Below are 57,671 nucleotides of genomic sequence, written 5' to 3' on the forward strand. Positions count from 1 at the left end.
TGTGAGCTGGCTCTCAAATTGGGTCTTGCCAGAAACGGTAACACGTTCTACTTTGTTGACGTGGCCCTTAATATCGCAGACCTCGTAGAGCACGCAATCGACCTCGTTCCGGACCGCGTCGCGTTGGTGTCCGACGACCGGGAAGTGACGTACGCGCAGATGGAGGAGAGGGCCAATCGCCTCGGCCACTACCTGCGCGAACAGGGTGTCCAGCCCGGCGACAAAGTGGGCATCTACTGCCGGAACACGATCGAGGCGATCGAGGCCATGGTGGCGGTCTTCAAGATCCGTGCCGTGATGGTGAACGTCAACTACCGGTACATCGAGAACGAGTTGCAATACATCTTCGACAATTCGGACATGGTCGCGCTCGTTCACGAGCGCCGCTACTCCGACAAGGTGGCGAACGTGCTCCCCGAGACGCCGCTCCTGAAGACCACCGTCGTGGTCGAGGACGGCACCGATCTCGACTACGAGGGCATCGAATACGAGGCCGCACTCGCGAAGGGTTCCCCCGACCGCGACTTCGGCGAGCGCACTGGCGACGACCTGTACATGCTCTACACCGGTGGCACCACCGGCAAACCCAAGGGCGTCATGTGGCGTCACGAGGACGTCTGGCGGGTGCTCGGCGGCGGCATCAACTTCATGACCGGTGAATACGTCGAGGACGAGTGGGACCTCGCGAAGCTGGGCGCCGAGAGCCCCGGCATGACCCGCTTCCCGATCCCGCCGATGATCCACGGCGGCAGCCAGTGGGCGGTGTTCCAGAGTCTGTTCGGCGGCGGAAAGTGCGTGATGCACCCCGAATTCGACGGCCACGACGTGTGGCGGATCGTCGATCAGCACAAGGTCAACCTCATCTTCATCACCGGCGACGCGATGGCACGACCGATGCTCGACGCGCTGGTGGAGGGCGACAAGGCGAGCGGCGAGCCCTACGACCTGTCCTCGCTGTTCTTGATGGCGAGTTCGGCGGCGCTGTTCTCGCCCAGCATCAAGGAGAAGTACCTCGAACTGCTGCCCAACCGGATGATCACCGACTCCATCGGTTCGTCCGAGACCGGTTTCGGCGGCCTCAGCGTGGTCGCGAAGGGTGACTCGCACGGCGGCGGCCCGACGGTGAAGATCGACGCGTCCACCTCCGTGCTCGGTGAGGACGGCAACCCGGTCGAACCCGGCTCCGGCGTGATCGGCATCCTGGCGCGCAAGGGGCACATCCCCATCGGCTACTACAAGGACGAAGAGAAGACCAAAGCCACGTTCAAGGAGATCAACGGCATCCGCTACTCCATCCCCGGCGACTTCGCGCAGGTGGAGGCGGACGGCACGGTGACGATGCTCGGTCGCGGGTCGGTGTCCATCAACAGCGGCGGCGAGAAGATCTTCCCCGAGGAGGTCGAGGGCGCGCTCAAGTCGCATCCCGATGTTTTCGACGCCATCGTGGTCGGCATCCCCGACGAACGGTTCGGCCAGCGGGTCGCCGCCGTTATCCAGGCTCGAGGCGGGGCGCGCCCGAGCCTGCACGAGATCGCCGACGCGGCACGCAAGGAGATTGCCGGATACAAGGTTCCGCGCAGCCTCTGGTTCGTCGACGAGATCAAGCGCTCGCCGGCGGGTAAGCCCGACTACCGCTGGGCCAAGGAACAAACCGAGACCCGACCGGCCGACGACCACAACGGCAACGGCTCGCCCGAAAGCAAAGGCGCGTAAATGCACACCAGTTTGAGCGAGAAGTTCGGCATCGAGTACCCGGTCTTCGGGTTCACTCCCTCCGAGCACGTGGCCGCGGCGATCTCCCGGGCCGGCGGTCTGGGTGTGCTCGGCTGCGTCCGGTTCAACGACCCCGAGGAACTCGAGGCCGTCCTGTCGTGGATGGACGAGAACACCGACGGCAAGCCGTACGGCGTCGACATCGTGATGCCCGCCAAGGTTCCCACCGAGGGCACGTCGGTGGACCTCGAGTCGCTGATCCCCGCCGAACACCGCGCGTTCGTCGACCGGACCCTGGCCGAGCTGGGGGTGCCGCCACTGGATTCGGGCGCCGAACACGCGACCGGTGTGCTCGGCTGGCTGCACTCGGTGGCGCGCTCGCATGTGGACGTCGCCCTGAATCATCGAATTGCGTTGATCGCCAACGCCCTCGGTTCACCGCCGAAGGATGTCATCGACCAGGCCCACGAGAAGGGCGTTCCGGTGGCCGCGCTGGCCGGCGCCGTGGAGCACGCGCGCAGGCACGTCGCGAACGGTGTCGACATCGTCATCGCGCAGGGGTACGAGGCCGGTGGGCACACCGGTGAGATCGCGTCGATGGTGCTGGTTCCCGAGATCGTCGATGCCATCGGTGATTCCGCCGCGGTCCTCGCGGCCGGTGGTATCGGCAGTGGACGCCAGGTCGCTGCTGCGCTGTCGTTGGGGGCGGCGGGGGTGTGGATGGGGTCGTACTGGCTCACCACCTCCGAGTACAAACTCGGCAGCGCGTCGTCCGAGGGGCCGTCGGCGATCCAGCGCGCCCTGCTCGGTGCGACGTCCGCCGACACGGTGCGGTCCCGGATCTACTCGGGCAAGCCCGCGCGCCTGCTCAAGACCAAGTGGACCGACGCCTGGTCGAAGCCGGACGCGCCGGCACCGCTGCCGATGCCGCTGCAGAATCTGCTGGTCAGCGAGGCACATCAGCGGATCGCCGCGTCGGAGAACCCGGATGTCGTCGCGATGCCGGTGGGACAGATCGTCGGCCGGATGAACGAGATCCGTCCGGTGGCCGAGGTGATGGACGAACTCGTCAAGGGCTTCGACTCGGCGGTGTCCCGCCTCGACAGCTTCCGATAGCCGATGTGAGTGGCAAAGTATGCGTCAGCACACTTTGCCACTCACCTGGGGGAGTAGCCGGTTCCCTCGCGGACCCACACTGGATCGGTGCACTCGGCGGCCTCGGCGCTCAACACGCGGGTGAGGACCTTGAACGTGGCGGTCCGCGGGAACTCGGCACACACCCGGATCAGACTCGGGCGCTGCTTCAGACCAAGGTCGGACTGCGTGTCGAGGAAGCGTGTGAAGGCCACGGGATCGAAGTCACGCGTCGGGACGACGGCCGCCATCACCCGGTCCCCGACGTCGGGATCGGGCACCGCGTACACCGACACCTGGGCGAAGCCGTCGTACCGCATCAGGATGCGTTCGATGGGCGCCGAACCGATGTTCTCGCCGTCGACGCGCAACCATCCGGAACTACGTCCCGCGAAGTACACGAACCCGTCGGCGTCCCGGTACGCGAGGTCGCCGCTCCAGTACTTGCCGTCGCGGATCCGCTCGGCGTCGGCCTCGGGATTGTTGTAGTAGCCCGCGAACGCCCCCGATCCGGCGACGTTGACGAGTTCGCCGGTCGCGGCCTCGGCATTGAGCACCCGGCCGGCGGAATCGAATTCGGCCGGGGGACAGGGGCTGCCGGTCTCGGGGTCGAGGATCGCGATGCCCTCGGGGAGCTTGCCCAGAGAACCTGCCGGCGCCTCGGGGCTGCCGGAGATGGCGACACCGCCCTCGGTGGAGCCGAATCCGTCGACCACCGCGGTGCCGAAGCGGCGCGCGAACGCCGCGACCGCGGGCGCGGACCCCTCGTTGCCGTACATCACCCGAAGGGTGTTGTCGGCGTCGTCGGACATTTCCGGGGTAGCCAGCACATACGACAGCGGCTTTCCGACGTAGTTGGCGTACGTGACGCCGAATTTCCGCACGTCGGACAGGAAGTTCGACGCGGAGAACTTGCGGCGCAGCGCAATCGAGCTGTGTCCCGCGAGCGCCACGGACCACGCCGCCATCATGGCGTTGGAATGGAACATGGGCATCGACATGTAGACGACGTCGTCCGGGGTCAGGCCGAAGCGTTCGGCGAGCATGATGCCGGGGCCGGTGATCTTCGCGTGGGTGCAGCGCACCGCCTTCGGATCGCCGCTCGTGCCCGACGTGAAGATGAGCATGAACAGGTCTTCGGCCGCGGCGGCCCTCGGCGTGAATTCGGGGCGCTCGCCGGCGAGCAGGGCGGACCACGCGGGGGAATCCACGTCGACGACGGGAACCCGAGGGTCGAGACCGTCCAGCAGCGCAGACCGCCCGGATTCGGTGAAGACCACCTGGCAGTCGGCCAGCGCGATGTCGCGGACCAGCGCCTCTCCGCGTCGAGTGGTGTTGAGCCCCACGAGGACGGCGCCGGACAGCGCCGCCGCTCCGGCGAGGAGCGAGAACTCGGGGACGTTGTCCATCAGCACACCGAAGTGCCGGGGCCGCTGTGCATCGAGCAGGTCGTCGAGGACAGCCGCGCGCCGCAGGCTCGCGCGTACGTGTTCGGACCACGACAGGAACCGGTCCTCGAAGTACAGGCCCTGGGCGTCGGACTTCGAGACGCCCAGGAGCAGGTCCGATACCGTGCGCGCAAGCGTGGCGGTCATGCCGGGACGGTGGCCAGTTCGGCGCCGAGGATCCGCAACTGCTGCGTGGCCGAACCGAGCCGGAATTCGAGTGCCTTGGCCGCGAGGAAGTACCGATGCACGGGGTGGTCCTCGTCGAGTCCGACGCCACCGTGGACGTGGACGAGGGTATGGGCCACCCGGTGTCCGGCGTCAGACGCCCAGAAGTTGGCGGTCTGGATGTCGCCTTCGCTGGGCAGGCCCTCGCTGAGCCGCCACGCCGCCTGCCACAGCGTGAGCCGGACGCCCTTCACGTCGATGTAGCCGTCGGCGAGTCGCTGGGCCACGGCCTGGAAACTGCCGATGGGCCGACCGAACTGCACCCGCTCGCGGGCGTAGGCCGCAGTGAGTTTGAGGGCTTCGTCGAGGACGCCGTACTGGTACGCGCAGGCGCCGAGCGAGCCGCGCTCGACGAGCCAGTCCACGATCTCGCCGCCCTGGTCGACGGCGCCGAGCACGCGGTCCTCGGCCAGCGACACTCCGTGGAGGGTCACCTCACCGGTGCTGGCCAGGTCGACAGTCTGCTGGCGGGTGACGGTCACTCCGGCGTCGTCGGGGCGGACGAGGAAGACGGCCACACCGTCCGGGGTAGTTGCCGGGACCAGGAAGAGGTCGGCGGACGGTGCCGCGTCGACGACGATCTTGGTGCCGTCGAGGGTCCAGCCGTCCGCGCCGCGTTCGGCACGCGTGACGGGCGCACCCGGAGTGTCGTTGAGTTCCTCGTCGAGGGCGACGGTGAGGATCTTCTCTCCACACGCGGCCGGAGTACCCCAGTCGGACCGCTGCTGCTCGGTCCCGTATTTCGCGATCGCGCCTGCCGCCATCACGATCGACGACAGATAGGGCACCGGCGCGACGGCGCGGCCCAGTTCGACGAGGATACTGCACTGCTCGAGGACGCCGAAACCGTCGCCGCCCACCGACTCCGGCAGCGCGGCGCTCAGGACACCGGACGACGCGAGCGCGGACCACAGGCGGCGATCGAGGCGGTCCTCCGCGTTGTCGAGTTCACGGAGACGGTCGTTGGTGACGAGGTCCGAGACGATTCCTCGGGTGAGGCCGGCCAGGTCCTGCTGGGCCTCGGTGGGGGTGAAGTCCATTGTCGTAGTCCTAACGTTTCGCGGGGGGCAGGCCGAGGGCGGTCATGGCGATGATGTCGCGCTGCACCTCGTTGGTTCCGCCGCCGAACGTGAGGATCAGTGACGACCGGTGCATCCGTTCGAGTCGCCCGCGCAGCAGGACACCGGGGGAGTTCTGCCGCAGCGTGGCCGAAGGCCCGAGGATCTCCATCAGCAGCCGGTACGCCTCCGTGGCGAACTCCGTGCCGTAGACCTTGTTGGCCGACGCCGCCTCCGGGCCCGGCGCGTGGTCGGTGGACGAGGCGATCTCCCAGTTCATCAACTTGAGGTACTCGGCCTTGGCGTGGACCCGGGCCAGATTGATCTGCACCCATTCCTGGTCGATGACGCGGCGCCCGTCCGGCAACTTGGTGTTCTGCGCCCATTCGCGCACTTCACGCTGGGCGGTGAGGACCGGCCCGGCGGAGGTCAGGGCGACGCGCTCGTGGTTGAGCTGATTGGTGATCAGTGCCCAGCCGCCGTGTTCGGGGCCGACCAGCGCGGACGACGGAACCCGAACGTCCTGGTAGTAGGTGGCGCTCGTGTCCGGACCCGCCATCGTGTGGACCGGGGTGTACGAGAAGCCGTCGGCGGTGGTCGGGACGATCAGCATGCTGATGCCCTTGTGCTTCTTGGCTTCGGGATCGGTGCGGCACGCCAGCCACACGTAATCGGCGTAGGCGATCAGGCTCGTCCACATCTTCTGGCCGTTGATGACGTAGTCGTCGCCGTCCTTGACGGCGGTGGTCCGGAGGCTGGCGAGGTCGGTGCCCGCTTCGGGCTCGGAGTAGCCGATGGAGAAGTGCAGTTCGCCGGCCGAGATCTTGGGCAGGAAGAACGCCTTCTGCTCGGGGGTGCCGAAGTGCATGATCGTCGGCGCCACCGAGTTGATGGTGAGGAAGGGGACCGGGGCGCCGGCGATGGCGGCCTCGTCCGTGAAGATCAGCTGCTCCATGGCCGACCGTTCCTGGCCGCCGTACTCCTTGGGCCACCCGAGCGTCAGCCAGCCGTCCTTGCCCATCTGAGCGACGACGTCGCGGTAGACGTTGCCCTCGCCGTATTCGCCGGTGGTGGCGGCCAGTGCCTCTCGACGCTCCGGCGTCATCAGCTTCGCGAAGTACGCGCGCAGCTCTTCCCGCAGCTGCTGCTGCTGCGGTGTGTAGGTGATGTGCATCGAAATACCTCTCCAGTCCGAGAGCGGAATCAGCTGAAATCTGGCACAGGTTCCAGTCTCTGCGGTGCATTCGCGGAGTCGGCCCCGGCCGGCCCCGGAGCGTGCCCGGTAGGCGTGCTCGCAGTCGTGGAACGAATCATTGCACACGACTGAAACAGGTTCTAGTGTTATCGCAGGAACGGAGTGCGCCGCAGCCCGGCGGCACCCGGATCCGCGAGTGACGAGACGAGGAGAAGTGAGGGTTGCCATGGAGGTCAGAGTCGATTTCGACCGTTGCGAGGCCAATGGTGTGTGCGTGGGGATCGCACCCGACATCTTCGAGCTCGACGACGACGATCAGCTGCACATCTCGAGTGCCGTTCCTCCCGCTGACCGGGAGGAAGACGTGCGTACGGCGATCGCCCAGTGTCCGAGGGCCGCGCTCACCGAGCACCCCTGAGGATTGTTGCCCGGAATGAGAACACGTTCTACAGTGACGTCGACCTACCGCCGTGTCGTGGTTCGCGACCTGCGGCGAGTGCACAGAACCAGGAGAGCGTGTTCATGAATGCTGTGGCTGACCGCGATGTGAACGTGGACGGCAAGGTCGCCGTCGTGACCGGCGCCGGATCCGGCCTCGGGAAGTGCGAGGCGATCGCACTGGCCCGCGCGGGTGCGTCCGTCGTCGTCAACGACTTGGTTGCGAACGACGCCGTGGAGGCCACGCTCGAGGAGATCCGGGGCCTGGGCGCGAAGGTCGAGTTCGTGGCCGGCGACATCGGGGAACGGTCCACCGCCGACGCGATCATGGAGGCGGCGCAGAGCCGGCTCGGCAGCCTCGACATCCTGGTGAACAATGCGGGCATCACGCGGGATCGCATGCTGTTCAACATGTCCGACGAGGACTGGGACCTGGTGCTGAAGGTTCATCTGCGCGGCCACTTCCTGCTGTGCCGCGCAGCCGCGTCGTACTGGCGGGGCAAGTCCAAGGAGGCCGGTGCGCCGGTATACGGGCGCATCGTCAACACCTCGTCCGAGGCGGGACTGCTCGGCCCCGAGGGGCAGGCGAACTACGGCGCCGCCAAAGCAGGCATCACGGCGCTCACGCTGTCGGCGGCCCGTGGGCTGTCCCGGTACGGCGTCCGAGCCAACGCGATCTGCCCCCGCGCCCGCACGTCGATGACGGAGAACGTCTTCGGAGAGGCGCCGGCCGAGGGGGTCGACCCGTTGTCGCCCGAGCACGTGGCCGCGCTCGTCGCGTACCTCGCATCGCCCGCCGCCGACTCCGTGAACGGCCAGGTCTTCGTCGTCTACGGCCCGATGGTGGCGTTGATGGCGGCACCGGTCGTGGAGCGGCGTTTCGACGCCGCGGACGGTCGGTGGACACCCGGCGCGCTCGCGGCGGAGCTCGGGAACTACTTCGGGGATCGGGATCCTGCCGCGATGTTCTCGGCCTCCGCGGCGCTACGCGAACTGGGCTGATCTGCGTCCTGGGGCCGAAGAACCGACACGAAGGTGGTTTCCGTATCGTTTCCGCAGGTAATGCCTCCGGGATGGGCGATACTGAAGGCAACTGAAGAGCGGCGGAACGGGGGGCCGGGTGACCGTGGAGGGTGTTCGAGTGGTGTGCCGGATATGACTAGATCGTGTTCTAGTTCTGCTGTCGTCGAGCAGTTCGATGGAGCGTGCCCAGCTGGTCCGGCGACTCCCTGGGCCTGCCTCCTCACGCGGTCGCCCGGAACCGAGGCCGGCGACGATTTCGACGGTCGTCGGTACGTGACGAAATTCGCTCAAAGTTCTTGTGCTATAACCTCTTAAGTCCACGCCTCGGCCTTCTCGCTCGGCGCGAATCGGCGGATCCGATCGGGCGGAGACACGCCCGGCGTTTCGGTCGAATTCGGCCCTCGGGACGTGCTGAATGTGGGACGATTCATGCTGATGAGCGACCACCTTTGACAGGTGAACACGTTCTAGTTAATATGACCTGAGTCACAGACCGCTGGGGGGCTGGGCTCGAACTGACAGTCGGTGCTGGGCGAGATCATGGACGAGGAGGACGGATGGTAGACCTCCTCGAGGTGCCGTTGCGTGCGGTCGGCGGGTTCTTCACGATGTCGGGCGAAACGTTGAGGGCAGTCTTTTCGAGGCCCTTCCAGCGTCGCGAGTTCGTGGACCAGGCGTGGTTCGTCGCCCGGGTCTCGATGGTGCCCACCGTGCTGGTGGCCATCCCGTTCACCGTCCTGGTGAGCTTCACGATCAACATCCTCCTCCGCGAGATCGGCGCCGCCGACCTCAGTGGCGCCGGCGCCGCTCTCGGCACCGTCACCCAGGTCGGCCCCATCGTCACCGTGCTCATCGTGGCGGGTGCAGGCGCCACCGCCATCTGCGCAGACCTCTCCGCCCGCACCATCCGCGAAGAGATCGACGCGATGCGGGTGCTGGGCATCAATCCGATCCACCGCCTGGTCGTGCCACGAGTGCTGGCGTCGACCGCCGTGGCGCTCCTGCTCAACGGGCTGGTCTGCACCATCGGCATCCTCGGCGGCTTCGTCTTCTCGGTCTACATCCAGGACGTCAACCCGGGTGCGTTCGTCAACGGCATCACCCTGCTCACCGGATTCGGGGAGCTCGTGATCTCGGAAGTCAAAGCCGGTCTGTTCGGCATGATCGCCGGTCTCGTCGCCGCCTACCTCGGCCTGAACGTCAGGGGTGGCGCGAAGAGCGTCGGTGACGCCGTCAACCAGACCGTCGTGTTCTCGTTCATGGCCCTGTTCGTGGTCAACGTTCTCGTCACCGCCGTCGGCATCAAGCTGACGGCAGGGTGATCGACATGGTGGTGGAGTAGATGGCACTAGCGGCGGCCGGGCGCTTTCCCCGAACTCGCAAACGGTTCGCGTCGGCGTCCCGCTCGATCGACCGGCTCGGTGAGCAGGCGCTGTTCTTCGCGCGTGCCATCGGATGGGCTCCCCGCGCCCTGATGCACTACCCGAAGGAGACGCTGCGGCTCATCGCCGAGATCAGCATGGGCACGGGTGCGCTCGCGGTAATCGGCGGAACGGTCGTCATCGTCGGCTTCCTGACCCTGTTCACCGGCGGCACCATCGCGGTACAGGGCTACAGCTCGCTCGGCAACATCGGCGTCGAGGCCCTCACCGGCTTCTTCGCGGCCTTCATCAACGTGCGTATCGCGGCGCCGGTCATCGCGGGCATCGGGCTGGCGGCCACCATCGGCGCCGGCTCCACCGCCCAGCTCGGCGCCATGCGCGTCTCGGAGGAGATCGACGCGCTGGAGACGATGGCGATCCCGTCGATCCCGTACCTGGTCAGCACACGTGTGATGGCGGGGATGATCGCCATCATCCCGCTGTACGCCCTGGCGGTGATCGCGTCGTTCATGGCCAGCCGGTTCGCGACGGTGGTGCTGTACGACCAGTCGTCCGGCGTGTACGACCACTACTTCTCGACGTTCTTGATACCCACGGACATCCTGTGGTCGTTCGCGCAGGCCATCGTCATGGCGATCGCGATCATGCTCATCCACACCTACTACGGTTTCAACGCCTCGGGCGGTCCGGTCGGCGTCGGTGTGGCCGTCGGCAACGCGGTGCGCTCCTCGCTGATCGCCGTCGTCACCGTCACCCTGCTCATCTCGCTCGCCATCTACGGCGGGTCCGGCAACTTCAACCTTTCGGGATAGGAGTGCCGGTAGATGACTGATTCGGGTGGGAAGAAGAAGCTCGCGGCACTCGTCCTCGTGGTGAGTCTTCTCGCGATCATCGGTGTGTCACTGGCCATGTTCAACGGAACCTTCAGCAAGACCACGCCCGTCACCGTCACGTCGGATCGCTCCGGGCTGGTGATGGAACCCGACGCCAAGGTCAAGCTCCTCGGTGTCGAGGTCGGCCGCGTCGGCTCCATCGAACACGTGACGGACGGCGCCGAGCTGAAACTGGCGATGTATCCCGACATGATGTCGCTGATTCCCTCCAACGCCACCGTGGAGATCAAGTCCACCACCGTGTTCGGCGCCAAGTACGTCAACTTCGTGATGCCGGACAACCCGTCGTCCACCCCTCTGCAGGCAGGGGACGTGATCGCGTCCGACAACGTCACCGTCGAGTTCAACACGGTCTTCCAGCACCTGTCCGACGTGCTGGCCCAGGTACAGCCGGAGAAGCTCAACGCCACCCTCGGGGCCATCTCGTCGGCGCTGCGCGGACGCGGCGAGGAACTCGGCGCCCTGCTCGAGCAGAGCGACAGCTACCTGGCGAAGATGAATCCGAGTCTGCCTCAGCTGCAGGAAGATTTCGCAAAGGCCGCGCAGGTCACCGACGTGTACGCCGACACCGCACCGGATCTGCTGCGAGTGCTCGACAACGCGACGGCCACCAGCGGCACGGTCGTCGACGAACAGGACAACCTGGATGCCGTGCTGCTCAACGTCACCGGGCTGGCCGACACGGCCAACACCGTACTGACCGAGAACGAGCAGAACCTGAACTCCTCCCTCGACCTGTTGCTCCCGACGACGGATCTGCTGGCCGAGTACTCGCCCGAGATCTCCTGCTTCATCGTCGGCCTGAACAATGTGATCCCCCTCGCCGAACAGCTCATCGGTGGCAATCAGCCGGGCATCGCGCTGAGCGCCAGCTTCATGTACGGGCAGGAGCCGTACACCTATCCGAAGGACCTGCCGAAAGTGAATGCGACAGGTGGGCCGAACTGCCACGGTCTTCCCAATCCTGATCTCAGCAAGCATGCGAACTTCGTCGTGGCCGACACCGGAACGGTGCCGTTCGTGCCGTCGACGGAAGTCCAGGTGCACCTGCCCAAGGTGTTCCAGCTGTTGTTCGCGGGTGTGTACCCCGGGCAGGGTGGGCAGTGACAGTGCGAGCGACCACGGTCAAGCTGTTGATCTTCGCGACGGTGATGTCGGTGATCTTCGCCGGACTCGCCCTGGTGTTCAGCCAGTACCGGTTCAGCAGCTCCGACGGCTACCACGCCACGTTCACGGACGTGTCCGGCCTCAAGCCCGGCGACAAGGTGCGCATCGCCGGCGTTCCCGTCGGCGCCGTCGAGAAGGTGAGCATCGACGACGACAACCTCGCCGACGTCGACTTCACCGTCGACACCAAGTACTCGCTGTTCGACGGGACCAAGGCCACGGTGCGGTACGAGAACCTCGTCGGCGACCGGTACATGGAACTTCTCGAAGGCACCGGATCGGTGGAACCCCTGCCGGAGGGCGGATCCATCCCCGTCGAGAACACTTCTCCCGCACTCGATCTCGACCTTCTGCTGGGTGGGTTCAAACCGTTGCTGCGGGCACTGGACCCGCAGCAGGTCAACGATCTGTCCCAGGCGCTGGTCCAGGTGTTCCAGGGGCAGGGCGGAACCCTCGTCTCGCTCCTCGGCAGCACGAGTTCGTTCACGAACACCCTCGCCGACCGGGACCAGTTGATCGGTGAGGTGATCACGAACCTCAACCAGGTGCTCGGCACCATCAACGACCGCGGCGATCAGTTCCGGTCGACGCTCGACCAGTTGCAGCAGCTGGTCAGCGGGCTGTCCCAGGACCGCGACCAGATCGGTGACGCCATTCCCCGCATCGCCGGGGCGACGGGCGATCTCGCGAATCTGCTCGAAGGTGCGCGGCCACCGTTGCAGAGCACGATCGCCGAGGCCAATCGCACCGCAACTCAGCTCCAGGCGGGGGAGGACGACCTCGACTGGGTGCTCCAGAATCTGCCCGACGCCTACCGGAGGCTCATCCGTATCGGCACGTACGGCAGCTTCTTCCAGATGTACGTCTGCACGGTCAAGTTCAAGTTCTCCGGCCCGGACGGATCGGATCTGCTCCTCAACATGCCGGGCGGTCAGACGGCAGGGAGGTGCGCACCGTAGCCATGAAGAGCGAACGTAATCCCGTACAGGTGGGAATCATCGGTGTCGCCATCGCGAGCATGATCGTGATCGCGACCCTGCAATACGATCAGCTGCAATTCCTTTCGGGCGGAACGCAGTACTCCGCCTACTTCGAGGACGCGGGTGGGCTGATGACCGGCGACGCGGTGACGCTCGCCGGCGTCGACGTCGGGAAGGTCGCCGAGGTCGAACTCGATGAGCAGCACGTGCTCGTCAGGTTCACGATCGAGGACGGCATCGTCCTGGGCGACGCCACCGAGGCGAACATCAAGACCAACACCGTTCTCGGGCGCAAGTCGCTGGCCGTCACCCCGCTCGGGTACGAGACGATGCCGGTGGGGTCGACGATTCCGTTGGAACGCACCAACTCTCCGTACTCCCTCAACGACGCGCTCGGCGACCTGTCGAACACCGTGTCCGAGCTCGACACCGACGAGGTCAACAACGCGTTGAACGCGATGTCCGGCGCTCTCGAGAACACACCGCCCGAGCTGCGCACCGCACTGGACGGCCTGACCCGGTTGTCGGAGAGCATCAATTCGCGGGACGAGACGCTGCGACAGCTGCTCTCGCGTGCCGAGAACGTGACCGGAATCCTCGCCGAGCGCAGCGGGCAGATCAACTCGCTGATCGTCGACGGGAACCAGCTGTTCGGTGAGCTCGACCGTCGCCGCACGGCGATCAGCCAGCTGATCGTCAACATCTCCGCGGTGTCCCGGCAGCTCACGGGATTGGTCCAGGACAACGAGGAGCAGATGAAACCGACGCTCGACAAGCTGAACTCGGTGGTCGACGTCCTGCAGCGGAACAAGGACAACATCTCGCAGGCTCTCGACGGCCTCGCGCCGTACGCCACTCAGCTCGGGGAATCGGTCGGTAGCGGTCCGTTCTTCATGGCGTACGTCTACAACATCGGCATCGGCAACCTGTTCCAGGGGCTCAGCGACGCGGTGACGTGGCCGGAGCACCTCCCCAACGACCTCCAGGCCTACCTGCAGACAGGTCCGTCCATCGAGCTGAGGGAACCGCCGCGATGACGACGAACCCGGAAATCACCAACACGCGGAAGAAGTGGCTGATCCGCGGCGGCGTCGCCGCGGTCGTCGTGGTGCTGATCGTGGGCGCCGCAGTGATGTTCGTGCCCAAGCTCTTCCAGAACACCATCACCGCGTACTTCCCGACGACCACCGGGCTGTATTCGGGCGACGACGTCCGCGTCCTCGGTGTGAAGGTGGGGACGATCGACTCGATCGAGCCCGGTGCCGATTTCGCACGGGTCACGATGAACGTGCAGAAGAGCGTCGACATCCCGGCGGACGCGAAGGCCGTCATCGTCGCACCCAGCCTGGTGTCGGGACGGTTCGTGCAGCTCACACCCGTCTACGCGGGTGGGCCGACGATGGGCGACGGCGCGAGCATCCCCGTGGAGCGCACCGCCGTCCCGGTGGAGTGGGACGAGATCAAGACCGAGCTGAACAAGCTGTCGGAGGCGCTCGGACCGCAGGGCGCCGATCCGCAGGGCTCGCTCGGCACGTTCATCGACACCGCCGCCGACAATCTCGACGGCAACGGAGAGTCGTTGCGGAACACGCTGCGGGAACTGTCGGAGACCATGCGGACCCTGTCCGACGGCCGGACCGACCTGTTCTCCACCATCCGCAACCTGCAGACGTTCGTGGCCGCACTGTCGTCGAGCAACGAGCAGATCGTCCAGTTCGAGGGCAGGCTTGCGTCGGTGTCGAACATGCTCGCCACCAACTCCGACGAACTCGGAACCGCGCTGAACGATCTCGACCTCGCACTCGGCGACGTCAACCGGTTCGTCGTGGAGAACCGGGCAAGCCTCAGCGAGCAGGTCGGCCGCCTGGCCGACGCCACCCAGGTGCTCGCCGACAAGAGGCCGCAGATCGAGCAGGTGCTCCACGTCGCGCCCACGGCGCTGGCCAACTTCAGCAACATCTACAAGCCGGCGCAGGGATCACTGGTCGGTGCGGTCGCGATGGCGAACTTCGGGAACCCGGTGAACTTCATGTGCGGTGCCATCCAGAGCCTGCAGGCCAATGAGGCGAACCGAAGCGCGGACCTGTGCACGCAGTACCTGTCGCCGGTCCTGAACTCGCTGACGGCGAACTACCTGCCCATCCTCACCAACCCGACGACGGGGGTGAACGCATTCCCCGACCAGATCGAATTCACGCCGCCGAGCCTCGGGGCCTCCGTACCCCCGCGGTCCGCGCCGCCGATGACCGGGGCCCTCGCCGGGATGCCGACCGTCGCCGTGCCCAAGGACCTCAACGATCTGCTGCAGCCGGGAGGTGGGCGATGACGAAGCGCACACGGTTGCGTCGCGGCGCCATCGCGGCTGTGGCGATCACGTTGTCCCTCACCCTGACCGGGTGCGAGTGGGAAGGGCTGAACTCGCTTCCCCTGCCGGGCACCGAGGGACAGGGCGACGACGCGTACACGGTCGAGATCCAGATGCCCAATGTCACGACGCTGTCGCAGAACTCGCCGGTCCGCGTGAACGACGTGACGGTGGGTTCGGTGACGGGCATCGACGTGCAGGACTGGCATGCACTGGTCACCGTCTCGATCAACGGCGACGTCCAACTGCCTGCCAATGCGACGGCCAAGATCGGCCAGACCAGCCTCCTCGGCTCGCAGCACCTCGAACTGGCTCCGCCGACCGACGCCGAGCCCGAAGGCCGGCTCGAGAACGGCGACGTGATCCCCATCGAGCGGGCGGGCGCCTACCCGACCACCGAGCAGACGTTGTCGTCACTGTCGGTGGTGCTCAACGGTGGCGGCATCGCCCAGATCCACGACATCACCCAGGAACTCAACGCCGCACTGGGTGGCCGGGAGGACTCGATCCGGGATCTTCTCCCGCAGCTCGACCAGCTCGTCACGAGCCTGGATCAGCAGCGCGGCGACATCATCGGCGCGATGGAGGGACTCGACCGGTTGGCGGGCACCGTCAACGAGCAGAAGGCCACCCTGGACGCGGCGCTGGACGGCATCCCGCCCGCGCTGGAAGTGCTCGTCACCCAACGGCAGAACCTCACCACCGCGCTGGTCGAGGTGGGCAAGCTCAGCGACACCGCTTCCCGTCTCGTGGAGAACAGCGGCGAGGAACTGAAAGCGAACCTGGCAAACCTGACACCGGTGCTGCGTGAACTCGCCAACTCGGGTAGCGCGCTGACCGAGGTGCTGACCCTGATGCTCACGTACCCGTTCCCGATGAAGACGATGGACAAGGCGATTCAGGGTGATTACGCGAACCTCATGATGACGATCGACATGACCAACGAACGCGTCGACAGCAACTTCCTGACCGGAACCGGCCTCGGCGGATCGCTCGGCGGCGTCGAGGGCGCCGTGGGATCGCTCGCCGGGGTGGCGGGACAGTCGGGCAATCCCCTGCAGGCACCCCTGCAGCCGGCTCCGAAGCCGGCACCCGCACCGCCGATGATTCCGGGTCTTCCACAGATACCCGGACTGCCGCAGATCCCGGGCCTTCCGCCGCAATTGGGAGGGGCGCCGACACCATGAGAATGACGAGATTCGTTCGCATTCAGCTGATCATCTTCTCGATTCTCACCGTCATCGGGCTCGTGGTGATGTCGATCCAGTACGTGAAGGTGCCGGTGCTGTTCGGCGTCGGGCGCTACGAGGTCAGCGTCCGACTGCCGTCCACCGGTGGGCTCTACTCGCACGCCAATGTCGCTTACCGCGGCACCAACATCGGTGTCGTCGAGAACGTGACGCTCACCGGCGACGGTGTGGAAGCGAAGATGTCACTCGACAGCGACTACAAGATTCCGGCCGACGTCGACGCGGCAGTCAAGAGCGTGTCGGCGGTCGGCGAGCAGTACGTCGATCTGATTCCCCGGGACGGCGCCGCCGAGGCCGACGGCCCGTACCTCGCGAACGGCGACGTGATCCCGTTGGACCGGGCCACCATTCCGCAGGACGTCGGCGAAATGCTCGACCATGCCGACGAACTGCTCGCCAGCATTTCGGACACCAGGCTGCAGACGGTGATCGACGAGGCGTTCACGGCGTTCAACGGATCGGGCCCCGACCTGCAGCGGCTCATCGACTCGGCTCGGTTGTTCGTCGAGGAGGCCGATGCGAACAGCGACGCGACGAAGGCCCTGATCGACCAGGTCGGCCCATTGCTCGACACCCAGGTGGTCAGCAGCGACGCCATCCGGTCGTGGACCCAGGACCTGGTGACGTTCACCGACCAGTTGCGGGCGAGCGACCCGAGCCTGCGGTCGGTGCTGGAGAAGGGCCCGGGAACGGCGCAGGAAGCCACCCGGCTGTTCCAGGACCTGCAGCCGACACTGCCGATTCTTCTGCGGAATCTGGTGAGCGTCGGCCAGGTCGGGGTGATCTACAACAAGAGCATCGAACAGGTGCTGGTCATCTACCCACCCCTGACCGCGGCGCTCGTGACGGCCGCGACCGGCGGGCCGGTGGAGGACGGCGCGATCGTCGACTTCGCCCTGCAACTGCACGACCCGCCGGCCTGCACGACGGGATTCCTGCCGCCGGAGCAGCGCCGGTCGGGAGATCAGACCGACCCGATCGCGACACCGAACGACCTGTACTGCAAGGCTGCTCCGGACGATCCGGCCGTGGTGCGCGGCGCGCGGAACCTGCCGTGCATGGAGTTCCCGGGACGTCGCGCGCCGACGGTCGAGGCGTGCCGCGAGGGCTGGGAGGCGTCGGGCAACAACCCGCCGTACGGGCCGATCATGCCGCCGGATGTACCCTCGTACACAGCCGTTCCGAGTTCCTACGAAGGCGCCGCGGGTGCACCGGTCGCGGCCGTGCCCTACGACCCGGCCACCGGTAGCTTCATTGGTTCGGATGGAAAGACGTACACCCAACCGGATCTGGCGGTGCAGGGAAAGGACTCGACGTGGCAGACGATGATGACAGGTCAGCAGATTTGAGTTCCAGCACAGACGAGCGCGCAACCGACTCCGCGGAGCAGGCGACCGAGCAGAGCTCCGCGGCGAAGGACCGGAGCAGGCGCAGGGCGGTCCGGCACGCCGGCCCGCCGGTGGGGGAGACCGAGGCCCCGAAGCCGGTGGTCCTGGCCAAGCCGGCAGACGCGAACGCCGCGCCCGAGGCGGAAAAGGTGTCGACGGCGAAGGTCGCGTCCCCGGCGCCCGACGCGCCGAAGCAGCGTCGTCCCCTGAAGTCGTTGCTCGCGTGGGGTGTTACCGCGGTGGTCGTCGTCGCACTGGTCGTCGCGGCGGTGGTCCTGCTGCTCGACCAACAGTCCGCACGGGAACGGGACGACCGCCGTCAGGCCTTCGTCGACACGGCCCGGCAGACGGTGCTCAACCTGACAACCATCCATCCCGAGACCGCGAAGGAAGACGTCGACCGGATCATCGCCGGCGCGTCGGGTCAGTTCCTCGAAGAGTTCCAGGGCCGTGAGGATCCGTTCGTCGGCGTCGTGCGGGATGCGAATGTGACTACCGAGGGCCAGGTTGTCGAGGCCGGTGTCGAGAATGGGAGCGAGACCTCGATCTCGGCGAACGTTCTTGTGGCCGCGCGGACGATGGTCAGCAGCAAGGAACAGCCCGAACCCTCACCGCGCGACTTCCGAATGCGAGTGACCGTCAGCGACGTCGACGGAAAGTTGACCGCATCGAAGGTGGAGTTCGTCCCATGACCGACAACAACGAAGACAAGCGAAAGTTCTCCGTCACCAAGCAGACAGCGCTGAAGATCGCGGCCGCCGTCGTGGTGGTCGCGCTCGCGGTGGTGGTGGGTTTCCTCTGGTACGACCACCGGCAGGACCAACTCGCGGAGCAGGCGCGCACCGAGGCCGTCGACGCCGCGGGCAAGCAGGCCGTCGCGATGCTGGCGTACGACTTCGCCGACGTCGACAACCAGTTGGCGTCTGCCGCAGACGGACTCACCGGTTCGTTCCGCGACGACTACACCACGCTCGTGCAGGAAACGATCGCGCCGGGCGCCAAGGAGAAGCAACTCACCGTGCAGGTGTCGGTGCAGGCCGCGGCGCCCGTGTCGACCACACCCGACGAGGCGGTGGTTCTGCTGTACCTCAACCAGACGACGACGAGTGCCGACGCTCCCGACGCCCGGACGTCGGGCAGCCGCGTGCGGGTGTCGCTGCAGAAGGTCGACGACCGCTGGCTCGTCGATCAGCTGACCCCGGTGTAGCGGTGCCGGACTCCACGCCGACCGTGGCGGAACTCCTTGCTGCCGTGGGGCGTTCACCGTCCGCGGTCGCGGTGCACGACCGCGCCGCGTGGGTCGGGCTGTTCTCGGACGGCGCTCGGGTCAACGACCCGGTGGGCTCGCGGCCACACGTCGGCACGAAGGCGATCGAACGGTTCTACGACACGTTCATCGCCCCCAATTCGATCACATTCCATGTGAAGCGGGACGTGGTCTGCGGAATGACCGTGGTCCGCGACCTCGACCTCGAGACCCGGATGTCGACGGGAGTGGTGCTGACGGTGCCGATGCACCTGCGCTACGACCTGGTGGCGGAGTCGGGTGTCGTGGCCGTCGACGGGTTGTATGCGCACTGGGAACTGTCCGTGATGATCGCCCAGTTGGCCGCGGCGGGGTGGCGGGGCGCGGCGGCGTCGGTGAAGCTGGCACCGCAACTTCTCGCGAATCAGGGCGTTCTCGGTGTAACAGGTTTCGTGCGAGGCCTGCGGACCGTCGGGCGTCCGGGCAGGAATGCCGCCACCGGATTTCTGGTCGCCGTCCGGCGTCAGGACGCGGCCGCGATGTCGGAGAGGCTTGCTCCCGGTGCGGTTCTCGAGTTGTCGACGGGTGCCCGGCTCTCGCCCACTCACTTCGCGGACAGTCTCCGTGACCTGCAGTGGAGCAAGATGATCGTGGCGGGGCGTACCGTGACGGCATCCGTGCGCGCTGCCGGGTGGGAGGGTGTGGCCCTGCTGGAGTTCGCACACCGATCCCACGAGATCGCACGAGTGCGGATGTTCGTCGAGGCAGTCACCCCCTTCACAAAATGAAACAAGTTCTAGTACTGTCGGGGTCTCCTGGCCGATTGCCGACGCACGACGCTGCGTCGCCTGGCCACAACCGAACGGGGAGTCGTCGATGAAGGTTGCAGTAACCGGCGCCGCGGGATTCGTGGGCAACAATCTGCTGAATCTGCTGGTCGAGGCTGGGCACGAGGTGACCGCAATCGACCGCGTGCGTTCCCGGTACGCACCCGAATACGGGGTCACGTGGGTGAATGCCGACGTACTCGACGTCGAATCCATGAAGCGGGCGCTGGACGGCGCCGAGGTGGTCTACCACCTGGTCGCGATGATCACCCTCGCTCAGAAGGACGACCTCGCCTGGACCGTCAACACCAAGGGCGTGCGTACCGTCGCCGAAGCCGCTCTCGCAGTGGGTGTTCGGAGGATGGTGCATTGCAGTTCCGTGCACTCCTTCGATCAGAGCAATTGCGGCGGAACGCTCGACGAGAACTCACCCCGGTCCGTCGACGCGTCGATCCCGGTGTACGACAGGTCCAAATGGGCGGGCGAGATCGAACTCAGCGAAGTGGTCGAGGCCGGGCTCGATGCGGTGATCTGCAATCCCACCGGGGTGTACGGGCCCGTCGACTACGGACTGTCGCGGGTGAACGCATTGCTGCGCAACGCCGCTCGCGGCCGGGTTCCCGCGGCGGTGCAGGGCGGTTTCGACTTCGTCGACGTCCGCGACGTCGCCGCCGGACTGATCGCCGCCGGGGAAAAGGGCCGGACCGGTGAGAACTACCTGATCTCGGGGCACATGCTCGGCATGCACGATGCCGTGAGGAGGGCTGCGCGTGCGGCGGGTCGTCGGGGGCCGCTGTACTCGTTCCCACTCAGCGTCATCGAACGCGTGCTGCCGATCGCCGAACCGATCGGGGCCCGGTTCGGATCCGACGTTCTGTCACGGTCGGCGATGTCGGCGCTGCTCGCGGCGCCCGTCATCGACGGCTCCAAGGCGCGGTCCGAACTCGGCTACGTTCCGCGTCCCGCCGACGAGACGATCCGCGACTTCGTCGGCTTCCTGGTGACGTCCGGTCAGCTGAGCCGGGGAGGTCAGTTCTCCCCGGTCGCGTCCTCGTTGTAGTCGGACTCGGAAGCCTCGGCGGGCGCGATCAGCGCGGGGCCGGCGGCGCCGCCGTGAGCGAGGGCGTCGAGGAAGGACCTGGCCCACCGGTCGACGTCGTGTGCGAGGACCTGCCTGCGCAGGGCCCGCATGTGGCGTCGGCCGTCCTCCTTCGGCTGGCCCAGGGCCTGCTCCATCGCGTCCTTGACACTGTCGAGATCGTGCGGATTGCACAGGAACGCCTGACGGAGTTCGGCGGCCGCGCCGGTGAACTCGCTGAGCAGCAGTGCGCCGCCGAGATCACTGCGGCACGCCACGTACTCCTTGGCGACGAGGTTCATGCCGTCACGCAGCGGAGTCACCAGCATCACGTCGGCGGCGACGAAGAACGCGATCAGCTCCTCGCGGGGGATCGGCCGGTGCAGGTAGTGCACCACCGGCCTGCCGACCTCGCTGTACTCGCCGTTGATCCGCGACACCTTGCGTTCGATGTCGTCGCGCATCTGCACGTAGCTGTCGACCCGCTCGCGGCTCGGCGTGGCCAACTGCACCATCACCGTGTCGGCCGGGTCGATGCGCTGCTCGTCGAGCAACTCGTGCAGCGCGGCGAGGCGGACGTCGATGCCCTTCGTGTAATCGAGGCGGTCGACGCCGAGCATGATGTGTTTGGGATTGCCCAGTTCCTTGCGGATCTTCTTGGCGCGGTCCCGGATCGACTTGGATCGGGACTGTTCGTCCAGCTGCCCCGAATCGATGGAGATCGGAAACGCGCCGACGCGCACCGTGCGGAATCCCACCTGCACGACGCCGAGCTTGGAGCGCACGCCCACGTTGCCGCGGGACGTCTGCTGACCGGCGAGTTTGCGGGCCAGGTAGAGGAAGTTCTGGGCACCGCCCGGGAGGTGGAACCCGATCAGGTCGGCGCCGAGCAGGCCCTCGATGATCTCGGTGCGCCACGGCATCTGCATGAACAGTTCCACCGGCGGGAACGGAATGTGCAGGAAGAATCCGATGGTGAGGTCGGGGCGAAGCATGCGCAGCATCTTCGGAACGAGCTGCAGCTGATAGTCCTGGATCCATACCGTGGCGCCGTGCGCGGCCGCCTTCGACGTGGCCTCCGCGAAGCGCCGGTTGACCTCGACGTACGCGTTCCACCAGTCGCGGTTGTACTCGGGCTTGACGATGACGTCGTGGTACAGCGGCCAGAGGGTGGCGTTGGAGAAGCCCTCGTAGTAGTCGGCGATCTCCGCGGCGCTCAGCGGAACCGGGTAGAGCTCCAGGTCGTCCTCGACGACGGGATCGAGCTCGGCGTCCGCGACCCCCGCCCAGCCGACCCATGCGCCCTTGTTGCGGCGCAGGATCGGCTCGAGCGCGGTGACGAGGCCACCGGGGCTGCGCTTCCAGCGCGTGGTGCCGTCCGGAAGGCGTTCGAGGTCGACGGGGAGTCGGTTCGCGACGACGACGAAGTCGGCTTGCCCGGAAACAGGATCAGAAGTCGAGCGTGATGACGATGCTGACGATTCCGAACTGGCAGCCACGGGCTTCCTTCGCAGTCGAAGTGGATGAAATTCTCAGTCGAGCTTGCTGGTGGGTCCGATTCCGAGCATGGAGAGCAGCATCCTGCACTCGTCGGCATCTTCGGCGTATGCAGCGACAACGCGCTGCGCCTGGCGGGCGGTCTCGTCGGCTAGGGGTTCGAGATCCTCGTCCGCGATGTCGTTTTCGGCGGTCGTCTTCGCGGCCATCTTTGTCCTCTCGGGCTTGCTGCTGCGTCACGCGCAGTAGTTCGTATCGGCGACTCTATGAGAACCGGGCATGTCAACGCTAGTTGCCCATCGATTAGGGTTCATCTAGTTAGGGTCTGCTTACTTCGTTGGTGGGTGGGGAAGCGTCGGCGTTGGGAGTTACGCGCGTGAAGACTGGTGGCACCGCAATTCTGCGTCGCACGCTGGTGCGGAATCGTGTTCGGCTGGGGATCGGCACCGTGCTCGTCTGCCTGCATCAGGTGGCCGAGACACTGGTCCCGATCTCGATCGGTGTGATCGTCGACCGGGCCGTCGCGACCGGAGACGTGTTCGCTCTCGCGGTGTGGCTGTGCGCCCTGGCGCTGCTGTTCCTGGTGCTCACCGCGGCGTGGCGGTTCGGTGCGCGGTTCATCGTCGTGGCGATGCAGAACGAGGCCCACCAGCTGCGGATGGAGGTCGCGCACCGCATCCTCGACCCGCGGGGAGTGCGCACCGACCTGCGGGCCGGTGAGCTGCTGTCCGTGTCGACGTCGGACGCCGACCGCGCGGCCTGGATCGCGGACATCACACCGAGGGCCGCGGCGGCCCTCACCGCGGCGATCGGATCCGCCGTCGCCCTGCTGCTGATCGACGTTCCCCTCGGACTCGCCGTTCTGATCGGCACCCCCGTCATCCTCGGTCTCCTCCAACTCGCGGCGCCGCTGATCACCCGCCGGGCCACCGATCAGCAGGCCGCCGTCGCGCGGGCGTCCGCCATGGCCACCGACCTCGTGAGCGGGCTCCGGCCCCTGCGCGGGATCGGCGCAGAGGTGTCGGCGTCGCGGCGATACCGGACGGCCAGCCGCGACGCGCTCGGCGCCACCCTGCACACGGCGAAGAGTTCCGCCGTGTTCGCCGGGGTGTCGATGACCGTCAGCGCCCTCCTCGCCGTCGGTGTCGCGGGTGTCGCCGGCTGGTTCGCCCTCGAGGGACGCATCACCATCGGTGAACTGATCACCGTCGTCGGACTGTCCCAGTTCTTCATCGAACCGCTCGGCGTCCTGGCCGGCCTGCCCGGGTTCCTCGCCCTCGCCCGCGCGTCGGCGGACCGTCTCGCCCTGGTCCTGGACGCGGAACCCCTGCTGCCCGCCGGGTCCGGCCGGACACTCGACGGCAGCGAACTCAGCCTGAGCGGCGTGTCCTACCGGTCCCTGAGCGCGCTGGATCTCCGGGTCACCCCCGGCGAACTGCTCGGTGTCGTCGCGTACCGCCCGCAGGACGCGGAGGCGCTGGCCGCGCTGCTGTCCGGGCAGGTTCCGCCCGATCGGTACGACGGCGAACTGACGGTGGGCGGAGTGCGGTTGTCGGACGCGGATCTCGCGCAGGCCCGCCGGGCGCTGCTCGTCGAGCCGCACAACGGCGACCTATTCTCCGGAACCGTCGCGTCGAACGTGACCGCGGGCAGGCCCGGCGCCACGGCGTCCGAGGTGCAGGCGGCGCTCTCCGCGTCCGCGGCGGTGGACGTCGTCGAAGCACACCCCGAGGGCCTCGACCACGAGGTCGCCGACCGTGGGTCCTCGCTGTCCGGTGGTCAGCGGCAGCGGGTCGCCCTCGCGCGTGCACTGGTGGCGCAGTCGCCGGTGATGGTGCTGCACGATCCGACGACCGCGGTGGACGCGGTCACCGAACACACGATCGCGGGCGGCATCGCGGACCTGCGGCATCGCGACTCCGAGGACCGGCAGACGACGATCCTCATCACGAGCAGCCCCGCGCTGCTGTCCGTGACCGACCGCGTCGTCGTACTCGACGACGGAACGGTGGTCGGCGAGGGCACGCACTCGCAATTGGCGACCGAGAACGCGAACTACCGTCAGGCGGTCCTGCGATGAGTGAACTGCTGCCCATCGCGAACGCACGCGACACGTGGGCGTGGCTGAAGTTTGAACTGGGACGCCGCCGCGGCCGGAGCGTCGCCACCCTGCTGGTCGCCGCCGTCGCGGCCGGTATGGCGCTGGTCCCCGTCTACGTCTTCGGCGTCCTCGTCGACCGGGTGCAGGACGGTGCGCCGCCGTCCACCATCGGGTGGGTGGTCGCGGTGATCGCGTCCGCCGCCGTGATCGGCGGTGTGTGCGCCGGGTTCGCGTCGTTCCTGATCCGTAGCCTCGGCGAGGGAATCCTGGCGGATCTGCGCGAACGCACCGTCGACCGGGCGCTCCGGCTGCCGATCCAGACGGTCGAACGCGTCGGCAAGGGCGACCTGCTGTCGCGGGTCGGCGACGACGTCGCGGTGATCGGCAAGGCCGTCACCGACGTGGTCCCCAACCTCGTCACGGCTGTCCTGCTGGTGGTGCTGAGCATGGTCACGATGCTCGGCATCGACTGGCGGCTCGGGCTCGCAGGCATGGTCGCGCTGCCGATGTACGCGCTGGCGATGCGCTGGTACCTGCCGCGGTCCGCACCGGTGTACGCCGCCGAACGCGTGGCGATGGGAGAGCGTTCGCAGGCCCTGATCAGCAGCATGCAGGGTGCCCGGACGGTGCGCGCCTACGGTCTGGAAGACAGCCATCTGGCGCAGATCAACGGTGCGTCGGAAAAGGCCCGCGACCTGTCCGTCGGCGTCTTCGCACTGTTCACCCGGTTCGCTGGGCGCGGCAACCGGGCCGAGTTCGTGGGGCTCGCCACCATCCTCGCCGCCGGATTCGCGCTGGTGAACGCGGACATCGTCACCGTCGGCCAAACCACAACCGCGGCACTGCTCTTCCACCGGTTGTTCAATCCGATCGGCATGCTGATGTACACGTTCGACGAGGTGCAGTCGGCGGGTGCGAGCCTGGCCCGGCTCGTCGGCGTCGTCGACCTCGACGACGAGTCGGGCACCGGGACCGCCACCGTCCGGGAGGCCGCCGATTCGACGCTCGAACTCGCCGACGTCCGGCACACCTACGACGGCAGCCACGAAGTGGTGCACGGCATCAGCCTGCACGTGAAGTCCGGTGAACGTGTCGCCCTCGTCGGCTCGACCGGAGCGGGCAAGACGACGGTCGCGGCGATCGCGGCCGGTTCGATCGTCCCGACGTCCGGGTCGGTGCGCATCGGCGGCACCGCGCTGCCCGATCTGGAGCCGGGGGGTCTCCGCCGTCTGGTCGCCATCGTCAGCCAGGAAGTCCACGTGTTCGCCGGACCGCTGATCGACGACCTTCGGCTCGCCGCACCCGACGCCTCCGAGGAAGACGCGGCGATGGCACTGAAGGCCGTCGGCGCCGACGGCTGGGTGAACGCACTGGACGACGGCGTCCAGACCGTGGTCGGGGAGGGCGGCCACGAGCTGACCGCCGCCCAGGCACAGCAATTGGCTCTGGCGCGACTCGTCCTCGCGAACCCGTCGGTCGCGATCCTGGACGAGGCGACCGCCGAAGCCGGCAGCGCGGGTGCGCGGGAACTCGAGGCGTCGGCCGAGGCCGCGACCCGTGGTCGCACGACGCTGGTGGTGGCCCACCGGTTGACGCAGGCGGCCGCCGCCGATCGGGTCGTCGTCCTCGAACACGGCCGGATCGTCGAGCAGGGTCCACATGCCGATCTCGTCGCCGCGGGTGGGCGCTACGCCGAACTCTGGTCGGCGTGGGAGGGGCGGTAGGGCGTTCCGCCCCGTGCGCCTTTCTGGTAGCTCCCGCTACCAGAAAGGCGCACGGGCGTCAGCTGAGGTAGCCGCCGCCGTGGGGGAAGAATTCGGTGCCGGCGAGTTCGGTGCCGTCGTCGAGCCGGACGCGCTGGATCTTGAGGCCCTTGTTCTGACCCGTGCGAGCGTCGGGCCCGGCGACGATGACCATTCCGTCGCCTTCGTGGATGAAGACACGCCCGGGCGTTCCACCGTAATTTCCTTCGGACACGGCGGCCTTCAGAACCCGGACACGCTGTCCCTTGTAATGGGTGAAGGCGTTCGGGTACGGGTCGGACTGCGCGCGGACGAGTCGTTCGATCGCGTCGGCGGGCCACGTCCAGTCGATGAGGCTGTCCTCGGGGGCACGCTTGTGGAAGAACGTGGCCTGCGAGCGGTCCTGCGGCGTCCAGTCCGTGCGACCGGACGCGATCAGCTCGAGTGCGTCGAGGGTGATCGGGCCGATCATGTCGACGGTGCGGTGGAACAGATCGGTGACGGTGTCCGTCGGCCCGACGGGCGTCGACCTCTGCAAAACGATGTCGCCGGCGTCGAGTTCCTCGTCCATCAGGTGCGCGGTGAGGCCTACTTCTTCCTCACCGTTGATGAGCGCCCAGATGAGCGGGGAGAATCCTGTGTACTTGGGCAGGAGCGAGTCGTGAATATTGAGGGTGCCGTAGCGGGGAGAGTCAAAGACGTCCCGTGGCAGCCAGGTGCGCCAGTTGTTGGCGACGACGATGTCGGGGTCGGCCTGCTTCAGCGCGGACTTGAAGTTTTCGTCCGGCTTGGTGGCGATGTGCACGGGCACCCCGTGCTCGGTGGCCAGGTCGGCGACGGAGTCCGCCCACATCTGTTCGTAGACGTGGTCGCTCTTGGGGTGGGTGATCGCGAGGACGACCTCATGGTCGGACTGGAGCAGGGCCTGCAGGGTACGGTGACCCCAGGTTTGATATCCGAGTGTGGCGACTCTCAACGCGGTCCTCCTGGACGAGCTTGTCGGTCAGCGCCGCATGCAAGCGGCAGCCAAGCCAGCTTAGGCTATCCAATCTAAAACGGTGAGACCGCCCATGGAAGGAAGGCAACATGACGATCGCCACGATCAACGGGATCCCCCTGAATTACCAGGTCAAGGGATCCGGCGATTTAGTGGTGCTCATCATGGGAACCGGCAGCCCGGGACGGGTGTGGGATCTGCATCAGACCCCTGCGCTCATCGACGCCGGCTACCGCGTCTGCACGTTCGACAACCGAGGCATCGCGCCGTCCGGTGAGAGCGTCGACGGGATCACCATGGACGACCTCGTCGCCGACACTGCGGGACTGATCGAGCACCTCGGCGGCGGACCGGCCCGTGTCGTCGGCACCTCGATGGGTGCCCGCGTCGCGCAGGAACTGGCCCTGACCCGGCCCGACCTCGTGCACAAGGCGGCGTTCCTCGCCGGTCACGCCCGCATGGACTACTTCCAGCAAACCCTCACCGAGGGCGAGCGCGCCCTCCACGACAGTGGTGTCGAACTCCCGGCCAAGTACCGGGCCGCGGTGACTGCCGTGATGAATCTGTCGCCCGCGTCGCTCGTCGACCCGCACACGGCCCGCGACTGGCTCGACCTGTTCGAGTTCAGCGGCGGCCGGACGTCGGACGGCGTGCGCGCGCAGATGGAGATGGACCGCAGCTTCGATCGCAGGCAGGCCTACCGGGCCATCACGACACCGTGCCTGTCCATCGGGTTCGCCGACGACAGAATGATCCCGCCGTATCTCTCGCGTGAGGTGGCCGAGGCGATCCCGTCGGCCCGGTACTACGAGATCCCCGACGTGGGGCACTACGGCTACCTCGAACAGCCCGAAGTGGTGAACAAGGTGCTGCTCGAGTTCCTCGCCAACTGACAATTCCGAGCGGCTGCGGCGATCACGGTGACGGCGAGGTTCTGATGGCGTTGGGTATTCCGCGCCTCGGGGTGGGCATCGTCCGGTACGACGTCGTGAACGGGGCCTTGTGGTGGGATGAAAAGGCCGCCGCCATCTTCGAGGACGACGGTTCCCGGCCACCGCTCGAATTGTGGCGGGAGCGGGTCCATTCCGAAGACATCGGCGCGGTGCGTCGCATGTTCGGTGACACCGCCGGGTCCGTCGGCGCGGAATGCGTGTTCCGCATCGTGCTGGCGGATCGGTCGACCCGGTACATCCTCACCCGCAGCATCGACGTCACCACCGATGCGTCCGGTGCCCCTGTCGAGCTGACGGGAGTGGTCATCGAACTCGGACACGTGGCTGGCCGGGACGTGCAGCTCGCGTCGTTGCTCGACCGGGTGGGCCTGGGGTTCATGGCGCTCGACGAGGACCTGCGGATCATCTACGTCAATTCCGGCTGCCTGCGGCACGTGCGGCGGTCGCGGGACGAACTGCTCGGCCGTGTCGTCACCGAGGTTCTTCCCGAAACGCAGGGCAGCTACTTCGACGCACTGTGCCGCAAGGTTCTCGCCACCGGCCGCGAGCAGCAGACCCGGGTGGACTCGCTGTACTCGCCGGGGATGACGATCGAGGTGACCGCCGCAGCCGATTCCGGCGCGCTGGTCGTGCATTTCCGGGACGTCACCGCGGAGGTCACCGCTCAGCAGCAGGCGGAGGAGGCGCACGCGCTTCTTCTGCACGCTGCCACGCACGACAGTCTCACCGGACTGCTCAATCGCGCCGCTATCACGGAGCATCTGCAGCGTCTGTTCGAGCGTGGCGCGGGACCTGCTGTCGCGTTGTTCCTCGACGTCGACGGTTTCAAGGACGTCAACGACACCCGTGGGCATCGCGTCGGAGATCGCATCCTGCAGGGGGTGTCCGAGCATTTGCGCCTCGCGATGCGCGCGCCGGCCGCGGTCGGCAGGCTCGGCGGCGACGAGTTCGTCGCCATCCTTCCCGACGTCGACGAATACGACGTCGACGACGTGGTCACCCGGATGCTCGCGTCGATCACGACACCGATCGACGTCGGCGACGAACTCCTCGTCGTGACCCTCAGCGTGGGGATGGCGCGCAGCACGTCGGCGCGCACGGTCGACGAACTGCTCCATCATGCGGACATCGCCCTCTACGCCGCCAAGCGTCGCGGTGGGAACACGGCGGTCTGGCACCACTAGGTTGCTGGGCGGCTGCCCCCGGCGGTCGCCGCCACCACCAGCGTGCCGAACCCGCAAACGCGCGGTATGTTTACGCGGTCGAAGGCGACGTCGGGACCGCTTCGGCGGGGTGAATGCCGGCGGCGGTGCGGGGGACACGCGTTCGTGGTGATTGAACTCGAATTGCCGCTGTGATAACTGGCACCTGTGAACTTGCCGGCAACCGGCTTGTTGCTGGTGGGTAGCCTAACCTAAACTCCCTCGGGTGCCCGTCGTTGGACGGGCGCTCTCGACGGACGATCGGATCACCATGTCTCCGGACCACTCGGCGGCTGCTCGCCCCCAGCGCACTTCGGCTGAGCGCACTTCTTCCTCGGCTCGCGTCGGTTCGGCGCCTGTCGCGTTGCCGGTGACGGCCGCGCAGTCCGAGGTGTGGGTCGGGCAGCAGTTGAACCCGGGCAGCCCGGTCTACAACCTCTCGCTCGTCGTCGAGGTCGCCGGCCGGATCGACCTGGACCGTGCCGCCGAGACGATCCGGAAGACCGTCGAACGGGCCGAAGCCCTGCACGTGCGTTTCGAGCGAGGCGACGGCAACGAACTGCTGCAGGTGCCGACAGCCCCCGACGGGTGGACCCTTGCGGTCGTGGACCTGCGCGGCGACGAGGATCCCGAAGCACGTGCGCGCGTGTGGATGGACCGCGACATGGAGACCGTGGTCGACGTCGAGGGCGACGAACCGCTGTTCCGGCACGCCCTGCTGCGCACCGGGGACGAGTCGGTGATCTGGTACCAGCGCTACCACCACAGCCTCATCGACGGATACGGCATCACTCTGCTCGTGGCCGACGTCGTCGATCGATACGAACACCCGGAACTCGAGACGTCCACGGCACCGTGGCCCCTCGACACGCTCGTGGCGTCCGACCGCGACTACCGTGCGTCGACGCGCTTCGCGTCCGACCGCGACTTCTGGATCGAGCAGGTGATCGATGCGCCGGAGCCGCCTCGGCTGCTCCCGCAGGTCGTCGACCACACCGGGGCGCCGATCTCCGCCGTCGTCGAGATCGACGGGGACGACGCCGACGCGATCTACACCTTCGCCTCCGACGCCGGGATCAGGCGCACCCGGCTGCCGCTCGCCGCGATCGTGGCGTACATCCACCGGTTCACCGGCCGCCGCGACCTCACGTTGTCGCTGCCGATGACGGCGCGGGTCGGACGCGAACTGCGCCGCATCCCCGGAATGTGCTCGACGATCCTGCCGCTCCGGGTGCAGGTGGATCCCGAGATGACGGTGGGTGAGCTCGCCACCCGCATCGACACGGCGCTGATCTCGGTGCTGCGGCACGGGCGTTACCGCGGCGAGGACCTCGCCCGCGACCTGCGGTCGATCGATCCGGACCGTCAGATCTTCGGTCCCGGAATCAATTCCATGATGTTCGAGCATTCGCTGACGTTCGGCGGGTTCCCGGCGTGGGTGCGGGGTTCGGCCACCGGACCGGTCCGCGACCTCGATTTCTCCATCCGCGGTGGGCAGGATTCGGAGCCCATCCAGATCGATCTCCGGGCCCCGGCCGGTCTCGGCGCCGAGCTCGAGGAGCATCGTCGCAGGCTCGAGCACTTCGTCGGGCAGTTCGTCGCCGACCCGTCACAGCCCATCGCCTCGCTCGATCCGATGACCGAGGCCGAGCGCAGGCAGTTGCTGGTGGAGTTCAACGACACGGCGTCCCCGCAGGAATCGGTGACGGTTCCCGACCTCTTCCACGCTCAGGTCTCGCGGACGCCGGATGCCGAGGCCCTGATCGCCGGCGACACCCGGCTCACCTACCGCGAACTCGGGGAACGCGTGGCGCAGCTGTCCCATCACCTGCGCGCCCGCGGTGTCGAGGCGGAAACAGTTGTGGCGGTCGGTCTTCCGCGATCGGCGGACATGGTCATCGGACTGCTCGCCGTCATGTGTGCGGGTGGGGCGTTCGTGCCCCTCGACCCGTCGTGGCCGGAGGACCGCCGGACGTCGGTCCTCGCCGACGCCGGGGCCGCGCTCGTGCTCACCGGGCCCGGTGGAGTTGCCGACGCGGGGGAGCGGGCCGTGCCGGTCGACCTCGCGGCGTGGGCGTACGCCGAGGAGCCCACCGAGCCGCCCGCGGTGACCGTGCAGGGTTCGCGGCTGGCGTATGTCATCTTCACGTCGGGTTCCACGGGCAGGCCCAAGGGCGCCATGATCCGTCACGAGGCCGTCTGCGCGCGACTGCTGTGGCAGCGCGACGAGATCCTGGGCTTCGGGCCCGCGGACGCGTCGCTGTTCAAGGCGCCGCTGTCGTTCGACATCTCCGTGAACGAGATTCTGCTGCCTCTGGTGGCGGGTGGCCGGCTGGTGGTGGCCGAGCCCGGCGGGGAGCGGGACCCGCAGTATCTGCTGGACCTGATCGCCGGCGAGTCGGTGACGTTCGTCTACCTCGTGTCGTCGATGCTGGACGTGCTGCTCGACCTGTCGCGGGGCACGGATCGGCTGGCGGCGCTGAAGCACGTGTGGTGTGGCGGTGAGGTTCTCACACCGCGCCTGTTCGAGAGGTTCCGGTCGCAGCTCGCCATCACGCTGTACCACGGCTACGGCCCGGCGGAGGCGACGATCGGGGTGTCGCACGTGATCTATCGGGAGGATGCGGCGCGGATCGCGACGTCGATCGGTCGCCCGAACCCCAACACCCAGCTGTACGTGCTGGACGAACACCTGAACCCGGTGCCGCTCGGCACCGGCGGTGAGCTGTACGCCGGCGGATTCCTCCTCGGCCGCGGTTACGTGGACGCTCCGGGGCTGACGGCGTCCCGTTTCGTCGCCAACCCGTTCGCGAACGACGGCTCCCGGTTGTATCGAACCGGTGACCTCGCGCGGTGGGCGCCGGACGGGTCCCTCGACTTCCTCGGCCGCGCCGACAATCAGGTGAAGATCCGGGGCATGCGACTCGAACTCGAGGACGTCGAGGCGGGCATCGTGTCGCATCCCGACGTTCGGCACAGTGCCGTCGTCGTTCGGGAGACGCCGTCGGGGGCAAAGTATCTCGCGGCCTACGTCGTGGCGAAGCAGGATTCGGTTCCGGACGTCGCCGAACTGCGGGTCTGGGCGTCGTCGAAGCTGCCGGAGTACATGGTGCCGTCGTCGTTCGTCGTCCTCGATCGGTTCCCGCTCACCCCCAACGGAAAGTTGGATAGGCGTGCGCTGCCCGAGCCGGACCTCGGCGCGGCCGGCGAGAACGTCGCGCCCCGCACCGCTGCCGAGGAAACCCTGTGTGCGCTGATGGCGGGTGTCCTCGGGGTGGAGTCGGTGGGCGTCACCGACGACTTCTTCGCGTTGGGTGGCGACAGTATCGTCGCGATCCAGCTGGTCAACCATGCTCGGCGGGAAGGTCTTTCGATCAGCCCGCGGGAGATCTTCCAGCTCCGCACCGCCGAGGCGCTCGCCCGGGTCCAGGACGGCCGGACCGCGGCCGCCGTGGACCCCGACGACGTCGCCGTCGGTGAGGTCCGCAGCACCCCGATCGTCGCCCGCATCGCGGAGCGGGGTGGTGAGATCGCCGCGTTCCACCAGTCGGTGCTCGTGCAGACTCCGGCCGCCCTCGACGAGCATGCCGCGAAGGCGGCACTCGCCGCGGTGCTCGAGCGGCACGACGCCCTGCGCGCGACGCTCGTCCGTGGTAACGGAAGCGGCCTCCGCCGCGGGGGCGACCGCTGGACGCTGTCCGTGCCGGAACCGTCCCCGGCGACGCTCGACGGAATCCTGCGGGTGGTCGAATCCGACGGCAGCGCCGAGCAACTCGACATCGAGGCACGGGCGGCCGTCGGAAGGCTCGACCCGGATGCGGGCACCATGGTGCAGGCCGTCCTCTTCTCCGCGGCCGAGGGTCCCGGCCGGTTGCTGCTGATCGGACACCACCTGGTGGTCGACGGGGTGTCCTGGCGCATAATCCTCGAAGACCTCGCCCGCGCGGGAACAGCCGTGGCGGCCGGGGGCGTCCCCGAACTCGCTCCGGTCGGGACGTCGCTGCGCCGCTGGTCCGAGCTGCTCGACGAGCAGACGCGGTCGGGTGCCTTCGACCACGAACTGTCCTTCTGGGTGGACGCGGCGACCACAGAAGACCCGCTCCTCGGTTCGCGTGCGCTCGATCCCGCCCTCGACCTCGCCGGCGACGCCGAAACCCTCACGGTGACATTGCCTCCGGAGTTCAGCCGGCCGCTGCTCTCCACCGTGCCCGCGGCGTTCCACGGACACGTCAACGACGCGCTCCTCACCGGTGTCGCGGTTGCGTTGCAGAGGTGGCGAGACGGAGGGCCGGGCCCGGTGCTCCTCGACCTCGAGGGGCACGGACGCGAGGAAGACCTCGTGCGCCGCAGCGACGGACCCGCCCTCGACCTCGCCCGGACCGTCGGCTGGTTCACCACCGTCTACCCGGTGGTGCTCGACCCCGGTGCGGCGGCGGACGAGACGGGAATCGCCGACGCGCTGAAGGCGGTGAAGGACCAGTTGCGCCGCATCCCGAGTTCCGGGTTCGGCTACGGCGCGTTGCGCTACCTCGGTGTCCCGAAGCCGGAACTCGCGCACGCGCCGACCCCGCAGGTGCTGTTCAACTACCTCGGACGGGTGACGTCCGCGGAGGGCGTCGACTGGCTGCCCCGCGCCATGGGTGGCGCGGACGACCCGCGGATGCCGCTCGGGCACGCGCTGGCGTTCGACGTGATTGCCGAGGACGGAGCCGACGGCCCCGTCCTGCGCACGACGTTGACGTGGGCGCCCGGTGTGCTCGATCGTGATGCCGTCGTGGCGCTCGCCGACGAGTGGACCGCGGTGCTGCGGGTGCTGGCCGGAATCGACCGTCTCGGCGGTCACACGCCGTCGGACTTCCCGCTGGTGTCGCTGACGCAGCCGGACGTGGACGCGCTGGCGGGGGCGGCCGACGTGCTTCCGCTGACACCGCTGCAGGAGGGCATCTACTTCCAGTCGGCGTTCGAGGACACCGGCACCGACCCGTACGTGGTGCAGCAGGTGATCGAACTGACCGGTCCCGTCGACGCTGCGGCGTTGCACCGCGGGCTGCAGGCGGTCGTCGACCGGCACGCGGCCCTCCGCGTCGGCGTGCGAGCGGTATCGGACGGCCGGGTCGTGCAGGTGGTCGGCGAAAACGTCCAGGTGCCGATGGAGGTGCTCGATCTCACCGGCGTCGCGGATCCGGAGCAGCGCGTGGAACAGGTGCTGGCGGCGGACCGGGCCCGGGGTTTCGACTTCGAGCGCGGCCCCCTGCTGCGCTACACGCTCGCGCAGGTGAAACATCAAAGGTTTCTTCTGCTGCAGTCGATTCACCACATCGTCGCCGACGGGTGGTCGGTGCCGGTGATGTTGCGGGAATTGATGGCCCTCTACAGCGTCGAGGGGAAGCCGCTGGCGCTGCCGACGCCCACGCCGTACCGGAGCTACCTCGAATGGCTGGGGGCGCGGGACCGTCAGGCGTCGCTCGCCGTGTGGCGGGAGGCGCTCGCCGACGCCCCCGAGCCGGTCGACCTGCCGACGCCGTCGTCGAAGGGGGAGTCCGGGATACACAGTGTCCGAGTGACACTGCCGTCGGACGACACCGTCGCGCTGTCCGCGGTGGGCCGGGCCCGCGGATTGACGCTCAGCACCCTCGTGCACGGCACGTGGGGTCTGGTCCTCGGTCGTCTCACCGGCCGGGAGGACGTGGTGTTCGGTTCGACGGTGTCGGGCCGCGGCGGGGACCTGCCCGGTATCGAGACCATGGTGGGCCTGTTCATCAACACCGTGCCCACCCGGCTGCGGTACCGGCCCACCGACACGGTGGCCGAGACCCTCGCGCGGTGGCAGCACGAGCAGTCGACGCTGCTCGACCACCAGTACCTGGGCCTGCCCGAGTTGCGCCGGGAAGCGGGACTGCAGAACCTGTTCGAGACGCTCGTCGTGTTCGAGAACTATCCGCTCGGCGACGGCGCGGTGGCGGATCCCACCGGTGCGGTGCAGTTGACCGGCATCCGGTTCGACGAGCACCCGCCGTACCCGATGACGCTGATCGTCATGCCCGGCGACGCGCTGACACTCGAGCTGAAATACGACGACGCCCGCATCGATGCGGCGACCGCGACCCGGTTCGCGGAGTCGATGGTGGCGTATCTCGCGGAGCTGACCCGGGACGTCGACCAGAACGTGTCTTCCGTCGCGCTGGCGTCGCGCGAGCCGATCGACGCGGCACTGCGCGACGTCGAGGTGGAGTTCCCCGACACGACGGTGACGGCGCTGCTCGAGGAGCAGGCGGAGCGGACACCCGACGCGGTGGCCGTCGTGTTCGAGGACGAACACCTCACCTACGCCGAATTGCATGCGCGCGCGAACCGCCTCGCCCGACTGCTCGTCGACCGCGGGGTGGCACCCGAGTCGAAGGTGGCGGTGGCGCTGCCCCGTTCGCTGGACCTGATGGTGGCGCTCCTCGCGGTCGGGAAGGCGGGCGGCGCCTACGTTCCGCTCGACACCGGTTACCCCGCCGACCGGCTGGCGTTCATGCTGGAGGACGCGGAACCGGTATGCGTCCTCACCGACGGCACCGTGCCGTTCTCCGGGTCCGGGTCCGGTGTTCCGCAGGTCCGGGTATCGGACGCCGAGCGGTACTCGCCCGAGCCGCTGACCGGTGTCGCGCTCGCGCCGCAGCACCCCGCCTACGTGATCTACACGTCGGGCTCGACGGGACGGCCCAAGGGGGTCGTCGTGCCGCACGCCGGCATCGTCAACCGTCTGCTGTGGGTTCAGCGGTTCCGGCCGATCACCCCGACAGACAACGTGTTCCAGAAGACGCCGTCCAGCTTCGACGTGTCGGTGCTGGAGTTCTTCGGACCGCTCCTCGCCGGGGCGACCCTCGTGCTGGCGCGGCCGGACGGCCACAAGGACCCGGCGTACCTCGCCGACGTCATCGTCCGGCGGTCGATCACGCGTGTGCATTTCGTGCCCTCGATGCTCGAGGTGTTCCTCGCCGAGCCCGCCGCCGCCCGGTGCACCGGACTCCGGATCATCTCCTGCAGCGGTGAGGCGCTTCCCGTGGCCTCCGCCCGGCGCGTCGCCGAACTCCTGCCGGGAGTGGAGCTCGACAACCTCTACGGTCCGACCGAGGCGTCGGTCGACGTCAGCTACGCCGCGTCCGTTCAGGGAATCGACGTGTCCGCGCCCTCCGTGCCGATCGGCCTGCCGACGTCCAACACCGGCCTCTACGTGCTCGATCGGTACCTGCAGCCGGTGCCCGCGGGCGCCGCCGGTGAGCTGTACCTGTCGGGGCCACAGCTGGCCCGCGGCTACCTGGGCAGGCCCGGGTTGAGTGCCGAGCGGTTCGTCGCCGATCCGTTCTCCCACACCGGGTCCCGCATGTACCGCACCGGTGACGTCGCCCGGGTGAACGCGGAGGGCGCGGTCGAGTACCTCGGCAGGGTCGACGATCAGGTGAAGTTGCGCGGCTTCCGCATCGAACTGGGCGAGATCGAAGCGCAGATGGCGGCGTGCCCCGGAGTGCGGCAGGCCGCCGCCGTCGTGCGCACGGACCGGCCCGGTCGGCAACAACTGGTCGGGTACGTCGTCGGCGACGCCGACGTCGACGATGTCCGTGCGCGCCTGGCTGCGGCCCTGCCGGAGTTCATGGTGCCCGTCGCGTTCGTGATCGTGCCCGAGTTCCCGGTCGGCCCCAGCGGGAAGCTGGACCGCACAGCGCTTCCCGCGCCGGACTTCTCCGCGCACATGAGTTCGGGGCAGGCGACGTCCGCGCCGGTCCTCGAGAGCGGACCGGCAGCGGTGCTGGCCGCCCACTACGCCGAGGTTCTCGGTGTCGGGACTGTCGGGGTGGACGACGACTTCTTCGCGCTCGGTGGCGACAGCATCCTCGCCATCCGCCTGGTGAATCTCGCTCGCCGGGAGGGGATCACCGTCACCCCGCGGCAGATCTTCGAACAGCGGACGCCGGCCGCGCTCGCACGGCTGGTCGCGGCCACCGTCGTCGCGTCGGCCCCGCGCGTGGAGGAGTCGGGCACCGGTGTCCTGTCGCCCCTGCCGGTGGTCCATCGGCTGTCCGAATGGAGTGGCGGAAAGAACCGGTTCAACCAGGCCGTTCTGCTCCACACACCGGCGGGCACCAGCGCCACCGTCCTGACTGCCGCGCTGCACTCGGTGATCGGTCACCACGACGGCCTGCGGCAGAAGCTCACCCGGCATGCGCCGGGTGTGTGGTCGCTCGAGATCACCGAATCCGCAGACCTGGAACTGCGTCGTGTCGACGTCACCGGACTCGACGCCGCCGCGCTGCGCGAAATCGTGGCAGCAGAATCCGGCGCCGCGACCGACCGGCTCGCCCCTGACGACGGCGCCATGCTGTCGGCGGTGTGGTTCGACGCCGGCCCGCAGGAGCTGGGCAGGCTCCTCCTCGTCGCGCATCATCTGGTGATCGACGGGGTGTCGTGGCGGACGCTGATCGAAGATCTGGCCATGGCGTGGGTGGCGGCCGACAGTGGCCAGGACGCGGCGCTCGACCCGGTGCCCACGTCGCTGCGCGGATTCGCCCGCATCGTCACCGAGCAGGCGCAGGCCCCTGCCCGGCTCGCCGAACTCGACCACTGGTTGCGCGTCACCGAACCCGGTGCCGATCTGGTGCGGGGCACCGACGGGCACGCGGTGGTGAGCAGTGGCGCACGACGGACGGTGCTGCTGGATCCGCAACTCACGACGGCGCTGCTGACCACCGTTCCCGCCGTGGTCGGCGCCGACGTCACCGATGTGCTGCTGGCGGCCCTGCGGCTGTCGGCCGATCGGTGGCTCGCCGGCCGTGGGCGCGAGAACGACCTGCTGGTGGACCTCGAGCGGCACGGCCGCGAAGAACTCGCCGAGGGCGTGGATCTGTCCCGGACCGTCGGCTGGATCACCAACGTCACCCCCGTCCGGTTGCGCAGCCGGACGGGCGCACTCGAGACGCTGAAGGACGTCAAGGAGCAGCTGCGCGGCGCCCCCGACGGCGGCATCGGCTACGGCATGCTGCGGTACGTCAATGGGCGCACCGCGGGCCTTCTTGCGGCACGGGCGGAATCGCAGGTGCTGTTCAACTACCTGGGGCGGATGCCGCACGCGGTGCCCGGACCGTGGACTCCCGCGGTCGAATCCGATTCGCTGGCAACAGATCCCGATGCCGATCTCGGTGGCCCGTACCGGCTGGTGATCAACGCCCTGTGTGACGAGTCCGAGCGGGGCACCGAACTGCAGGCCGTCTTCGCCTGGTCGGACGCCGACCTGGGCGAGGCCGACGTCCTCGCGTTGAGCGACGGCTGGGTGGCCGCACTGCGTGAACTGGCCGACGCCGCAGGAGAGCACGACGGACCGGCGATGATCACCCCGTCCGACCTTCCCCTCGTGGCGTTGACGCAGGAGGAGATCGACCGGATCGTCGCGGCGAGCCCGAGCGGGGTCGACACGGTGCTGCCGCTGTCGCCGCTGCAGGAGGGTCTCTACTTCCAGGCCGGGTTCGACTCCGGCGCCGACATCTACACGGCACAGTTCTCACTCGACTTCGCGCACCGCCTCGACACCGACAGGCTCGCCGCCGCGCTGCGCACCCTGCAGCGACGCAATCCCACGCTGCGAGCGGGATTCGTCAATGCAGGCCTGCCCGCGCCGGTGCAGTTCTTCGGCGCCGGCCTGGACGTGCCCATCGCCGAGTTCGACCTCAGGGAACTCGACGAGCCCGAACGCGCGGCCTACGCCGAACAGCTGACCGCGCAGGACCGGCTGACACCGTTCGACCTCACCTCCCCGCCGCTGTGGCGGGCAATGGTGTTGCGGCTCGGCGACTCCCACGACCGACTGGTGATCAACCGGCAGTTCCTGCTGTGGGACGGATGGTCCAACGGCCTCGTCGTCAGTCAGCTGCTCGCCCTCTACGAAACCGGTGGCGACGACTCCGGGTTCGCCGCCCCGGAGGGATCTTTCGAGGACTACCTGCGGTGGCTGGCCACCCGGGACGCGGATGCCGCGCAGTCGGCGTGGACCGACGCGCTCGGCGGGCTCGACGAACCGACGCTGCTGGCCGCGACGGTCGCGGGGGAGCCGCAGCCGCCGCAGCGCCGGGACGCGGTGCTGTCCGAGGAACTGAGCGAACGGCTCCGTGCCGGTGCCCGCGGCGCCGGTGTCACGTTCAACGCGGTGCTGAGCGCCGCGCTGGCCGTCGTACTCGGAATCGAGACCGGGCGCTGGGACCTCGTGTTCGGCACCACCGTGGCCGGACGCCCACCGGAAGTCCCGGGCATCGACGCGGTGGCCGGAATGTTCCTCAACACCGTCCCCGTCCGGACGACGCTGCGGGCCGACGAGACCGTCACCGACCTGCTCCGGCGAATCCAGTCGGAGCGGCTGGCGCTGACCCCGTACGACTACCTCGGGCTCGCGTCAATCCAGCGGGTGTCCGAGCACCGGCAGCTGTTCGACGTGCTGTACGTGCTGCAGAACTTCGTCGACGAGAAGCAGGTGTCGGCGCTCAATGCGGCGCACGACATCAGCGGCGGCGACAGCATCGATCACACGCACTACCCGGTCACGGTCGTCGTGACCCCGGGCGCGAGCGTGAAGGTGAAGTTCGAGTTCCACCCCGAGAAGATCTCGGAGTCGCGGGTCGAAGGCATGCTGTCGCGGTACCTGACCGTGCTCGAGGAGTGGTCCACCGACCTGTCCGGTGTGGTCGGCGGAATCGCCGGTGCCGCAATGCCCGTGCCGGTCGAGCGGAAGGCCCTGCCCGACAGAACCATCGCCGATCTGTTCGCCGACGCGGCCCGCGGCCGGCCCGAAGACACGGCCCTGGTGTTCGGCGACCGCACCGTGAGCTACGCCGAACTCGACGCCGACGTGAACCGGATGGCCCGGGTCCTGCTCGGCCACGGCGCGGGCCCGGAGCGGATCGTCGCGCTCGCACTGCCGCGGACGGTGGAGATGGTGGTCGCGCTGTTCGCCGTGCTGCGCACCGGATCCGCGTACCTGCCGCTCGAACTGGACCACCCCGCCGAGCGACTTGTCGCGATGCTCGACGACGCGCGTCCGACGGTCCTGGTCACCATGTCGGACATCGCCGGAACGCTCGCCGCTGCGATGGTCGACACGCTGGTCGTCGACACCGTGGACTTCGGCGCGGTCGCGTCCGGACCGCTGTCGGAGGCCGAACTCGGCGGTTTCGCGCCCGGAACCCCCGGGCGCCTGGACCATCCGGCGTACGTCATCTACACGTCCGGGTCCACGGGCAAGCCGAAGGGCGTCGTCACCCCGTACCGCGGTCTGACCAACATGCAGTTCAACCATCGTGAGGCGATCTTCGAACCCGTCGTGACTGCCGCGGGCGGTCGGCGGCTGCGCATCGCGCACACCGTGTCGTTCGCGTTCGACATGTCGTGGGAGGAACTGCTGTGGCTGGTGGAAGGCCACGAGGTCCACATCTGCGACGAGAACCTGCGGCGTGATGCCGAGGCGCTCGTGGCCTACTGCGACGCCCACGCGATCGACGTCGTCAACGTGACGCCGACGTACGCGCAGCACCTCGTCGAAGAGGGTCTGCTCGACGACGGTCCGGGGCGGCACCGGCCGCCACTCGTACTCCTCGGCGGCGAGGCAGTGTCGGATTCGGTATGGAACCGGTTGCGCGATACGGACGGAACGGTCGGGTACAACCTGTACGGTCCCACCGAGTACACGATCAACACCCTCGGCGCCGGTACTGCCGACAGCGTGACACCCACCGTCGGCACCCCGATCTGGAACACGTCCGCCTATGTGCTGGACGCGTGGTTGCGTCCGGTTCCGGACGGCGTTCCCGGCGAGCTGTACATCTCCGGGGTCGGGTTGGCGCGCGGCTACCTCGACCGGTTCGCGCTGACGGCGGAACGTTTCGTCGCCGACCCGTTCGATGAATCCGTACGTATGTATCGGACGGGCGATCTCGTCCGGAGACGTGAGGACGGGAACCTCGACTTCCTGGGCCGGACCGACGATCAGGTGAAGATCCGCGGTCACCGGGTGGAACTCGGCGAGATCGCGTCCGCGCTCGAAGCTCTGGACGACGTCCGCCAGGCCGCCGTCGTCGTCGATTCGGGCCCGGGTGGGTTCAAGCGGCTCGTCGGCTACGCCGTACCCGTGAGTACTTATCAACCGCGGGACGTTAACAAGTACTCACAGGCGCTGCGCGCAACGTTGCCGGACTACATGGTGCCCGCCGCGGTCATCGAGGTCGACAGCCTACCGATGACGGTCAACGGCAAACTCGACGTCAAGGCGCTGCCGTCGGCGGACGACGTGCTCGGCCGCAGCGGCGGCGCGCGCACGGAACCCCGCACCGACGCCGAACGGGTGCTGTCCGCCTTGTTCGGGGAGATCCTCGGCGTCCCCGCCCCCGGGGTCGACGACGACTTCTTCGACCTCGGCGGTCACTCGCTGCTGGCCACCAGGCTGATCAGCCGGGCGCGGGCCACGCTCGACACCGACCTCACCCTGCGCGACCTGTTCGAAGCACCGACGGTCGCCGAACTCGCCGCCCGGATCGGCGACGACACCGGTTCGACCCGTCCGGTGCTGGTTGCCAGGCCGCGGCCCGAGCATTTGCCGCTCTCCGCTGCGCAGCAACGTCTGTGGCTCCTGCAGCAGATGGAAGGCACCTCGGTTCGGGAGGGGGCGGGCCCCGCCGTCGCCTACAACTTCCCGATCGTCCTCCGACTGCAGGGTGCACTGGACCCCGGGGTGTTCGAGCAGGCGCTGACCGACGTCGTGTCGCGGCACGAATCGCTGCGAACGGTGTTCGGGGAGCACGACGGCGAACCGGTGCAGGTGATCCTCGAAGACGCCCGGCCCGACGTCGCGGTGGTGGACGGCACCGAGGCCGATCTGGTGCGGCTCGTCACCGAGACCGTCGGCCGCCCGTTCGACCTGGCGACGGAGATCCCGGTGCGCGCGAGCCTCATCCGGGTCGCGGACCAGCAGGTGCTGGCAATCGTGCTGCACCACATCGCCACCGACGAATGGTCGGACCGCCCGTTCCTGCGGGACCTGATGACGGCGTACGCCGCTCGCGTCCAGGGCTCGGCGCCGGCGTGGGAACCGCTCGACGTGCAGTACGCCGACTACACGCTGTGGCAGCGCGACGTCCTCGGTGAGCCACAGGACCCGTCCAGCCTCGTCAGCCGTCAACTCGACTACTGGGCGAAGACTCTCGACGGGGCGCCGGAGGAGCTGGTGCTCCCCACCGACCGCACCCGTCCCGCGCGGCCCAGCTTCGCCGGCGGTGCGATCGAGACGACGCTCGACGCCGCGACGACGCGGGCCCTGCGTGCGCTCGCCCGGACGTCGGGAACCAGCATGTTCATGGTGCTGCACGCGGCGTCGGCGGCGTTGCTGCACCGTCTCGGTGCGGGCGACGACCTGCCGATCGGCGCGCCGGTCGCCGGCCGCAGCGAACAGGGTCTCGACGACCTGATCGGGTTCTTCGTCAATACCGTGGTGCTGCGGACGGACGTGTCGGGCAACCCCACGTTCGACCAGCTGCTGGCACGGGTCCGTGACGCCGACCTGGCGGCCTTCTCGCATGCGGACGTTCCGTTCGAAACCGTTGTGGAGAAGGTGAATCCGGCGCGAACCCTGGCCCGGAACCCGCTGTTCCAGGTGATGGTCGGCTATCACAGCCGGACGTCCGATTCGGCGCTCGCACCCGGCTCGGCCCTCACCCCGGTGGCGTTCGAGGAACGCACCGCCAAGTTCGACCTGGTGTTCAACTTCACGGAGTACCTCGACGACGACCGGGTCGACCTGCGCCTCGAGTACGGCTCCGACCTGTTCGACCGGGCCACCGCGGAGAAGATCGCGCGCAGGCAGGTCGAGGTGCTGGACGCCCTCGCATCCGACTCGGGTCGCGCGGTCGGCGACCTCGACGTGTTCCTCGGCGACGAACGCGAACTCGTGGTGCACGGGTTCAACGACACGTCACAGCCGGTGGCGGAGGAGACGTTCTACGAGGCGTTCGCGCGCCACGTGGCGGCGACCCCCGACGCCGTGGCCGTCGTCGACGCCGGCGGTGAGGTGACGTACGCGGACCTGAGTGTGCGCGCCGACCGAGTCGCCGCACTGCTGCATCGTCGCGGCGTCTCCGTCGAAGACGTTGTGGGACTGGCGGTACCGAGATCGGCGCAGATGGTCGCGGTCGTGCTCGGGGTGCTGAAGCTCGGGGCGGCATACCTTCCGCTCGACCTGAACCACCCGTCCGACCGCATCTCCTACATGCTCGCCGACTCCGCCGCGCGGGTGCTGGTGACCACGGTGGGGGAGAGCCCGCGCATCGCGGACGTCGACGGCCTCACTCGCGTTCTCCTCGACGACGAGTCCGTCGTCACGGAACTCGGGACCGGGCCCGCCCTGCAGGTGCCGCGGCCCCCGCAGGGCCTGGACCACGCCGCGTACGTCATCTACACGTCGGGCTCCACCGGTAAACCCAAGGGTGCGATCCTCACTCACGACGGGATTCCCAGTCTCGTCGCGACCGCCGAACAGCGGATGAAGCTCGTCCCGGGTTCGGTGGTGATGCAGTTCGCGTCGATCGGATTCGACGTCGCGGTCTTCGAGTTGTCGATGGCACTGTGCACGGGGTCCCGCCTGGTCATCGTGCCCGACGAGTCCCGTGTCGCCGGACCGGAACTCACCGATTTCATGGCCGCACACGCCGTGACGCACGCGATCATTCCGCCGTCCCTGCTGGCGGCGCTGCCGTCGGGTTGCGACGTCCCCGAGGGCTGCACCGTGCTGGTGGGCACCGAGACCGTGCCGCCGGAACTGATCGGACGCTGGGCGGAACGGCTCAACCTGCTGGCCGCGTACGGTCTCACTGAGGCCACCGTCAACAACACGCTGTGGCAGGCACGGCCCGGATGGAACTCGGCTGTGCCGATCGGCATCCCCGATCCCAACGAGCAGGCGTACGTCCTCGACGACCGCCTGCAGCCGGTGCCGCCGGGGGTGGCGGGCGAGTTGTACATCGCCGGACGCGGACTGGCCCGCGGATACCTCGGCCGGCCCGACCTCACGTCGGCCCGGTTCGTGCCCAGCCCCTTCGGCGACGCGGGCTCCCGGATGTACCGGACCGGTGACCGGGCGCGCTGGCGGGAAGACGGCAACATCGACTTCCTCGGACGCGTCGACGACCAGGTGAAGATCCGTGGATTCCGCATCGAACTCGGCGAGATCATCGCGGCCCTCGGAAGTCATCCTGCGGTGAAGCAGTCGGCGGTCGTCGCGGACCGGTCCGGTGACATCGTCCGGCTCGTGGGCTATGTGACACCGGCCGACGGTCACGCAGCCGGGCGGATCGATCCGCAGGCCGTGCGGGAACACGCCGCCGCGCGGCTGCCCGACTACATGGTGCCGACTCGCGTGGTCGTGCTGGACGGGGATCTCCCGTTGACACCCAACGGCAAACTCGACCGCAAGGCGCTGCCGCTGCCGGATTGGTCGGCCCTGACCGGGGACGGCACGCCGCAGACGCCGGAGCAGAAGGAGATCGCCGCAGCGTTCGCCGACATCCTGCATCTGCCGTCGGTGGGCATCCACGACAACTTCTTCGACCTCGGCGGCAACTCCATGGCATCGATGCGGTTGGTGGGACGTATCCGCGGGCGGTTCGCCGTCGACATCGGTATCCGGGACGTGTTCGACAGTTCCACGGTGGCCGAACTCGCCGCGATGGTCGCGGGGGCCTCGTCCATCGGCAGACCGGTGCTCACGGCGGCGGACCCGAGACCGGGGGTGCTGCCGCTGTCCGGGCCGCAACGCCGGTTCTGGAAGCAGTTCCGGGCGGCAGGCGCCGAGGCGCGGGCCAGTCACGCACTGTCGCTGCAGCTTCGCGACGCCGTCGACCCCGAGATCCTGGCGCAGGCCCTCGACGACGTCACGTCCCGGCACGAACCGCTGCGGACCGTGTACGTGGAGGCCGGGGACAGCGTCGTCGCGCAGGAAGCGGTGCGGCCCGCCCTCGAACTCGTCGACGTCGGAGACGGAGACGTCCACCGCACGGTCTTCGAATTGGCGCAGGAGCCCCTCGATCTCACCGAGCACGCACCGCTCCGGGTGCATCTCGTGACCGGCGGCGACGGCACCCAGGCACTGCTTCTCGCGATGCACTACATCGCCGTCGACGAGTGGTCCGTGGTGCCGTTGCTCGGTGATCTGATGGGCGCATACGCCGCGCGCTCGCACGGCGAGGAACCCGCATGGGAACCGCTGCCCATCGGATACGCCGACTACGTCGTGTGGTCGCGGGCGCTCGTCGGCGATCCCGAGGACCCGGACAGCCGTCGGTCGCGTCAGCTCGACTACTGGCGGGAGACGCTGGACGGCATGCCGTCCCGGCTCGAACTGCCCGCCCCGGCCGTGCGCGGACCGCGGACGGCGGAGATCGTGCCGGTCGAGATCGACGCGGAACTCCACAGCGCGGCCCGGAAGTTCGCGAGCGAGACGGGCACCAGCCTGTTCATGGTGTTGCAGGCCGCACTCGCCACCGTGTTGACACGGCACGGCGCCGGCACGGACATTCCGCTGGGGTCGCTCGTCGCGGGACGCACGGAGGAGGCGCTGGACGCGCTGGTCGGCTGCTTCTTCAATATCGTTCTGTTGCGAACGGATACGAGCGGTGATCCCGATCCCGTGGAGTTGCTGCGGCGTATCCGCACCGCGAATCTCGACGCGCTGGACAACCAGGACGTGGCGTTCGCCGACGTCGTGGAGGCGGTCGGCGAGACGCCGGTGCTCCGTCCGCAGGTCATGCTCGTTCATCACGAGCAGGCCCGGCTCGGTCATCTCGACGCGCTGGGTGGGTTGATGCCGGTGCCGGTGGGGGTTCCGGATTCGGACCTGACGCTGAGTTTCTACGAGCCGATCGGTGACGGACCTGTCCACGCGTATTTCTCGTTCTCCTCGGATGTGCTGGACGCCGAGGAGGTCCGTGGCTGGGCGTCGGAGTTGTCGTCGCTGGTCACCGCATGGGCGGAAGGAGCCTGGTGATCAAGAGTGATCTAGATCGCAGTTCCGGGGCGGAGTTCGCCGCCGCGAGGGCCGGAAGTACTTGGTACTGTGCTGGAAATAAGGATAGGCTTCACTATCTTTTCGGAAGGCAGACGGCGGCTGGGTCGGGTGCGGCGTGGCGTCGAGGACGGACAACGAGCTATGAGTGAATCGCCGGAAACGGTCGGTACAGATCTCCCAGTGCGAGATGTCGTGGGTGTCGGATTCGGTCCCGCTAACCTCGCCCTGGCCATTGCCATCGAGGAACACAATGCGGAGTGCCCCCCGCGTGAGCGGATCAGCGCGCAGTTCTTCGAGAAGCAGGATCGATTCGGCTGGCATCCCGGGATGCTTCTCGACGGCGCGACGATGCAGATCGCGTTTCCGAAGGACCTGGTGACGTTCCGGAATCCGCGTAGCGCATTCACCTTCTTCAATTACCTCTTCGATCAGGGTCGCCTCGTCGACTTCGTCAATCACCAGACCTTCTTTCCGACTCGTCACGAGTTTCACGACTACCTGCAGTGGGCGGCACGCCGAGTGGACGCCGACGTGCGATACGGCACCGCAGTGGAGACCGTACGCGGAATCCGCGGCGACGACGGGGTGATCGACCGTTTCGAGGTCCGCACCGCCGACGGCAGCACGGTCATCGCGCGCAACGTCGTGATGGGCGCCGGTCTGCGGGAGCGAATCCCGGAGTGGGCCAACCCCTCTGCGCGGTGCTTCCACAACCACCAGTTCCTGTTCCGGCTCGGCGAGATGCCGGCCCCGGTCCACCATCGGTTCGTCGTCCTCGGGGCAGGCCAGAGCGCCGCCGAGATCGTGCAGTACCTGCACGGAAACTACCCCGAAGCCGAAGTCCACAGCGTCTTCTCGCGGTACGGGTACAGCCCGGCCGACGACAGTCCGTACGCCAACCGCATCTTCGATCCGGAGGCAGTGGACGATCTGCACGGTGCCCCGGAGGCGGAGCGTCTGCGATTGCTGGATGTCCATAGGAGTACTAACTATTCGGTGGTCGACATCGAGCTCATCAACGAGCTCTACGCGACCGAATACCAGGAACGCGTGCGTGGGCGTCGCCGCCTGTTCATGCGCCGCGCGTCGGAGATCATTGCCGTCGACGAGACTTCGGACGGAATCGAGGTGGCTGTCCGCAGCGGGGTGGACGGCCTCACCGACACTCTCGCTTGCGACGCACTGATTCTGGCCACCGGTTTCACCCCCGCACCCCTCGAGCCTCTGCTCGGCGATCTCGCGCCGAAAACCCACCCGCCGCGCGAAGTGGGCCGAGATTACAGATTGGCGGTTTCACCGGACGTCGCAGCGGGAATCTATCTGCAGGGCGGCACGGAGAAAACGCACGGAATCACGTCGTCGCTCCTGTCGAATGTTGCCGTGCGGGCGGGAGAGATCGTTACATCTGTCGTAACAAGGCGTGGCCGCAACGGCACGCTTGCTAGTGTGAACGCACAGGACACGTATGCGACAAGCGAGGCGAGATGAGCACCAATCCATTCGATGACGAAGAAGGCCGCTTCTACGTGCTGGTGAACGATGAGGACCAGCACTCACTGTGGCCCACGTTCTCTGAGGTGCCGGCAGGCTGGCGCGTAGTTTTCGGCGAGGAAAGCCGGGCCGCGTGCCTCGAGTACGTGGAGAAGAACTGGACCGACATGCGGCCGAAGAGCCTGCGTGAGGCCATGGAGGCCGACGAGAAGTCGGGCGGACGGCACAGCGTCGACAAGAGCTGACCTCCCCGGCGCCGCGTTTCGGCGACGATGTGCCGGGACGACCGTCCGGTGAGACACCGGCGGTCGTACCCGGCAGACGGCCGAGAGGCCGTCACCTGAAACTGCCTCAGGCCGCCTTCTGTGTGTGTGTTTCGACCGGCTTCCGCCGCCTCGTCTTGAAGACGGGGCGGCGGATGTCGTCTGTGCGACGCAGGATGCGCGGCCTCCGCATGGTCCGGGCGATCCATTCGCCGAGCGTGACGCCCGCCGCGAGCGCGCAACCGATACCGAACGCCGCCAGCAGCGAGCTCAGTCCGATCACCACTTCGTTGTTGAGCAGGGCGTACAGACCCCGGTACAGAGACAGACCCGGCAGCAGTGGCGTGATACCCGCCACCACGACGACCAGCGGCGGCGTGAGCGCGCGGCGGGCCATCAGACCACCGGCGAACCCGACCACGGTGGCCGCGAGTGCCGAACCGATGATGGGGCCGATGCCGAACTGGTGCGCCACCATGTAGACCAGGGCGCCGGCCGCGCCACCGAACCACGCGGCCGTGAGCGCGCGCTGCTCGGCGTAACAGGCCAGCGCATAGAACATCGACGCGAACGCGCCCGACATCACCAGCACGGGTAGTTGCACGAGTTCCGTGATCTCGACGTTGACGGGTGGCAGCGTCGAACCCAGCACGCCGGTCAGACGCAACGAGATGGCTACACCGGCGATGATGCCGCCGGTCATCATGACCACTTCGAAGAATCGCGCCGCCGCCGTGATCGGTGCCCCCGTGATGGCGTCCTGCACCGAACCGACCAGCGACAGCCCGGACAACAGCACCACCACACCGGCCGAAATGATCTGCGAGGGTCTGATCTCGACACCCAGCTGATCCTGGAACGTGTAGAGCGTCGCCGCCGGGGTCGCGGCCACCAGACCACCGGCCACCTGCTGGAAGAAGAACGGCAGGCCGATGCGGTTGAGGACGCGGTTGACCCGGTAGATCACCATCGTCGTCAGGAAGGCGACCGATGCGACCAGCACCCCACCGCCCATCAACACCGAGACCGACGCGGCCATGGACGCCCAGGCGAGCGTCGCGATCCAGCGGTTGTACGGGTGCGGCGCCGTGGTGACCGCGGTCAGGGCCTCGTGCGCCTCGCTGGGGGTGACGGCCTCACGGCGGATCCGCCGCGTGAGCCGGTCGACCGCCGCGAGACGGGTGAAGTCCATCGAGCGGTAGTGCACTATCCGCATCGTGCTCGCCGGCGGGAGGGTCGGCCCGCGGTACGCGGACAGCACGATGGAGTTGTACGTGACATCCACATCGCACTGGGCGAGGCCGTACGTGGCGGCGATGAACTGCACCTGCTCGGCGGTGTCCATCGCACCGGTGCCCGACGCGAGGAGCACTTCACCGACACGCACGGCGAGGTCGAGTACTTCGGCGACCACCGCATCGTCGGTGAGGTCGATCGGCTGCAGCGGTGTGGGTGCAGCGGTGACCGCATCGACCGTTGCGCGACGGTCGCCTGTGAGACGTTGGAGGGTTTCTGTGAGCTTGGCCATACTACGTGTCGGAGACAAGGTCTTTCTCGGTCAAATCGGTAGCGGAGAGTGCAGACTCGAGTGTCTCGTGGCGGAACGTGGAGATGACCTGATCGTGGACGACACGGAATGCAGAGGCCAGGATACGCGTCTCCTCGGGGTCCGCCCACGTGGCCTGCTGTTCGACCACCAGCACCCCGTCGTAGTAATACATTCGCTGCGGAATCAGCGTGATGCCCGCGGTAGACGCCCATTCCCGCAGCGCCGCCAGGCCCTGGGTGGCGCCTTTCGGCCCACCCATCTCGATGTCGTCGCTCGACAGCGACAGCAGAGTGTCGATGTCGCCGGAGTTGAGGGCGTCGTGCCAAGCGAGGACAGTGGCGATCTCCGAGGTACTCATGGCTCCAACGCTATCCAATGTGGGCGGAAGTGGCCGACGTTCCTGCAATGGATATGATGGGCGCGCGTGTCCGCCTCCTTAGCTCAGTGGTAGAGCACTCGCCTTGTAAGCGAGCGGTCGTCAGTTCAATCCTGACAGGAGGCTCCGCCGCGGAATTACCTCCGCACACAGAGGGCCGCCTTCCCCCGGGAAGGTGGCCCTCGGTCTTTCATGCACGTGAATTCGTGCAGGTCGGTGGCCTCTGATCGGACCGCGCCCTCACGTGCCGATCGGCTGACCGAGCAGGCTCGCGATCGCGTCGCCGACGATCGACGACCACACCGGCCACGTCGCCTGGTCGAGGGCCATCGATCCCACGTCGTGGGTGCTGCATCCGGTGTCCGCCGGGACCCCGGCGAACCGGTCCCGCAGCCACATCAGGGCGCTCGCCGCCGCGACCGGTTCGAGGGACAGGTGCTCGCTGGCGTGGTCGCGGGTGTACGTCACCCGGGCGTTCGGGTCCTGACAGTAGGTGTCCACCAGTGCGTCGACGGGCCCGACCGGCACCAGCCAGTCCGGGTTCGCCTGGTACATGAACATCGGGACGTCCGGGACCCGGTGACCCATCTTCGTCCGGTCGAGTACCGACTCGACCACCGGATCGCGCAGCGGGTCGCCGCTCGGGCTGTCGAACAGGCCCCGCAGGTTCGCGAACGGCAGCAGCGCCGACTGGTAGCTGACGCAGAGGTTGCTCTTGGCGGCCAGGAGCTGTTTGCCGAGTGGATTCAGGTGCGTGTCGAGATACTCCGCGAGTTCGGGATAGTCACGGCTCACGCCGAACACGCCGCCCAGCACGATTCCCGCGCCCAGGTTGTTGTCGGCCAGATCGACGAGGGCGCCGAGATCGGCCGGGATGCCGCCTTCGGCCGCACCGACGATGTTCAGGTCCGGTGCGTAGCTCGCACGGAGTTCGGCGGCGTGACCCGTCGCGATCGCGCCTCCGGAATAGCCCATCAACCCGACCGGGGTCTGCCTGCCTGCCAGGCCCAGGGGTTCGAAGTTCTCCGCCGCCCGGATCCCGTCCAGGGTGATGCGGCCCGCGAGGGGCCCGGCCGCATACGCGGCGTTCGGACCCTGGTGATCCGGCATCACGACGGCCCATCCCTGGGCGAGGGCGGCCTGCGCCTCGAGGAACTGCAGCGGCGCGACGATCTGACCGGTCAGCGGCGCGGGCACGGACCACTGCTGCAGTGCGTACGAGGCGGCACAGTACTTGCCGAGGGAGTCTTCCGCCGGCTGGAGCGAGAGCAGATTGCGGACGCCGTCGATCGTGCCCCGGGGCTTGACGACCGTCGCGACCGCCGGGATCGGCTCGTCCCGCGAGTTGGTGGAGCGATACGACAGCTGCCACGCGTCGACGTTCACCGGAAGCACCGACAGGTTCGCCAGGTGTACTTCGCGGGCGGCGATGATCTCGCCCGGCTCGGCCGCCGCGACCACGTCGGCCGGTGGTTCGTAGAAGCCCCGGTCGGCCTCGGGCCAGGCGGGGACGGTAGGGGCCGGCTGCACGTCGACCGGCGTTCCGTCGCCGGCGGGAGCGCCGACGGACGGCGCGGCGACGGCGAGCTGTGTGCCCACCACCATCGCTCCCACCAGCAGCATTCGGCGTCGTCGTGCTCTCGGTCCGATCATGTGGTCCTCCCCGGCCGAAGTGAGACGTCAATGTCTCACTTTGGAAACAGACCCTAGATCAGGTGTGACGGGTATCGCAATACTCGCGAGTAAGTTCGGTTCAGGTCTGATCGGTGACCAGCGCGATGAGCATCGTGCTCAGGACGTCCACCAGCACCGACGCGGACGGCCGGGGGGAGGCGGTGCTCCAGTGGTGGGCGAGATCGTTGACCGCCCCGATGAAGGCGATCGACACCATCGCGAACCGCTCGGGCGGGTCGACGATGCCGCCGTCGATCGTGCGGGTGACGGTTTCGAAGAGTTGCGCCCACTGCGTGCGGCGCGCGAGGCGATACTGCTCGACCCGGGGGCCCGCCCCGACCACCTCCACGAAGATGATCCTGGCCCGCCGCTCGTCCGTGCCGACCGATTCGATGTACGCCGTCATGACGGTGCCGGCGACGGTCCGGGGATCCCGCGAGGGCGCCCGGTCGTTCGCGGCGAGCACCGCGTCCCGGGCCTCGTCCTGAATCGTGTCGTAGAGCGCGAGGAGGATGTCCTCGCGGCTGCCGAACTCCTCGTAGAACTGGCGACGCGACAGTCCGGCGTGGGCACAGATGTCGCTGATCGAACTGTGGGCGTACGTCTTCTCCGCGAAGACCGACAGGGCGGAGTCGAGGAACCGCGCCCGGCGGGCTACGCGACGTTCCGCAACCGGTAGGCCGCTGTACGTCCGATTCGACTCTGCTCGGGACACGATCTCAGCCTACGGTGACGGGACGTCGGGGCCCGCCTGGGCTCACATCAGTTCCCGCATCCGCTCGTGCAGGATGATGCGCCCCGCGGCCTCGATCAGTGCGAGGTGGGAGAACGCCTGCGGGAAATTGCCGAGATGACGGCCGGTGCTCGTGTCGAACTCCTCGGCGTACAACCCCAGGGGCGAGGACACGCTGAGCAACCGCTCCATCAAATCGGTTGCCTCCTGTACCTGTTCGACCACAGTCAGTGCCGACACCAGCCAGAAGGAGCAGATCAGGAAACTGCCCTCCTTCCCCGACAGTCCGTCGTCGGTTTCGCCGGTGCGGTAGCGCAGGACGAATCCGTCTTCGGTGAGATCGGTTGCGATGGCATCGACCGTGGCGCGCAGGAGCTGGTCCCCGCGGGGAAGGAATCCGAAGACCGCGGCGAGCAGGGTCGACGCGTCCAGCGCCTCGGTGTCGTAGTGCTGGCGCAGCACCCCGTCCTTCACCCCGTGCTCGAGGATGTCGGCGCGGATCTCTTCGGCTGTGGCACGCCAGGTTTCCTCGGCCGAGCGATCGCCGCGGATGCCCGCGATCTTCGACGCCCGGTCGAGTGCCACCCAGCACATCAGCTTCGACGACACGTAGTGCTGCGGTGCGCCGCGGGCCTCCCAGATCCCCTGATCGGGGTTGCGCCACACCGCGGACGCGCACGTCGCCTGCTGCTGCACGAGCGGCCACAGCCGGCGGGGGAGGCGCTTGCTGCGCACGGTGTGCAACAGGATCGAGTCGAGGACGGCGCCGAACACGTCGTTCTGCCGCTGGTCGAACGCGCCGTTGCCGATGCGCACCGGTCGCGCGCCCGCGTAGCCGGACAGGTCGTCGCGGGTCGACTCCGTCAGGTCGCGGGTGCCGTCGATTCCGTACATGATCTGCAGTGCGCCATCGCCGTTCGACTCGAGATCGGCGATGAACTGCATGAACTCGTCGGCCTCCCAGTCCAGGTTCAGATAGTGCAGAGCCTGCAGGGTGAACGTGGAGTCCCGCATCCAGGTGTACCGGTAGTCCCAATTACGTTCGCCGCCGGGAGTTTCCGGCAGCGATGTGGTGAGGGCCGCGACGGTGGCGCCGGTCGGCATGTACGTGAGTCCCTTGATGGTCAGGGCGGACCGCTGGATCGCCTCCCGCCACCGGTGGTCGGGAAACCGTGCGTGGCTGAACCAGCGCCGACAGAACGTCGAGGTTGCATCGAGTTGCGCGACGGCCTCTTCCGCCGTTTCCGGTGCGGCGAGCTCCGCCGCCCAGGACAGTGCGCAGTAGAGGGTTTCACCCTTCTCCAGCACGTGGCGGGCGCGAACCCGCCCACCCTCGATGCCGAGCGCCATGTCCGTCCGCAGTCGGAGGGTCCGACCCGCGCCGCTCGCGTCGGCGGTGTGCCGATCGCCGTCCACCAGAACCCACTCCGCCGGTGTGCGCCCGTAGTCGAACACGGGCTCGCACACCAACTCCACCTCCACACTGCCGTCGAGGCAGGTGACCGTGCGGACCAGCATGTGATCGGCGTCCTCGTCTGCCGGCGGCCGTGTGTGGGGCGTGACGGTGTCCTCGCCGCGGCTCGGACCCATCGTCAGCGCGCTGCGCACGGTCACCCAGCCGGTCGGCGTGTTCCACACCGCCGAGATGGTGTTGCTTCCCGGCTCGTACTGCCGGGACGCCGGAACGTTGAGCCCGAACGGGCCGATCCGGAACATCCCCGCTTCGCGGTCGAGGAGGGACCCGAACACGCTGGGTGAGTCGAACCGGGGCACGCACAGCCAGTCGACGGAACCGTCCGGCGCGATCAGCGCCCCCGTGTGGCAGTTCGAGAGGAAGGCGTAGTCGGCGATCGGCGGGAACGGGGACGGCGCGGCCGCGCTCTGGGGTGGGGCATCGTCGTCCGAGGCAGTAGTCACGTTCGCGCCCCTCTCCGGGCAGTGTCGACCACCTCCATGCTGGGGGTCGGGGCGCGCAGGGTCATCACCCTGTACGGGTGACCGGCGTCCCGTCAGTCATCGAGAACCGCGAGATCGAGTCGGCGGACCCGATCGGGTTCTGCGATGACATCGATCTCGGTGATCCTGCCGTCCGCGATCGTGAACGCCAACACCAGGTGCAGCCGACCGTGGAGAGCCATCACGAGCCCGGCTGCCCCGTTCACCAGGGCGACCTGCGTGGACCGGGCCCGTTCCGAGGAGGCGAGCGCGCCCCTGGCCACGACCCGGGCGCCCCGGATCAGGAGAGGTGCCGGGGTGGGTCCGACCGCCGGATCCGCCCGGAGCACCACGTCCGGATCGAGCAGGGCGACCAGAGCGTCGAAGTCGCCGCCGCGGGTCGCGGCCAGATAGGCGTCGACGACACGGCGCTGGCGGTCCAGATCCGCAGTGTCCGGCGCCGGGGAGGCTCCTTTCACCCGTCGGCGGGCGCGGCTGGCGAGTTGCCGCACCGCTGGGGAGGAGCGGCCCACGATGGGGGCGACGTCGTCGAAGGGCACGTCGAACATGTCGTGCAGGACGAACGCGAGCCGCTCGGCCGGGGTCAGCGTGTCGAGCACCACGAGCAGTGCCAGGCCGACCGAGTCCGCCAGCATCGCTTCGTGTTCGGGGTCGCCGCCGTCTTCGTGAGCGATGACCGGGTCGTGTGCCTGGACGTCGAGAGGTTCCTCGCGCCGCTGCTCGCGTGAGCGCAGCACGTTCAGGCACACCCGCGACACCACCGTGATCAGCCACGCCTCGAGATTGTCCACGTCGTCGGTGTCGGCGCGGCTCATACGCAGCCACGCCTCCTGGACGGCGTCGTCGGCCTCGCTCACCGAGCCCAGCATCCGGTACGCGACAGCCCGCAGCCGGGGCCGGTGTTCCTCGAAACGCTCCGTCAGCCGATCGCGGTCGTCCACCGTGTCACATTCCTTCCTCGCCGCGTGTCTTAGCAGTAGATCCACCGAAAACCAGCTGTCGAGACCGGGAAACCGAGTCCCGCACCCAACGAATCTGGAGAGATCATGACATCACCCATTCTGATCACCGGCGGCACGGGCACGCTCGGACGTCAGGTCGTCCCACTGCTGCGGGCGGCGGGACGGGACGTGCGCGTTCTCAGCCGGCACGGCCGCGAGCCGGTCGACGGCGTCGAGTATCTGGCCGGTGACCTGTTCGAGGGCAAGGGAATAGAGCCCGCGCTGGAGGGGGTCGAGACCGTTCTGCACCTGGCGGGCGGACCCAAGGGTGACGAGGTCGCGACGCGGAACCTGGTGGAGGCCGCCTCGCGCGCCGGGGTGCAGCACCTGGTGTACATCTCGGTGATCGGCGCCGACGGAGTTCCGCTCGGCTGGTTCGGATCCAAGCTGGCCGCGGAACGAGCGGTGGCCGACTCGGGGGTGCCGTGGACGACGCTGCGCGCGGCCCAGTTCCACGACCTGGTGCTGACCATGCTGCAGAAGATGGTGAAACTGCCGGTGATTCCGGTTCCGGGCGGACTGCGGTTCCAGCCGGTCGACTCGGCGGAGGTCGCGGCGCGTCTGGTGGAACTGACCCTCGGGGCGCCGGCCGGCCTGGTGCCCGACCTGCCCGGGCCGACCGTGTACGGGATGGCCGAGCTGATGCGCGGATACCTGAAGGCGACCGGACGGCATCGGCTGATGATGCCGGTGCGGATGCCGGGAAGGGCCGGCCGCGCGTACCGGGAGGGCGCGAACCTGTCACTCGACGTCGCAGCGACGGGCAAGCGGACGTGGGAGGACTTCCTCGCCGCCTACGAGAGCATCTGACCGCCCACGTCGGCGAGTTTCCCGCGCAGGTCCGCCAGCGTCTTGGTCAGGAGCCGGGACACCTGCATCTGCGAGACACCCACCCGCGCGGCGATCTGCGACTGGGTCATGTTGCCGAAGAAGCGCAGGACCAGCACGGTGCGTTCGAGGTCGGGAAGTGATTCCAGCAGTGGTGCGAGGACCACGTGGTCCTCGACGTGGGCGAGGGCCGGGTCGACGTCGCCGATCGTCTCCGACAGCGGGCGTTCGTTCTCGCCGAGCGGGAAATCGGTGGAGAGGGTGCTGTACGCGTCGGCGACCCGGAGGCCCTGCACTACTTCGTCCTTGTCGATCCCGACGGCCTCGGCCAGTTCGCTCGCCGTCGGGGCGCGTCCGAGTGTGGTGGTCAGTTCGGTCGTCGCGTTGGTGAGGGAGAGGTGCAGTTCCTGCATGCTGCGCGGGACGCGCATGGCCCACCCCGTGTCACGGAAGTGCCTGCGGACTTCGCCGGTGATGGTCGGGACGGCGTAGGACACGAAGTTCGCTCCGCAGCGGGCGTCGAAGCGGTCGACGGCCTTGACCAGTCCGAGGCGGGCGACCTGGATCAGGTCGTCGAGTGGTTCTCCGCGACCGTGGAAACGCCGGGCGATGTGTTCGGCGAGCGGCAGGCAACGTTCGATCAGCCGCTGGCGCAACACTTCGCGGCGGGGGTCGGAGGCGGCGAGCCGGCCGATGGCCTCGCACTGCGCGGGCACGTCGCGGTACTGGTCGCGCTCGCGTCGCGCGGGCTCCGGGCGTTCCCGCCGTCGGTCGTCTGTTGCGACCTCTGCCGCAGGCTTCGTGCGATGCGTCGGCGTCGTCCTGGAGGGGATGCGACGGATTTCGCAGGATGGTGCGACGAGCTGGGTGGACACGTTCATGGCTCTGCCCTTCTCTGACCTGCCGGCATCGGCGATGGCGTCACTATTCGACGAGTGCGGGGGAGGTGTCGGTGGCCTCGTCGGCGAACATCGCCTCGATCCGGGCCTTGATTTCCTCGGTGCTCATCGTTGCTCCGCCTCGCGAGGCAGTAGTGGTGGCGGAAGCGTGGGATGTGGAGCTGGCGGGCATGAGCGCTGTGTCCTGTCGGGTGTGAAGGGTCGGTGTGGAAAGGGTGGGGCGGGCAGGCCGTCAGGTCGGCAGGGAGGAGAGGAGAGTGAGCGCGCTGAGGGCCAGCGTGGCGATCAGGCCGCCGGCGATCGCTCCGCCGCTGCCTGCGCAGAGAACGAGGACATCTCCGTCGTGGGGAGCGTTCTGCGGGTTGTGTGTGGTCATCGGTTCTCCTTGGTGCCCACCTCGTGGTGAGAACTTATCTGCGTTCAAGAATATAGATTTGTTCTACAGTCATGGGGCAGGAAGTTCAAGCGGAATGAGCAAGATTGCTGCTCGAGAGGGCGAGCGCGGACGGAGAACCGAACCGGGAA

At 68.0% G+C, this 57,671-nt stretch carries 39 protein-coding genes and 1 tRNA gene; 25 read left to right on the forward strand and 15 right to left on the reverse strand.

The window, feature by feature from the left end:
- Positions 1-60 precede the first annotated feature (60 nt).
- Both QM693_RS20700 and QM693_RS20705 read left to right on the forward strand, forming a co-directional pair.
- Positions 61-1,713, forward strand: a complete 1,653-nt coding sequence (locus QM693_RS20700) for an acyl-CoA synthetase (protein WP_283353369.1) — start codon at positions 61-63, stop codon at positions 1,711-1,713.
- A complete protein-coding gene (locus QM693_RS20705) occupies positions 1,714-2,829 on the forward strand; it encodes an NAD(P)H-dependent flavin oxidoreductase (protein WP_005262901.1) in 1,116 nt (371 codons plus the stop codon).
- Positions 2,830-2,870: 41 nt separating this feature from the next.
- On the opposite strand, the gene QM693_RS20710 is transcribed toward QM693_RS20705, so the two are convergent.
- The 3 genes from QM693_RS20710 to QM693_RS20720 are packed head-to-tail and all read right to left on the reverse strand — an operon-like array spanning position 2,871 to position 6,752.
- Positions 2,871-4,442 carry a long-chain-fatty-acid--CoA ligase gene (locus QM693_RS20710; RefSeq protein ID WP_283353313.1) on the reverse strand — a complete coding sequence of 524 codons (1,572 nt, stop codon included), beginning with the start codon at positions 4,440-4,442 and terminating at the stop codon, positions 2,871-2,873.
- Positions 4,439-5,560: an acyl-CoA dehydrogenase family protein gene (locus QM693_RS20715; RefSeq protein WP_283353314.1), complete on the reverse strand. Its 1,122-nt coding sequence runs from the start codon at positions 5,558-5,560 to the stop codon at positions 4,439-4,441. Before QM693_RS20715 ends, QM693_RS20710 begins: the two co-directional genes overlap by 4 nt.
- Before the next feature lie 10 nt (positions 5,561-5,570).
- On the reverse strand, positions 5,571-6,752 hold the full coding sequence (locus QM693_RS20720) for an acyl-CoA dehydrogenase family protein (RefSeq protein WP_054245864.1): 1,182 nt from the start codon (positions 6,750-6,752) through the stop codon (positions 5,571-5,573).
- 247 nt (positions 6,753-6,999) lie between these two features.
- On the opposite strand from QM693_RS20720, the gene QM693_RS20725 reads away from it, so the two are divergent.
- The 14 genes from QM693_RS20725 (at position 7,000) to QM693_RS20790 (ending at position 20,792) form a co-directional block, all read left to right on the forward strand.
- Positions 7,000-7,191 carry a ferredoxin gene (locus QM693_RS20725; protein ID WP_005262894.1) on the forward strand — a complete coding sequence of 64 codons (192 nt, stop codon included), beginning with the start codon at positions 7,000-7,002 and terminating at the stop codon, positions 7,189-7,191.
- A 104-nt stretch (positions 7,192-7,295) separates the two neighbouring features.
- Positions 7,296-8,213, forward strand: coding sequence for a 3-oxoacyl-ACP reductase (locus QM693_RS20730; RefSeq protein WP_283353315.1), 918 nt, complete (start codon positions 7,296-7,298; stop codon positions 8,211-8,213).
- Between the two features lie 578 nt (positions 8,214-8,791).
- A complete protein-coding gene (locus QM693_RS20735; RefSeq protein WP_016884001.1) occupies positions 8,792-9,556 on the forward strand; it encodes an MlaE family ABC transporter permease in 765 nt (254 codons plus the stop codon).
- Between the two features lie 20 nt (positions 9,557-9,576).
- Positions 9,577-10,428, forward strand: a complete 852-nt coding sequence (locus QM693_RS20740) for an MlaE family ABC transporter permease (RefSeq protein ID WP_005244538.1) — start codon at positions 9,577-9,579, stop codon at positions 10,426-10,428.
- A 12-nt stretch (positions 10,429-10,440) separates the two neighbouring features.
- Entirely contained in the window at positions 10,441-11,616 is a 1,176-nt protein-coding gene (locus QM693_RS20745) for an MCE family protein (RefSeq protein ID WP_283353316.1), read from the forward strand.
- Complete coding sequence (locus QM693_RS20750) at positions 11,613-12,635, forward strand: MCE family protein (protein ID WP_283353318.1); 1,023 nt, start codon at positions 11,613-11,615, stop codon at positions 12,633-12,635. The genes QM693_RS20745 and QM693_RS20750 overlap by 4 nt, the downstream gene beginning before the upstream one ends.
- 2 nt (positions 12,636-12,637) lie before the next feature.
- Positions 12,638-13,693 (forward strand): MCE family protein, encoded by a 1,056-nt coding sequence (locus QM693_RS20755; RefSeq protein WP_280778856.1) that lies wholly within the window; start codon positions 12,638-12,640, stop codon positions 13,691-13,693.
- The gene (locus QM693_RS20760; RefSeq protein ID WP_280778855.1) at positions 13,690-14,982 is read left to right on the forward strand and encodes an MCE family protein; all 1,293 of its coding nucleotides are present in this window, start codon (positions 13,690-13,692) and stop codon (positions 14,980-14,982) included. The genes QM693_RS20755 and QM693_RS20760 overlap by 4 nt, the downstream gene beginning before the upstream one ends.
- Entirely contained in the window at positions 14,979-16,208 is a 1,230-nt protein-coding gene (locus QM693_RS20765) for an MCE family protein (RefSeq protein WP_283330554.1), read from the forward strand. Before QM693_RS20760 ends, QM693_RS20765 begins: the two co-directional genes overlap by 4 nt.
- Positions 16,205-17,620, forward strand: coding sequence for an MCE family protein (locus tag QM693_RS20770; protein WP_283353319.1), 1,416 nt, complete (start codon positions 16,205-16,207; stop codon positions 17,618-17,620). The genes QM693_RS20765 and QM693_RS20770 overlap by 4 nt, the downstream gene beginning before the upstream one ends.
- The gene (locus QM693_RS20775) at positions 17,617-18,351 is read left to right on the forward strand and encodes an Rv1363c family protein (RefSeq protein WP_283353320.1); all 735 of its coding nucleotides are present in this window, start codon (positions 17,617-17,619) and stop codon (positions 18,349-18,351) included. The genes QM693_RS20770 and QM693_RS20775 overlap by 4 nt, the downstream gene beginning before the upstream one ends.
- Positions 18,348-18,866: an Rv1363c family protein gene (locus QM693_RS20780; protein WP_283353321.1), complete on the forward strand. Its 519-nt coding sequence runs from the start codon at positions 18,348-18,350 to the stop codon at positions 18,864-18,866. Before QM693_RS20775 ends, QM693_RS20780 begins: the two co-directional genes overlap by 4 nt.
- Positions 18,867-18,868: 2 nt before the next feature.
- On the forward strand, positions 18,869-19,693 hold the full coding sequence (locus QM693_RS20785; RefSeq protein WP_283353322.1) for a nuclear transport factor 2 family protein: 825 nt from the start codon (positions 18,869-18,871) through the stop codon (positions 19,691-19,693).
- Positions 19,694-19,781: 88 nt separating this feature from the next.
- The gene (locus QM693_RS20790) at positions 19,782-20,792 is read left to right on the forward strand and encodes an NAD-dependent epimerase/dehydratase family protein (protein WP_283330558.1); all 1,011 of its coding nucleotides are present in this window, start codon (positions 19,782-19,784) and stop codon (positions 20,790-20,792) included.
- Here QM693_RS20790 and QM693_RS20795 read toward each other — a convergent pair.
- On the reverse strand, positions 20,762-22,309 hold the full coding sequence (locus tag QM693_RS20795) for an alpha,alpha-trehalose-phosphate synthase (UDP-forming) (RefSeq protein WP_105412841.1): 1,548 nt from the start codon (positions 22,307-22,309) through the stop codon (positions 20,762-20,764). The genes QM693_RS20790 and QM693_RS20795 overlap by 31 nt on opposite strands.
- Positions 22,310-22,342: 33 nt before the next feature.
- Positions 22,343-22,516 (reverse strand): hypothetical protein, encoded by a 174-nt coding sequence (locus QM693_RS20800; protein WP_005262874.1) that lies wholly within the window; start codon positions 22,514-22,516, stop codon positions 22,343-22,345.
- 167 nt (positions 22,517-22,683) lie between these two features.
- Between QM693_RS20800 and QM693_RS20805 the strand changes: the two genes are divergently transcribed.
- Entirely contained in the window at positions 22,684-24,387 is a 1,704-nt protein-coding gene (locus QM693_RS20805; RefSeq protein ID WP_283353323.1) for an ABC transporter ATP-binding protein, read from the forward strand.
- Complete coding sequence (locus tag QM693_RS20810) at positions 24,384-26,132, forward strand: ABC transporter ATP-binding protein (RefSeq protein WP_283353324.1); 1,749 nt, start codon at positions 24,384-24,386, stop codon at positions 26,130-26,132. The genes QM693_RS20805 and QM693_RS20810 overlap by 4 nt, the downstream gene beginning before the upstream one ends.
- A gap of 58 nt (positions 26,133-26,190) precedes the next feature.
- Here the strand turns inward: QM693_RS20810 and QM693_RS20815 are convergent, their stop codons facing one another.
- Entirely contained in the window at positions 26,191-27,126 is a 936-nt protein-coding gene (locus QM693_RS20815) for a methionyl-tRNA formyltransferase (RefSeq protein WP_105412844.1), read from the reverse strand.
- Between the two features lie 110 nt (positions 27,127-27,236).
- Between QM693_RS20815 and QM693_RS20820 the strand changes: the two genes are divergently transcribed.
- The 5 genes from QM693_RS20820 to QM693_RS20840 all read left to right on the forward strand — a co-directional run bounded on the left by QM693_RS20820 (position 27,237) and on the right by QM693_RS20840 (position 48,112).
- Positions 27,237-28,040 (forward strand): alpha/beta fold hydrolase, encoded by an 804-nt coding sequence (locus QM693_RS20820; protein WP_105412845.1) that lies wholly within the window; start codon positions 27,237-27,239, stop codon positions 28,038-28,040.
- 44 nt (positions 28,041-28,084) lie between these two features.
- Positions 28,085-29,284: a sensor domain-containing diguanylate cyclase gene (locus QM693_RS20825; protein ID WP_280778845.1), complete on the forward strand. Its 1,200-nt coding sequence runs from the start codon at positions 28,085-28,087 to the stop codon at positions 29,282-29,284.
- A 289-nt stretch (positions 29,285-29,573) separates the two neighbouring features.
- Entirely contained in the window at positions 29,574-46,355 is a 16,782-nt protein-coding gene (locus QM693_RS20830; RefSeq protein ID WP_283353370.1) for a non-ribosomal peptide synthetase, read from the forward strand.
- Positions 46,356-46,517: 162 nt separating this feature from the next.
- Entirely contained in the window at positions 46,518-47,864 is a 1,347-nt protein-coding gene (locus QM693_RS20835) for a lysine N(6)-hydroxylase/L-ornithine N(5)-oxygenase family protein (protein ID WP_283330562.1), read from the forward strand.
- On the forward strand, positions 47,861-48,112 hold the full coding sequence (locus QM693_RS20840; protein ID WP_005244517.1) for an MbtH family protein: 252 nt from the start codon (positions 47,861-47,863) through the stop codon (positions 48,110-48,112). Before QM693_RS20835 ends, QM693_RS20840 begins: the two co-directional genes overlap by 4 nt.
- 106 nt (positions 48,113-48,218) lie before the next feature.
- On the opposite strand, the gene QM693_RS20845 is transcribed toward QM693_RS20840, so the two are convergent.
- Positions 48,219-49,658 (reverse strand): threonine/serine exporter family protein, encoded by a 1,440-nt coding sequence (locus tag QM693_RS20845; protein WP_280778839.1) that lies wholly within the window; start codon positions 49,656-49,658, stop codon positions 48,219-48,221.
- Position 49,659: 1 nt separating this feature from the next.
- The gene (locus QM693_RS20850; protein ID WP_009477786.1) at positions 49,660-50,037 is read right to left on the reverse strand and encodes a nuclear transport factor 2 family protein; all 378 of its coding nucleotides are present in this window, start codon (positions 50,035-50,037) and stop codon (positions 49,660-49,662) included.
- Between the two features lie 72 nt (positions 50,038-50,109).
- Here QM693_RS20850 and QM693_RS20855 point away from each other — a divergent pair.
- A tRNA-Thr gene (locus tag QM693_RS20855) sits at positions 50,110-50,181 on the forward strand.
- 114 nt (positions 50,182-50,295) lie between these two features.
- On the opposite strand, the gene QM693_RS20860 is transcribed toward QM693_RS20855, so the two are convergent.
- The 4 genes from QM693_RS20860 to QM693_RS20875 all read right to left on the reverse strand — a co-directional run bounded on the left by QM693_RS20860 (position 50,296) and on the right by QM693_RS20875 (position 55,359).
- Positions 50,296-51,708 carry a lipase family protein gene (locus QM693_RS20860; RefSeq protein WP_283353325.1) on the reverse strand — a complete coding sequence of 471 codons (1,413 nt, stop codon included), beginning with the start codon at positions 51,706-51,708 and terminating at the stop codon, positions 50,296-50,298.
- A 100-nt stretch (positions 51,709-51,808) separates the two neighbouring features.
- Positions 51,809-52,444, reverse strand: a complete 636-nt coding sequence (locus QM693_RS20865; RefSeq protein WP_283353326.1) for a TetR/AcrR family transcriptional regulator — start codon at positions 52,442-52,444, stop codon at positions 51,809-51,811.
- Positions 52,445-52,486: 42 nt separating this feature from the next.
- Complete coding sequence (locus tag QM693_RS20870) at positions 52,487-54,379, reverse strand: glycoside hydrolase family 15 protein (protein ID WP_283353327.1); 1,893 nt, start codon at positions 54,377-54,379, stop codon at positions 52,487-52,489.
- Between the two features lie 92 nt (positions 54,380-54,471).
- Entirely contained in the window at positions 54,472-55,359 is an 888-nt protein-coding gene (locus QM693_RS20875; protein ID WP_283353328.1) for a sigma-70 family RNA polymerase sigma factor, read from the reverse strand.
- A gap of 105 nt (positions 55,360-55,464) precedes the next feature.
- Between QM693_RS20875 and QM693_RS20880 the strand changes: the two genes are divergently transcribed.
- Complete coding sequence (locus tag QM693_RS20880) at positions 55,465-56,229, forward strand: SDR family oxidoreductase (RefSeq protein WP_283353329.1); 765 nt, start codon at positions 55,465-55,467, stop codon at positions 56,227-56,229.
- On the opposite strand, the gene QM693_RS20885 is transcribed toward QM693_RS20880, so the two are convergent.
- Genes QM693_RS20885 through QM693_RS20895 form a run of 3 tightly spaced genes read right to left on the reverse strand, consistent with a single transcriptional unit; the run spans position 56,214 to position 57,522 of the window.
- Complete coding sequence (locus tag QM693_RS20885) at positions 56,214-57,128, reverse strand: SigB/SigF/SigG family RNA polymerase sigma factor (RefSeq protein ID WP_283353330.1); 915 nt, start codon at positions 57,126-57,128, stop codon at positions 56,214-56,216. The genes QM693_RS20880 and QM693_RS20885 overlap by 16 nt on opposite strands.
- Before the next feature lie 43 nt (positions 57,129-57,171).
- The gene (locus tag QM693_RS20890; protein WP_167344068.1) at positions 57,172-57,318 is read right to left on the reverse strand and encodes a hypothetical protein; all 147 of its coding nucleotides are present in this window, start codon (positions 57,316-57,318) and stop codon (positions 57,172-57,174) included.
- A 60-nt stretch (positions 57,319-57,378) separates the two neighbouring features.
- Complete coding sequence (locus QM693_RS20895) at positions 57,379-57,522, reverse strand: hypothetical protein (protein ID WP_283353331.1); 144 nt, start codon at positions 57,520-57,522, stop codon at positions 57,379-57,381.
- Positions 57,523-57,671 lie beyond the last annotated feature (149 nt).

The organism is Rhodococcus sp. IEGM 1305 (genome assembly GCF_030058635.1).
Taxonomy (GTDB): domain Bacteria; phylum Actinomycetota; class Actinomycetes; order Mycobacteriales; family Mycobacteriaceae; genus Rhodococcus_F; species Rhodococcus_F opacus_D.

Excerpts from the sequence above, each read along its gene's own strand:
- QM693_RS20705 (WP_005262901.1), top strand. The coding sequence starts at position 1,714 with ATGCACACCAGTTTGAGCGAGAAGTTCGGCATCGAGTACCCGGTCTTC.
- QM693_RS20710 (WP_283353313.1), bottom strand. The coding sequence starts at position 4,442 with ATGACCGCCACGCTTGCGCGCACGGTATCGGACCTGCTCCTGGGCGTC.
- QM693_RS20715 (WP_283353314.1), bottom strand. The coding sequence starts at position 5,560 with ATGGACTTCACCCCCACCGAGGCCCAGCAGGACCTGGCCGGCCTCACC.
- QM693_RS20720 (WP_054245864.1), bottom strand. The coding sequence starts at position 6,752 with ATGCACATCACCTACACACCGCAGCAGCAGCAGCTGCGGGAAGAGCTG.
- QM693_RS20725 (WP_005262894.1), top strand. The coding sequence starts at position 7,000 with ATGGAGGTCAGAGTCGATTTCGACCGTTGCGAGGCCAATGGTGTGTGC.
- QM693_RS20730 (WP_283353315.1), top strand. The coding sequence starts at position 7,296 with ATGAATGCTGTGGCTGACCGCGATGTGAACGTGGACGGCAAGGTCGCC.
- QM693_RS20735 (WP_016884001.1), top strand. The coding sequence starts at position 8,792 with ATGGTAGACCTCCTCGAGGTGCCGTTGCGTGCGGTCGGCGGGTTCTTC.
- QM693_RS20740 (WP_005244538.1), top strand. The coding sequence starts at position 9,577 with ATGGCACTAGCGGCGGCCGGGCGCTTTCCCCGAACTCGCAAACGGTTC.
- QM693_RS20745 (WP_283353316.1), top strand. The coding sequence starts at position 10,441 with ATGACTGATTCGGGTGGGAAGAAGAAGCTCGCGGCACTCGTCCTCGTG.
- QM693_RS20755 (WP_280778856.1), top strand. The coding sequence starts at position 12,638 with ATGAAGAGCGAACGTAATCCCGTACAGGTGGGAATCATCGGTGTCGCC.
- QM693_RS20760 (WP_280778855.1), top strand. The coding sequence starts at position 13,690 with ATGACGACGAACCCGGAAATCACCAACACGCGGAAGAAGTGGCTGATC.
- QM693_RS20765 (WP_283330554.1), top strand. The coding sequence starts at position 14,979 with ATGACGAAGCGCACACGGTTGCGTCGCGGCGCCATCGCGGCTGTGGCG.
- QM693_RS20770 (WP_283353319.1), top strand. The coding sequence starts at position 16,205 with ATGAGAATGACGAGATTCGTTCGCATTCAGCTGATCATCTTCTCGATT.
- QM693_RS20780 (WP_283353321.1), top strand. The coding sequence starts at position 18,348 with ATGACCGACAACAACGAAGACAAGCGAAAGTTCTCCGTCACCAAGCAG.
- QM693_RS20790 (WP_283330558.1), top strand. The coding sequence starts at position 19,782 with ATGAAGGTTGCAGTAACCGGCGCCGCGGGATTCGTGGGCAACAATCTG.
- QM693_RS20800 (WP_005262874.1), bottom strand. The coding sequence starts at position 22,516 with ATGGCCGCGAAGACGACCGCCGAAAACGACATCGCGGACGAGGATCTC.
- QM693_RS20810 (WP_283353324.1), top strand. The coding sequence starts at position 24,384 with ATGAGTGAACTGCTGCCCATCGCGAACGCACGCGACACGTGGGCGTGG.
- QM693_RS20820 (WP_105412845.1), top strand. The coding sequence starts at position 27,237 with ATGACGATCGCCACGATCAACGGGATCCCCCTGAATTACCAGGTCAAG.
- QM693_RS20825 (WP_280778845.1), top strand. The coding sequence starts at position 28,085 with ATGGCGTTGGGTATTCCGCGCCTCGGGGTGGGCATCGTCCGGTACGAC.
- QM693_RS20830 (WP_283353370.1), top strand. The coding sequence starts at position 29,574 with ATGTCTCCGGACCACTCGGCGGCTGCTCGCCCCCAGCGCACTTCGGCT.
- QM693_RS20835 (WP_283330562.1), top strand. The coding sequence starts at position 46,518 with ATGAGTGAATCGCCGGAAACGGTCGGTACAGATCTCCCAGTGCGAGAT.
- QM693_RS20840 (WP_005244517.1), top strand. The coding sequence starts at position 47,861 with ATGAGCACCAATCCATTCGATGACGAAGAAGGCCGCTTCTACGTGCTG.
- QM693_RS20845 (WP_280778839.1), bottom strand. The coding sequence starts at position 49,658 with ATGGCCAAGCTCACAGAAACCCTCCAACGTCTCACAGGCGACCGTCGC.
- QM693_RS20850 (WP_009477786.1), bottom strand. The coding sequence starts at position 50,037 with ATGAGTACCTCGGAGATCGCCACTGTCCTCGCTTGGCACGACGCCCTC.
- QM693_RS20860 (WP_283353325.1), bottom strand. The coding sequence starts at position 51,708 with ATGATCGGACCGAGAGCACGACGACGCCGAATGCTGCTGGTGGGAGCG.
- QM693_RS20880 (WP_283353329.1), top strand. The coding sequence starts at position 55,465 with ATGACATCACCCATTCTGATCACCGGCGGCACGGGCACGCTCGGACGT.
- QM693_RS20885 (WP_283353330.1), bottom strand. The coding sequence starts at position 57,128 with ATGAACGTGTCCACCCAGCTCGTCGCACCATCCTGCGAAATCCGTCGC.
- QM693_RS20890 (WP_167344068.1), bottom strand. The coding sequence starts at position 57,318 with ATGCCCGCCAGCTCCACATCCCACGCTTCCGCCACCACTACTGCCTCG.
- QM693_RS20895 (WP_283353331.1), bottom strand. The coding sequence starts at position 57,522 with ATGACCACACACAACCCGCAGAACGCTCCCCACGACGGAGATGTCCTC.